This is a genomic window from Streptomyces uncialis (genome assembly GCF_001905345.1).
In the GTDB taxonomy this organism is placed as follows: Bacteria; Actinomycetota; Actinomycetes; order Streptomycetales; family Streptomycetaceae; genus Streptomyces; species Streptomyces uncialis.
The window spans coordinates 339603-380092 of record NZ_LFBV01000009.1 but is presented as its reverse complement, the minus strand read 5'-3'; the positions used below and the strand labels follow the sequence as shown (position 1 = coordinate 380092).

At 71.2% G+C, this 40490-nt stretch carries 32 protein-coding genes and 1 pseudogene (1 of these 33 only partly in view); 16 read left to right on the top strand and 17 right to left on the bottom strand.

Annotation, left to right across the window (positions count from 1 at the left end; genetic code table 11):
• Window positions 1–321 (top strand): hypothetical protein (locus AB852_RS40300; RefSeq protein WP_218623290.1); only part of this gene is annotated, 321 nt, incomplete at its 5' end.
• 142 nt (window positions 322–463) lie between these two features.
• Here AB852_RS40300 and AB852_RS30255 read toward each other — a convergent pair.
• From AB852_RS30255 to thyX, 3 genes are all read right to left on the bottom strand, one after another.
• Entirely contained in the window at window positions 464–2149 is a 1686-nt protein-coding gene (locus tag AB852_RS30255; RefSeq protein ID WP_073793404.1) for a ribonuclease J, read from the bottom strand.
• Window positions 2150–2312: 163 nt separating this feature from the next.
• Window positions 2313–3212 (bottom strand): 4-hydroxy-tetrahydrodipicolinate synthase, encoded by a 900-nt coding sequence (dapA, locus tag AB852_RS30250; protein ID WP_073793403.1) that lies wholly within the window; start codon window positions 3210–3212, stop codon window positions 2313–2315.
• Between the two features lie 250 nt (window positions 3213–3462).
• Entirely contained in the window at window positions 3463–4203 is a 741-nt protein-coding gene (thyX, locus tag AB852_RS30245) for an FAD-dependent thymidylate synthase (RefSeq protein ID WP_073793402.1), read from the bottom strand.
• A 231-nt stretch (window positions 4204–4434) separates the two neighbouring features.
• Here thyX and AB852_RS30240 point away from each other — a divergent pair, with 231 nt between their 5' ends.
• Together AB852_RS30240 and AB852_RS30235 are read left to right on the top strand one after the other, a co-directional pair.
• A complete protein-coding gene (locus AB852_RS30240) occupies window positions 4435–4677 on the top strand; it encodes a hypothetical protein (RefSeq protein ID WP_073793401.1) in 243 nt (80 codons plus the stop codon).
• A 189-nt stretch (window positions 4678–4866) separates the two neighbouring features.
• The gene (locus AB852_RS30235) at window positions 4867–5424 is read left to right on the top strand and encodes a hypothetical protein (RefSeq protein ID WP_073793400.1); all 558 of its coding nucleotides are present in this window, start codon (window positions 4867–4869) and stop codon (window positions 5422–5424) included.
• Between the two features lie 61 nt (window positions 5425–5485).
• On the opposite strand, the gene AB852_RS30230 is transcribed toward AB852_RS30235, so the two are convergent.
• From AB852_RS30230 to eccD, 6 genes are all read right to left on the bottom strand, one after another.
• Window positions 5486–5938 (bottom strand): hypothetical protein, encoded by a 453-nt coding sequence (locus tag AB852_RS30230; RefSeq protein ID WP_073793399.1) that lies wholly within the window; start codon window positions 5936–5938, stop codon window positions 5486–5488.
• 5 nt (window positions 5939–5943) lie between these two features.
• Window positions 5944–6696 (bottom strand): 4-hydroxy-tetrahydrodipicolinate reductase, encoded by a 753-nt coding sequence (gene dapB, locus AB852_RS30225; protein WP_073793398.1) that lies wholly within the window; start codon window positions 6694–6696, stop codon window positions 5944–5946.
• 38 nt (window positions 6697–6734) lie between these two features.
• Window positions 6735–8114, bottom strand: coding sequence for a M16 family metallopeptidase (locus AB852_RS30220; RefSeq protein ID WP_073793397.1), 1380 nt, complete (start codon window positions 8112–8114; stop codon window positions 6735–6737).
• Window positions 8111–10330, bottom strand: coding sequence for a polyribonucleotide nucleotidyltransferase (locus AB852_RS30215; protein WP_073793396.1), 2220 nt, complete (start codon window positions 10328–10330; stop codon window positions 8111–8113). The genes AB852_RS30220 and AB852_RS30215 overlap by 4 nt, the downstream gene beginning before the upstream one ends.
• Before the next feature lie 510 nt (window positions 10331–10840).
• The gene (gene rpsO / locus AB852_RS30210) at window positions 10841–11128 is read right to left on the bottom strand and encodes a 30S ribosomal protein S15 (protein ID WP_073793395.1); all 288 of its coding nucleotides are present in this window, start codon (window positions 11126–11128) and stop codon (window positions 10841–10843) included.
• A gap of 184 nt (window positions 11129–11312) precedes the next feature.
• Complete coding sequence (gene eccD, locus AB852_RS30205) at window positions 11313–12866, bottom strand: type VII secretion integral membrane protein EccD (protein WP_073793394.1); 1554 nt, start codon at window positions 12864–12866, stop codon at window positions 11313–11315.
• A 484-nt stretch (window positions 12867–13350) separates the two neighbouring features.
• On the opposite strand from eccD, the gene eccCa reads away from it, so the two are divergent.
• The 5 genes from eccCa (at window position 13351) to AB852_RS30185 (ending at window position 21588) form a co-directional block, all read left to right on the top strand.
• Window positions 13351–17349, top strand: coding sequence for a type VII secretion protein EccCa (gene eccCa / locus AB852_RS30200; protein ID WP_073793393.1), 3999 nt, complete (start codon window positions 13351–13353; stop codon window positions 17347–17349).
• 398 nt (window positions 17350–17747) lie between these two features.
• Window positions 17748–18239, top strand: a complete 492-nt coding sequence (locus AB852_RS30195) for a hypothetical protein (protein WP_073793392.1) — start codon at window positions 17748–17750, stop codon at window positions 18237–18239.
• Entirely contained in the window at window positions 18239–20521 is a 2283-nt protein-coding gene (locus AB852_RS30190) for a DUF6571 family protein (protein ID WP_073793391.1), read from the top strand. The genes AB852_RS30195 and AB852_RS30190 overlap by 1 nt, the downstream gene beginning before the upstream one ends.
• Before the next feature lie 39 nt (window positions 20522–20560).
• Entirely contained in the window at window positions 20561–21166 is a 606-nt protein-coding gene (locus AB852_RS39355; protein WP_143201302.1) for a hypothetical protein, read from the top strand.
• Between the two features lie 83 nt (window positions 21167–21249).
• On the top strand, window positions 21250–21588 hold the full coding sequence (locus AB852_RS30185) for a DUF397 domain-containing protein (RefSeq protein WP_073793390.1): 339 nt from the start codon (window positions 21250–21252) through the stop codon (window positions 21586–21588).
• 70 nt (window positions 21589–21658) lie between these two features.
• Here the strand turns inward: AB852_RS30185 and AB852_RS30180 are convergent, their stop codons facing one another.
• From AB852_RS30180 to eccB, 7 genes are all read right to left on the bottom strand, one after another.
• Window positions 21659–21961, bottom strand: coding sequence for a WXG100 family type VII secretion target (locus AB852_RS30180; protein ID WP_073793389.1), 303 nt, complete (start codon window positions 21959–21961; stop codon window positions 21659–21661).
• A gap of 90 nt (window positions 21962–22051) precedes the next feature.
• The gene (locus AB852_RS30175) at window positions 22052–22396 is read right to left on the bottom strand and encodes a WXG100 family type VII secretion target (protein WP_073793388.1); all 345 of its coding nucleotides are present in this window, start codon (window positions 22394–22396) and stop codon (window positions 22052–22054) included.
• Between the two features lie 81 nt (window positions 22397–22477).
• A complete protein-coding gene (locus AB852_RS30170) occupies window positions 22478–23743 on the bottom strand; it encodes a S8 family serine peptidase (RefSeq protein WP_245876974.1) in 1266 nt (421 codons plus the stop codon).
• 112 nt (window positions 23744–23855) lie between these two features.
• On the bottom strand, window positions 23856–25634 hold the full coding sequence (locus tag AB852_RS30165) for a hypothetical protein (protein WP_073793387.1): 1779 nt from the start codon (window positions 25632–25634) through the stop codon (window positions 23856–23858).
• A 2-nt stretch (window positions 25635–25636) separates the two neighbouring features.
• Window positions 25637–26080, bottom strand: a complete 444-nt coding sequence (locus tag AB852_RS30160; RefSeq protein ID WP_245876973.1) for a hypothetical protein — start codon at window positions 26078–26080, stop codon at window positions 25637–25639.
• Between the two features lie 251 nt (window positions 26081–26331).
• Window positions 26332–27609, bottom strand: a complete 1278-nt coding sequence (gene mycP, locus AB852_RS30155; protein ID WP_073793385.1) for a type VII secretion-associated serine protease mycosin — start codon at window positions 27607–27609, stop codon at window positions 26332–26334.
• Between the two features lie 14 nt (window positions 27610–27623).
• Window positions 27624–29144, bottom strand: coding sequence for a type VII secretion protein EccB (eccB, locus tag AB852_RS30150; RefSeq protein ID WP_073793384.1), 1521 nt, complete (start codon window positions 29142–29144; stop codon window positions 27624–27626).
• 272 nt (window positions 29145–29416) lie between these two features.
• On the opposite strand from eccB, the gene eccE reads away from it, so the two are divergent.
• The 3 genes and pseudogenes from eccE to AB852_RS41700 all read left to right on the top strand — a co-directional run.
• Window positions 29417–30766, top strand: a complete 1350-nt coding sequence (eccE, locus tag AB852_RS30145; protein WP_073793383.1) for a type VII secretion protein EccE — start codon at window positions 29417–29419, stop codon at window positions 30764–30766.
• Window positions 30767–30966: 200 nt separating this feature from the next.
• Window positions 30967–31719, top strand: coding sequence for a hypothetical protein (locus AB852_RS30140; protein ID WP_073793382.1), 753 nt, complete (start codon window positions 30967–30969; stop codon window positions 31717–31719).
• A gap of 290 nt (window positions 31720–32009) precedes the next feature.
• A pseudogene (locus AB852_RS41700) lies at window positions 32010–32183 on the top strand (hypothetical protein); the annotation flags it as partial.
• A 23-nt stretch (window positions 32184–32206) separates the two neighbouring features.
• Here the strand turns inward: AB852_RS41700 and AB852_RS41695 are convergent.
• Window positions 32207–32395, bottom strand: a complete 189-nt coding sequence (locus AB852_RS41695) for a hypothetical protein (protein WP_245876972.1) — start codon at window positions 32393–32395, stop codon at window positions 32207–32209.
• A 220-nt stretch (window positions 32396–32615) separates the two neighbouring features.
• Between AB852_RS41695 and AB852_RS30135 the strand changes: the two genes are divergently transcribed.
• From AB852_RS30135 to AB852_RS30115, 5 genes are all read left to right on the top strand, one after another.
• On the top strand, window positions 32616–35918 hold the full coding sequence (locus AB852_RS30135) for a nucleotide-binding protein (RefSeq protein WP_425444194.1): 3303 nt from the start codon (window positions 32616–32618) through the stop codon (window positions 35916–35918).
• A 299-nt stretch (window positions 35919–36217) separates the two neighbouring features.
• A complete protein-coding gene (locus AB852_RS30130; protein WP_079185018.1) occupies window positions 36218–38203 on the top strand; it encodes an ABC transporter substrate-binding protein in 1986 nt (661 codons plus the stop codon).
• The gene (locus AB852_RS30125) at window positions 38196–39248 is read left to right on the top strand and encodes an ABC transporter permease (RefSeq protein ID WP_073793380.1); all 1053 of its coding nucleotides are present in this window, start codon (window positions 38196–38198) and stop codon (window positions 39246–39248) included. Before AB852_RS30130 ends, AB852_RS30125 begins: the two co-directional genes overlap by 8 nt.
• Window positions 39245–40225, top strand: coding sequence for an ABC transporter permease (locus tag AB852_RS30120; RefSeq protein WP_079185017.1), 981 nt, complete (start codon window positions 39245–39247; stop codon window positions 40223–40225). Before AB852_RS30125 ends, AB852_RS30120 begins: the two co-directional genes overlap by 4 nt.
• Window positions 40222–40490, top strand: partial view of an ABC transporter ATP-binding protein gene (locus AB852_RS30115; RefSeq protein WP_079185016.1) — the 5' end (the start) only. The gene runs 859 nt beyond the window's last position; only the first 269 of its 1128 coding nucleotides appear in the window; the start codon lies at window positions 40222–40224; its stop codon lies beyond the right edge, outside the window. The genes AB852_RS30120 and AB852_RS30115 overlap by 4 nt, the downstream gene beginning before the upstream one ends.

The following is a 40490-nucleotide window of genomic DNA, read 5'->3' as shown; positions in this document are numbered from 1 at the left end:
AATAGTCCCGAACTCGTCCACAGCATCCTCGCTGTGTTGTATTTCAAAGGAACCTCGCCCCCACCGGAAACAAATCCGGCAAGGAACGGGGTAATCAACATATCTGGCGTTGACTTTTGGCACGCTGTTGAGTTCTCAAGGAACGGACGCTTCCTTCGTACTCACCCCAGCCATTCGGCTCAGGCTTTCCTCCGGGCGCTTCCCTTCGGTGTTCCCGACTCTATCAGACCGTTTCCGTATCCGATTTCCTCGGTGCTTTCCGGGAAAACCGCTTCCGCGCTTTTCCTTTCCGGCGGTTCCGACTTTATCAGAAGATTCTGAGTCAGAATTTCCGTCTGCTTCGGGAGGCTTCCTCGCGCACTGGGCGCTCGGGGTTCCCCCTCAGGCGGAGCCGTAAACATACTGGGGCGGGGCGCCCCGACGCAAATCGAGGTGCCCCGCCCCAGGTTGGCGCTGTGTCAGGTCAGACCTCGACCACGACCGGCAGGATCATCGGGCGGCGCCGGTAGTTGTCCGAGACCCACTTGCCGAGGGTCCGGCGGATCAGCTGCTGGAGCTGGTGCGGCTCGACCACGCCGTCCTGGGCGGAACGCTCCAGGACCTCGACGACCCTCGGAAGCACCTCGCTGAACGCGGCGTCCTCGATACCGGAACCCCGGGCCTGGACATGCGGGCCCGCGGTGATCTTCCCGGTACTGGAGTCGATCACGACGAAGACGGAGATGATGCCCTCGTCGCCGAGGATCTTGCGGTCCTTGAGCGCGGGCTCGCCCACGTCACCGACGGAGAGGCCGTCCACATAGACATAGCCGGCCTGGACCTTGCCGACGATCTTCGCCTTGCCCTCGACCAGGTCGACGACGACACCGTCCTCCGCGATCACGATGCGGTCGTGCGGGACGCCGGTGAGGGCGCCCAGCTCGGCGTTGGCCCGCAGATGGCGCCACTCACCGTGGACCGGCATCAGGTTGCGCGGCTTGCAGATGTTGTAGAAGTACAGCAGCTCGCCGGCCGAGGCGTGGCCGGAGACGTGCACCTTCGCGTTGCCCTTGTGGATGACGTTGGCGCCCCAGCGGGTCAGGCCGTTGATCACACGGTAGACCGCGTTCTCGTTGCCCGGGATGAGGGACGACGCGAGGATCACGGTGTCGCCCTGGACGATCCGGATCTGGTGGTCGCGGTTGGCCATCCGGGACAGCGCGGCCATCGGCTCGCCCTGGGACCCCGTACAGACCAGTACGACCTGGTGGTCCGGGAGGTCGTCGAGGGTCTTGACGTCCACGACCAGGCCTGGGGGGACCTTGAGGTAGCCGAGATCACGGGCGATGCCCATGTTGCGGACCATCGAGCGGCCGACGAAGGCGACCCGGCGGCCGTGCTCATGGGCGGCGTCGAGGATCTGCTGGATGCGGTGGACGTGGCTGGCGAAGCTCGCCACGATGATCCGCTTGCGGGCGCCCGCGAAGACCGTGCGCAGGACGTTGGAGATCTCCCGCTCGGGCGGGACGAATCCCGGCACCTCGGCATTGGTCGAGTCGGAGAGGAGGAGGTCGATGCCCTCCTCGCTCAGCCGGGCGAAGGCGTGCAGATCGGTGAGGCGGTGGTCCAGCGGGAGCTGGTCCATCTTGAAGTCACCGGTGTGCACGACCATGCCGGCCGGGGTGCGGATGGCGACCGCGAGCGCGTCCGGGATGGAGTGGTTGACGGCGATGAACTCGCAGTCGAAGGGGCCGATGCGCTCGCGGTTGCCCTCCGTCACCTCCAGGGTGTACGGACGGATGCGGTGCTCCTGGAGCTTGGCCTCGATCAGGGCGAGGGTCAGCTTGGAGCCGATCAGCGGGATGTCCGGCTTCTCCCGCAGGAGGAAGGGGACACCGCCGATGTGGTCCTCGTGGCCATGGGTCAGGACGATGCCCTCGATGTCGTCGAGGCGGTCCCGGATGGACGAGAAGTCCGGAAGGATCAGGTCGATCCCGGGCTGCTCCTCCTCCGGGAAGAGCACCCCGCAGTCGACGATCAGCAGACGGCCGCCGTATTCGAAGACCGTCATGTTGCGGCCGATCTCACCGAGACCGCCGAGCGGGGTGACTCTCAGGCCGCCCTTGGGCAGCTTGGGCGGGGCACCGAGTTCAGGATGCGGATGACTCAAAAGACTCTCCTCACCACGCACGCCACGTACCCGTTGGCACGTGGCGCGTGTGACGTTCGTGCACTTGCAGTTGTCGATGGTCGGCCGCGTACGGCGTGGGGGCCGGACGCGGGTGGTGCTTGTTCAGTTGTGAAGTCTGTGAGGGAGCTCTACCCCGGAAGGGCTAGAGCTGTACCCCGCCCGCGGCGAGATCCTTGGTGAGCTGGATCGTCTCCTCGGGGGTGAGCCCGATCATCGGCAGCCGCAGCGGACCGCCGGGCAGTGCCTGGAGGGCGAGCGCGGCCTTGGTGGTCATGACGCCCTGGGTGCGGAACATCCCGGTGAACACGGGCAGCAGCCGCTGATGGATCTCGGTGGCCTTCCGCACATCACCGGAGGTGAACGCGTCGATCATGGACCGCAGCTCCGGGGTGACGACATGGCCGACCACGGAGACGAACCCGACCGCCCCGACGGACAGCAGCGGGAGGTTCAGCATGTCGTCGCCCGAGTACCAGGCGAGACCGGAGCGGGAGATCGCCCAGCTCGCGCGGCCGAGGTCGCCCTTGGCGTCCTTGTTCGCGACGATCCGGGGGTGCTCGGCCAGCCGGACGAGTGTCTCGGTGTTGATGGGGACACCGCTGCGGCCCGGGATGTCGTACAGCATCACGGGGAGCCCGGTGGCGTCCGCGATGGCGGTGAAGTGCTGGCGCAGGCCGTCCTGCGGGGGCTTGTTGTAGTACGGGGTGACGGCGAGCAGGCCGTGGGCTCCGACCTTCTCGGCGGCGTGCGCCAGCTCGACGCTGTGCCGGGTGTCGTTGGTGCCGACCCCCGCGACGACATGGGCCCGGTCGCCCACGGCGTCCAGGACGGCTCGTACCAGCTCTGCTTTCTCCGTGTCCGTGGTGGTCGGGGACTCGCCGGTGGTCCCGTTGATGACCAGCCCGTCGTTGCCCGCGTCCACCAGGTGGGTGGCGAGCCGCTGGGCGCCGTCGAGGTCGAGTACGCCGTCCGCCGTGAACGGCGTGACCATGGCGGTGAGGACCCTCCCGAAGGGGGTCTGCGGAGTGGAGGTCGGAGCCATGGGTAACACGCTACTCGCTGCTCAGCGCGCGGTCCCCCCTTGGGGGGACGCCGGGTGGTGTGACAAAGCACCGGGGACATGACGGAGAAGGAGCCCGGCACTGCCTGCTCGGGGGTTCAAGCAGTGCCGGGTCCGTTTGTTCAGGCTAGATGAACTTCACGAAATGCCGCAATACGGACACCTCTGACGAGCCAACCGCACATCAGTACCGCTGAGCGGTACCCGGTGTCCGCCGAAAGGCCGTACGGGGTCAGGGGGCGACCCGGCCATTGGCGTTGAAGGCCTCGTACGTGAGCGGCATGAGTTCCGCCCAGCGCGCCTCCATCCGCTCCCCCACCATCTCGATCTCCCGCTGCGGGAACGAGGGCACCTTCGCGAGCTCGTGCTGGGTGCGCAGACCGAGGAAGTGCATCAGCGAGCGCGCGTTGCACGTGGCGTACATGCTGGAGTACAGGCCGACGGGGAGCACCGAGCGCGCCACCTCACGGGCGACACCGGCGTCCAGCATCTCCCGGTACGCCTCGTACGACCGGAGGTAGGAGTCCTCCATGGCCCGGCCGACGAGCTCCTGCTGCTGCTCGGTGCCCTCGTCGAAGACGTACTTGCCGGGGCGGCCCCGCTGGACCAGCTTGCGGGACCCGTCCGGTACGTAGAAGACGGGCTGGAGCTCCCGGTAGCGGCCCGACTCCTCGTTGTACGACCAGCCCACGCGGTGCCGCATGAACTCGCGGAACACGAAGATCGGGGCGCTGATGAAGAACGTCATCGAGTTGTGCTCGAACGGACTGCCGTGCCGGTCGCGCATCAGATAGTTGAGCAGGCCCTTGGAGCGCGCGGGGTCCTTGCCGAGCTCGTCCAGGGACTGCTCGCCGAGGGTCGACACACGGGCCGCGAACAGCACATCGGCGTCACTCGCGGTGTGCTTGACCAGCTCGACGGTGATGTCGCCGCGGAAGCTCGGCTTCTGCTCGCCGGCGGGGGTGTCGGTCACGGTTCGGGGGGTCCTTCCGTCGTCGCTCGTGCGGCGCCCACTCTACGACCCGGTGCGAACCGGTACGGAACTGTGGCGTAGCGCGAGCAACCCCGTCGGCATCCGGTGAACTTCTGTGAATTCCGTGAAACGGGGCACCCCACGGGGTGTTTACGCGTCTGTACGGGTGAGGAGCTTCACGATCGGGACCGCCGATCGAGCCCTTCGACCGAGCCCCTTGAGAGGAGCCACATGTTCCGCCGACGCGAGCCCGTACCCTTCGCCTTCGTCGCCGAGGCCGACCAGTTCCGCAGCAATGTCACTCCCCCGCCCCGGGAGCGCGCCACACCCGGCCAGCTGGCCGGACGGACCCTGATGGGTCTGACGGTGGTGGCCGGCCTGGTGGGGTCCCTGCTGTTCGGGATGCCCGCGCTGTCGCCGGAGCAGTCCCCGGCGCGCACCCAGCAGTCCGAGGCCACGTCCCACGGACGCTGACCCGGGATCTCCGGTCACCGAGGGTGACCGGGGGTATGCGTGACGGATCCGGGTCCGGCCGGGGAAACCTCTCCGACCTGCGAGGTTGTCCGGGCGTGACTCGTCCGGACCCCCAAGGGTGGTCGCCGACGTCACGTATCGATAGCCTCACCGGGCACAGTCCGTGCGTTGACCGAGTGAGGACCAGTCGTGCCCCTGCCCTTCCTGACGGCGGACCGCGCCTTCGACGAGGCATCGGACGGTGTCGCACTGCCGTTCGACGACCGCGACCGCTGGCGCCGCCCCTACCGGCCCGGACCCTGGCGGGTGGGCGCCGCCGCGCTGCTGCTGCTGCTCGCCTCGTACGTCCTGTTCGCGACCATGATCATGGCGCTGGCGAACTCCCTGAGCGCCGCCGGTATCTGTATGGCGGTGGCGCTGCTCGTCATCGGGGCCGCGCTGCGGCTGCTGCGGGTGGGTGTGTGGGTGAGCGCGCAGGGGCTGCGGCGGGTGGGGTTCCTGACCACCGTGAGCCTGGCGTGGAACCAGGTGGGTGAGCTGCGGACGGCCCAGCAGCCGGTGCGCTGGCTGGGGCTGCCGCGGACGGTCCAGGGACAGGCGCTCGTCCTGCTGCGGTCCGATCGGCGCGGTGACGCGCCCGTACCGCTGATGACGACCCACAACGCCGACTTCATGGCGCGGTCGGACGCCTTCAACCGGGCGGCGGACACCATCGAGGTCTGGGCGGACGAGTACCGGAGCCCCTGAGCCGCACCGCTGCACATGACTGCGCCCGGTCCCGGGTTCCGGGGCCGGGCGCAGTCATATGTCAGACGCCGGTCCGGCGCCCTTCGCGCAGGGCGATCGCGTGCTGCATGGCCTTGCGGGCACGCGGTGTGTCACGGGCGTCGTGGTAGGCGACGGCCAGCCGGAACCAGCAGCGCCAGTCCCCCGGGGTCAGCTCCGCCTCCTCCTTGCGCCGGCGGAAGACCTCGTCGGCGGAGTCACGGTCGATCCGGCCGCTGGGGGTGCGCCGCAGTTCGTCGAGGGGCAGTCCGCCCTCGCGTTCCAGTTCCTCGGCGAGGCGGTTGGCCTTGCGGACGAACTCGGTGTTCTTCCAGAGGAACCAGGCACCGATCAGCGGCAGGATCAGCACCGCCACCCCGAACGTGACGGTGACCAGGGTGCCTTCCCGGATCAGGAACACCCCCCGGCTGCCGACCAGGACGAAGTAGACGACGAGGACGGCCGCGGCGAGGGCGTAGGTCAGTTTCGCGCCCATCGGGATCAGCCGAGGTCCAGGAAGTGTTCCAGGCCGAAGGTGAGGCCTGGGGTGTCCACCACGCGGCGCACGCCCAGCAGGATGCCGGGCATGAAGCTGCTGTGGTGCAGCGAGTCATGGCGGACGGTGAGCGTCTCGCCCTCGCCGCCGAGCAGTACCTCCTGGTGGGCGAGGAGCCCGCGCAGCCGCACGGCGTGGACGGGGACACCGTCGACGTCGGCGCCGCGGGCACCCTCCAGCGCGGTGACCGTGGCGTCCGGCTGGGGGGCGCTGCCCGCTTCGGCGCGGGCGGCGGCGATCAGCTGGGCGGTGCGGGTCGCGGTGCCGCTGGGTGCGTCGGCCTTGTTCGGGTGGTGCAGCTCGATGACCTCGACGGACTCGAAGTAGGGCGCGGCGATCTGCGCGAACTTCATGGTGAGGACGGCGCCGATGGAGAAGTTCGGCGCGATGAGCACGCCGGTCTCCGGGGACGCGGCGAGGGTGGTGCGCAGCTGCGTGAGGCGGTCCTCGGTCCAGCCGGTCGTCCCGACGACGGTGTGGATGCCGTGCCGTACACAGAAGTCGAGGTTGCCCATGACCGACCCGGGGGTGGTCAGCTCGACGGCGACCTGGACGCCCTGGTCGGCCAGGGTCTCCAGCTTGTCGCCGCGGCCGAGGGCGGCCACCAGTTCCAGGTCGGCGGCGGCTTCGACGGCTCGTACGGCCTCGGAGCCGATACGGCCCTTGGCTCCGACGACCGCCACACGCAGCTTGCTCATGTGCTTGTTCCTTACGGGGTGGGGGACGACACGGGGAGTCAGCCGACCGCTTCGCCGAGCCGGGCCGTCTGCTTGTCCTTCAGCGGGCCGATGACCGACAGCGACGGACGCTGCCCCAGGATGTCGCGGGCGACCTCCCGGACCTCGTCCGGGGTGACCGCGGCGATCCGGCCGAGCATGTCGTCGACCGACATCTGCTCGCCCCAGCACAGCTCGCTCTTGCCGATGCGGTTCATCAGCGCGCCGGTGTCCTCCAGACCGAGGACGGTGGAGCCGGCGAGCTGACCGACGGCGCGGGTGATCTCGTCGTCGGACAGTCCGTGCTCGGCGACCTGGTCCAGCTCGTCGCGGCAGATCTTGAGCACATCGTTGACCTGGCCCGGCCGGCAGCCCGCGTAGACGCCGAAGAGGCCGCAGTCCGCGAAGCCCGAGGTGTACGAGTACACGCTGTAGGCGAGGCCGCGCTTCTCGCGGACCTCCTGGAAGAGCCGGGAGGACATCCCGCCGCCGAGGGCGGTGTTCAGCACGCTGAGCGCCCAGCGGCGTTCGTCGGTCCGGGCGAGGCCGGGCATGCCGAGGACGACATGGGCCTGCTCGGTACGGCGGTCGACGACATCGACCCGGCCCGCGGTGCGGATGGCGCGGCGGCCCTCGCGGGGGGCGAGGGGGGTCGCGTCGGCGCGGTCGAGGGCGCCCGCCCGCTCGAAGGCGGCGCGGACCTGGCGGACGACCTTGTGGTGGTCGACATTGCCCGCGGCGGCGACGACGAGGTGGGTCGGGTCGTAGTGCTTCTTGTAGAAGCGGCGGATCCGGTCCGCGGTGAGCGCGTTGACGGTGTCGACCGTGCCGAGGACCGGGCGGCCGAGCGGGGTGTCACCGAGCATGGTGTGCGCGAACAGGTCGTGCACGCAGTCGCCCGGGTCGTCCTCCGTCATCGCGATCTCTTCGAGGATGACGCCGCGCTCGGCGTCCACGTCCTCCTGGCGGATGAGGGAGCCCGTGAGCATGTCGCAGACCACGTCGATGGCGAGCGGCAGATCGGTGTCGAGCACCCGGGCGTAGTAGCAGGTGTACTCCTTCGCCGTGAAGGCGTTCATCTCGCCGCCGACCGCGTCGATCGCGGAGGAGATGTCGAGGGCGGTCCGCTTGGCGGTGCCCTTGAAGAGGAGGTGCTCCAGATAGTGGGTGGCGCCGTTCAGCGTGGGCGTCTCGTCGCGGGAACCGACGTGGGCCCAGATCCCGAAGGTCGCGGAGCGTACGGAGGGCAGGGTCTCGGTGACGACCCGCAGGCCGCCCGGCAGGGTGGTGCGGCGCACCGTGCCGATGCCGTCCTTGCCCTTGAGCAGGGTTTGGGTACGGGCGACGGCCCGCGTCTCCGAGGAGACACGGGCCGTCGCGCGCAGACTACGGGACGTCACTTGGCGGCGTCGTCCTTCGCGTCCTCGGAAGCGTCCTCGCCCTCGACCACGGGGATCAGGGAGAGCTTGCCGCGGGAGTCGATCTCGGCGATCTCGACCTGGACCTTCTGGCCCACACCGAGCACGTCCTCGACGTTCTCCACACGCTTGCCACCGGCGAGCTTGCGGATCTGCGAGATGTGCAGCAGACCGTCCTTGCCCGGGAGCAGCGAGACGAACGCGCCGAACGTGGTCGTCTTGACGACCGTGCCCAGGTAGCGCTCGCCGACCTCCGGCATGGTCGGGTTGGCGATGCTGTTGATCGTGGTGCGGGCGGCCTCGGCGGCCGGTCCGTCGGCGGCACCGATGTAGATGGTGCCGTCGTCCTCGATCGTGATCTCGGCGCCGGTGTCCTCCTGGATCTGGTTGATCATCTTGCCCTTGGGGCCGATGACCTCGCCGATCTTGTCCACGGGGATCTTCACGGTGATGATCCGCGGGGCGTTCGGGGACATCTCGTCCGGCGTGTCGATGGCTTCCATCATCACGTCGAGGATGTGCAGACGCGCGTCACGGGCCTGCTTCAGCGCGGCGGCCAGGACGGACGCGGGGATGCCGTCCAGCTTGGTGTCGAGCTGGAGGGCGGTGACGAACTTCTTGGTACCGGCGACCTTGAAGTCCATGTCGCCGAAGGCGTCCTCCGCACCGAGGATGTCGGTGAGGGTGACGTAGTGCGTCTCGCCGTCGATCTCCTGCGAGATCAGGCCCATGGCGATACCGGCGACGGGGGCCTTGAGGGGCACACCGGCGTTCAGCAGGGACATGGTGGAGGCGCAGACCGAGCCCATCGACGTGGAGCCGTTGGAGCTGAGGGCCTCGGAGACCTGGCGGATCGCGTAGGGGAACTCCTCGCGCGTCGGCAGGACCGGCACCAGGGCGCGCTCGGCGAGCGCGCCGTGGCCGATCTCGCGGCGCTTGGGGGAGCCCACGCGGCCCGTCTCACCGACGGAGTACGGCGGGAAGTTGTAGTTGTGCATGTAGCGCTTGCGCGTCACGGGGGAAAGCGTGTCGAGCATCTGCTCCATGCGGAGCATGTTCAGCGTGGTGACGCCCAGGATCTGGGTCTCGCCGCGCTCGAACAGGGCGGAGCCGTGGACCCGCGGGATGGCCTCGACCTCGGCGGCCAGGGTGCGGATGTCGGTGACACCGCGGCCGTCGATGCGCTTCTTCTCCTTGATCACGCGCTCGCGGACCAGGGACTTCGTCAGCGCGCGGTAAGCGGCGGAGATCTCCTTCTCGCGGCCTTCGAACTGCGGGAGCAGCTTCTCGGCGGCGAGACCCTTGACGCGGTCCAGCTCGGACTCGCGCTCCTGCTTGCCCGCGATGGTGAGGGCCTGGGCGAGCTCGTCCTTGACGGCGGCCGTGAGGGCCTCCAGGACGTCGTCCTGGTGGTCGAGGAAGACCGGGAACTCGCCGGTCGGCTTGGCGGCCTTGGCGGCGAGGTCGGCCTGCGCGCGGCACAGGACCTTGATGAAGGGCTTCGCGGCGTCCAGACCGGCCGCGACGACCTCCTCGGTGGGGGCGTCGGCGCCGCCCTCGATCAGCTTGATGGTCTTCTCGGTGGCCTCGGCCTCGACCATCATGATCGCGACGTCGCCGTCGTCGAGGGTGCGGCCCGCGACGACCATGTCGAAGACGGCGTCCTCAAGCTCGGTGTGCGTCGGGAACGCCACCCACTGGCCGCGGATCAGGGCGACGCGGACGCCGCCGATCGGGCCGGAGAAGGGCAGCCCGGCGAGCTGCGTGGACGCGGACGCGGCGTTGATCGCGACGACGTCGTACAGGTGGTCCGGGTTGAGCGCCATGATCGTGGCGACGACCTGGATCTCGTTGCGCAGGCCCTTCTTGAAGGACGGGCGCAGCGGGCGGTCGATCAGCCGGCAGGTGAGGATCGCGTCCTCGCTGGGGCGGCCCTCGCGGCGGAAGAAGGAACCGGGGATCTTCCCGGCCGCGTACATGCGCTCCTCGACGTCCACCGTGAGGGGGAAGAAGTCGAGCTGGTCCTTGGGCTTCTTGGAAGCGGTGGTGGCCGACAGCACCATGGTGTCGTCGTCCAGGTAGGCCACGGCGGAGCCGGCGGCCTGACGGGCCAGACGGCCCGTCTCGAAGCGGATGGTGCGGGTACCGAAGGCGCCGTTGTCGATGACGGCCTCGGCGTAGTGGGTCTCGTTCTCCACTAGCGATATCTCCTCGTCTGCGTCCCGCGCGCCCGTGTGGCGGGGGACGGGGGGCGGAGAAGCGCGCCGTGTGTGCTTGCCGGTCTTCGATCGAAGCCCTCGGGGTCTGCCCCGGGGGCCACTACCGAGGACCGGCGCGGCCGGGGACGCTTCTCCTCGTCGTGTCACCTGGCGCGGTACCGCCCTGTGCGGTGCCGCGCCGTGCTCACGGCACGGGGTGCCGTGGTGGTGCGGTGCGCCGGCGCGTGGTGCGCCGCCGCGGTCGTACGTGGTACGTCGTGGTGCTTTCGTACTGCGACCAGACTACAAAGCCGCAGTGACACTCCGCACGCAGAGCGGGTGCGACGGTGTGTGCCGTGCGTGCCGCGGGGCCTGCGGAGGGTGTGTGGTGCGGGCTGTCCGCACCGGCCGGGCGCTCCGCGGTGCCGCGGGGCGGTCGGCGCGGCGGGTTCCGCGCAATGCCGAAGGGAGCGGTCCCCTGGGGTGGGAACCGCTCCCTCTCACGGCGTGCTACTTGGCGCCCGCCGCGCCACGGCGGATGCCGAGGCGGTCGACGAGGGCGCGGAAGCGCTGGATGTCCTTCTTGGCCAGGTACTGAAGCAGACGGCGACGCTGGCCGACCAGGATCAGCAGACCACGACGGGAGTGGTGGTCGTGCTTGTGGATCTTGAGGTGGCCGGTCAGGTCCGAGATCCGGCGCGACAGCATGGCGACCTGGACCTCGGGGGAGCCGGTGTCACCCTCCTTGGTGGCGAACTCGGCCATGATCTGCTTCTTCGTAGCGGCGTCGAGCGACACTCGTACTCCTTGTTTCGTCTTCGTGAGGCCGCCGAGTGCCCCTGTCACAGCGCAGGGGATCTTCCATGACTCGGCAGGCAGGGTCCGCTGGGCGCTGCCTCCAGGTCTCGGAAGATCCGGGGGTGCGTACACACACGGCCGTCGACAAGGGTACCAGGGGGGCCGGGCGCGGCTGACGGGCCTGTCAGCTGGTCATCGCGCGGGCCTTGGCGTACACGTCGAAGACGGCGAGGGCCAGCGGGACCAGGGTGAGCAGGAAGAATCCCTCGGCGATCTCCAGGAAGCGGCCCCAGAAGGGGCTGACCCCGCCGCGCGAGGCGATCAGGCCCACGGCGGTGACGAGGGCGGCCAGCACGGCGAGCGCGGCGACGAGCCAGACGGTACGGATGTCCAGGGCGGCGCTGTCACCGCGCAGGGCGTCGCGCAGCAGGCCGGCCGGGGGGTTGAGGGCGAGGCCGAGGCCGAGCAGGACGAGCGAGCCGAGACCGGCGGCGAGGGTGGCGCCGACCTGGGCCGAGTAGCGGAAGAGCTGGGCGCGCAGCAGCAGGGACAGTCCGGTCGCGAGGGCGAGGAGCTGGCCCCAGACGTCGTCGGAGAAGCCGAGGACGGCGGCGGCGGCCACCGCGACCAGGGCGCAGCCGCCGACGAGTCCGACGAGGAGTTCATGGCCGCGGCGGGCCTGGGCGGCGATCCGGTCGGCGTCCACGGGCTCGGGGGGCGCGGGGTCGTCGCCGTAACTCCCGCTCGGGCCGTAGCCGCCGCGGGTGGTGCTGGGCGGGTCGAAGCCGATGGGGAGGCGGGCGAAGCGCAGCGAGAGGCCGGGCAGGAAGGCGAGGGTGCCGACGGCGAGGGGCGCGCAGATCGCGGCGGTCTCGACGGCGGTGAGGTCGGCGAGCAGGGCCACGAAGGTGGTGAGCAGGCCGATCGCGGCGGCGAGGACGAAGGCGACGAAGGGGCCGTCGCCGCGCGGGGAGGTGATGGTGAGGACCACGGCGGCGAGCAGGACGGCGGCGCAGGCCAGCAGGAACTGGAGTTTGCCGATGCCGTGGCCGTCGGCGAGGGGCAGCAGTCCGGAACCGGCGACGGCGAGGTTGGGGAGCGCGCCGAGGCCCAGCGAGATCGCGGAGGCGCGGTCGTCGTAGACGCGGGCGCGGACGGCGCCGAGGGTCAGCAGGAGGAGTCCGGCGACGGCGGCGAGGACGCCCGGGAGGCCGTTCATGTCGTGCCGGGGGTCGGCGGACCAGGTCACGAAGGCGATGAGGGTCGCGAGGAGTCCCCCGCCGGTGAGTCCGGCGGCGCGGGTCAGTTCGCCGCTCCACAGGGCGCGGTCCCGGGAGACGGCGTCGGCGACCGCTTGGGAGACGTCGTCGAAGACGGCGGGGGGCAGCGACTCGGCGAACGGGCGCAGGGTGAGCAGTTCGCCGTCGAGCACGCGCTGGGCGGCGAAGGTGCGGGCGCTGTCGAGGACGGTGCCGTCGCGGCGGACGAGGTGGTACCCGACGGGGACCGCGACACCGGAGCTCTGCTGGGAGAGCCGGAGGATCTCGGGGTGGAGGTCGGCGACGGGGACGTCGTCGGGGAGGGCCACGTCGATCCGGCTGTCGGGGGCGACGATGGTGACCCGGCAGAAGCCGAGGCCCGCGCCGGTGGTGCTCCCCGGTCCCCGTGCGCCGCTCGGGCCGCCGGGTCCGCCGGTCGTGGTGGGGCCGCTCGCCCCGCTGGGCGCGGAGGCCGTCATGCTCACCGTTCTGTTCCCCCTTCGGGTGGTGCCGCCGGACCGCGGGTCGCGGCGGCGGGCCGGGTTCGCCGGGTTTCGCCGGGTGGTGGGGCGCGGAGGTCCCGGGCGGGGTCCTCGGTCCTCGACGGTCCGGGTGGCCCGGGTGGTTCCGGTGGCCCGGCGGTACCGGTGGTCCGGGTGGTGCCGCCGGACCGCGGGGCGTGCGGCGGTGCCGTGCCGTCCCGTCGCCGTCCGGTGCCGTGGCGGCCGGCCGGGGAGTGCGGGACGTGTGGACATCCTGTGCCGGACCGGTTCCGGCCGCGGCCCCGGACCGTACCCAATGCCCCGGTTTGCTCGGCTCGTTCGTCGTGTGCGCCCGCACACGCAGCGCAGCCTATCGCCCACCGGGCCTATGGGATGTCAGTAGGATCACGCGCGCGGCCTATGTCCGCCTGACACGGGGCGGCGGACGGAAGATACGGGGCCGTCCACGGAATTGGTGCGTATGAGCCAGATCGTCGTCAAGCGCCCGCCTCGGGCTTTGCCGTCCGAAACACCCACGGGGGACATCGTCCTCCAACCACCGCCGGAACTCCCGCGCGGGCAGGACGAGGGCACCATGATGCAGCTCCTGCCGATGCTCGGCATGGGCGGTTCGGTGGTGTTCTTCTTCATGCCCACCGCGCATCCGTTCATGAAGGTCATGGGCATGGTGATGATCGCGTCCACGATCGCCATGACCATCGCCATGGTGGTGCGCTACCGGCGCGGCGCGCAGGGACAGTTGGCGGACCTGCGCCGGGACTATCTGCGGTATCTCGCGCAGACCCGGCGGTCCACGGTGGAGACCGCCCGCGCGCAGCGGGACGCCCAGTACTTCCTGCATCCCGCGCCGGAACAGCTCTGGGCGCTGGTCGCCGAGGGCAGCCGGGTGTGGGAACGCCGCTCGGGCGACGGTGACTTCGGACAGGTGCGGATCGGGCTCGGGCCGCAGCCGCTGTCCACCGCGCTGATCGCGCCGGAGGAGGGCGCGACGGACGGCCTGGAGCCGCTGACGCAGAGCGCGCTGCACCGGTTCGTCGCCGCGCACAGCACCCTCGACGCGCTGCCGATGGCGGTGTCGCTGCGCGCCTTCTACCACGTGACGGTCAGCGGGGACGCGCAGACGGCGCGCGGTACGGCGCGCGCGCTGGTCGCGTCGCTGGCGTCGCTGCACTCCCCCGACGATCTGCTGCTGGCGTTCGGCGTCGGGCAGCAGGACGCGGCGCACTGGGAGTGGACGAAGTGGCTGCCGCACAGCCAGGCGTCCGGGCTGGTCGACGGGGCGGGCACCCGGCGGATGATCGTGAGCGACGCGGCGGAGCTGGAGTCGATGCTGTCGGCGCGGCTCACCGGGCGTCCCCGGTTCCATCCGAACGGGGCGCCGGTGCCCGAGGAGCCGCATGTGGTCGTCGTCCTGGACGGGCTGTCGCTGTCGCCGGACTCGCTGCTCGCCGGCGCCGAGGGCCTTCAGGGCGTGACGGTCGTCGAGGTGGTGCCGGGTGATCCGGCCGGCGGCCGGGGCGATCTGTCGGTGGTCGTCCAGCCGCGTTCGCTGCGGCTGGAGGCGGCGGGCGGGCAGGTGTACGAAGGGGTGCCGGACGTCCTCGCGTACGAGGCGGCGGACGCGCTGGCGCGCCAGCTCGCGCCGCTGCGGATGGCGTCCGGCGGGGACGACGACGAGCCGCTGCTCGCGAACCTGGACTTCACCGAACTTCTCGGCCTCGGTGACGCCGCGTCGGTGGACACCCGGCGGACCTGGCGGCCCCGCTCGCTCGCGGAGCGGCTGCGGGTGCCGATCGGGGTCGGTGAGGACGGCCGTCCCGTGATGCTGGATCTGAAGGAGGCCGCGCAGGAGGGGATGGGGCCGCACGGACTGTGCGTCGGGGCGACGGGTTCCGGCAAGTCGGAGCTGTTGCGGACACTGGTCCTCGGGCTCGCGGTCACGCACTCGTCGCAGACGCTGAACTTCGTGCTCGCCGACTTCAAGGGCGGCGCGACCTTCGCGGGGATGGCGCAGATGCCGCACGTCGCGGCGGTGATCACCAACCTCGCGGACGATCTGACGCTGGTCGACCGGATGGGCGACTCGATCCGCGGTGAGCTGAACCGCCGTCAGGAGATGCTGCGGGACGCGGGCAACTACGCCAACATCCACGACTACGAGAAGGCGCGGGCCGCGGGCGCCCCGCTCCAGCCGATCCCGTCGCTCGTCCTGGTGATCGACGAGTTCAGCGAGCTGCTGTCCGCGAAGCCCGACTTCATCGAGATGTTCGTCCAGATCGGCCGGATCGGCCGGTCGCTCGGGGTGCATCTGCTGCTCGCGTCGCAGCGGCTGGAGGAAGGGCGGCTGCGGGGGCTGGAGACCTATCTGTCGTACCGGGTCGGGCTGCGGACGTTCTCCGCGGCGGAGTCCCGGGCCGCGCTCGGGGTGCCCGACGCCTATGAACTGCCGAACGTGCCCGGTTCCGGGTTCCTCAAGTTCGGTACCGACGAGATGGTCCGCTTCAAGGCGGCGTACGTCTCCGGCGCCTACCGGTCCGCCGCCTCGCGGGACATCACCGCCGGCGGGCCACTGCCGGTGGACCGGCGGCCGGCGCTGTTCACCGCGGCGCCCGTACCGCTGCACTACGTCAGCGTGCCCGCGCAGCGCACGGCCGGCCGCGGCGGCGAGGGCCAGGACGACGCGCTCGCGGACACCGTCCTCGATGTGATCGTGGGACGGCTGGAGGCCCAGGGCCCGGCGGCCCACCAGGTGTGGCTGCCGCCGCTGGACAGCCCGCCGTCGCTGGACTCGCTGCTGCCGGGTCTCACCCCGGTACGGGGCCGGGGGCTGACCCAGCCCGGCTACGAGGGCGCCGGCCGGCTGGTCGTCCCGCTCGGCCTGGTCGACAAGCCGTACGAGCAGCGGCGCGACCCGCTGTGGTGCGACTTCTCCGGCGCGGCCGGGCACCTTCAGCTGCTCGGCGGCCCGCAGTCCGGCAAGTCGACGCTGCTGCGCGCTCTGATCGCGTCCTTCGCGCTCACCCACACCCCGTACGAGGTGCAGTTCTACGGTCTCGACTTCGGTGGCGGCGGTCTCGCCGCGCTGTCCGGGCTGCCGCATGTCGGCGGCGTCGCGTCCCGCCTCGACCCGGAACGGGTACGGCGTACGGTCGCCGAGGTGTACGGGGTGCTGACCCGGCGTGAGGAGTACTTCCGGTCGGCGGGCATCGCGTCGATCGCGGACTTCCGGACCCGCCGGGCGCGCGGCGACATCTCGGTCGCGGACCAGCCATGGGGCGATGTGTTCCTCGTCATCGACGGCTGGGGCACGTTCCGCGCGGAGTACGAGGGGCTGGAGCAGGCCGTCCTGGACATCGCGTCACGGGGACTCGGCTACGGGGTGCACCTCGTGCTGTCGGCGTCCCGTTCCATGGAGGTCCGGTCGAACCTCAAGGACCATCTGATGAACCGGCTGGAGCTGCGGCTCGGTGACACCATGGACTCCGAGATCGACCGCAAGGTGGCCGTGAACGTGCCGACGGGAGTGCCGGGCCGGGGTATCTCACCGCAGCGGCTGCACTTCATGGCGGCGGTCCCCCGTATCGACGGGCTGTCGTCGGACACCGACCTCGCGGACGCCACGGAGGCGCTGACCGCCGAGGTCGCCCGGCACTGGGCGGCGCCCGGCGCGCCGGAGGTACGGCTGCTGCCCCGGGCGCTGCCCGCGGCCCAGCTCCCGCCGGGGCACATGTTCCCGGAGCGGGGGATCGCCTGGGCGCTGGACGAGGACAATCTGGAGCCGGTGTTCCTCGACTTCGAGCAGGACCCGTTCTTCCTGGTGTTCGGGGAGAGCGAGTCGGGCAAGACGAACCTGCTGCGGCTGCTCATCACCCGGCTGAGCGAACGGTACTCGGGCGACGCCTGCAAGATGTTCGTGATCGACAACCGGCGGGGACTGCTGGACGCGGCTCCCGCGTCGCACCTCGCCGAGTACGTGCCGATGTCCAACTCCATGGACCACCATGTCGAGGCGCTCGCCGATCTCATCCGGCGCCGCACCCCGACCGCCGAGGTCACGGCCCGGCAGCTGCGGGAACGCAGCTGGTGGCAGGGCCCGACGGTGTACGTGATCGTCGACGACTACGACCTCGTCTCCACCTCCAGCGGCAACCCGCTCGCCGCGCTCACCGAGCTGCTCCCCTTCGCCCGGGACGTGGGCGTCCGCTTCATCGTCGCCCGCTCGACGGCGGGCGCGGGCCGCGCCTCGTACGAGCCGTTCGTCCAGCGGATGAAGGAGCTGGGCGCGCAGGGTGTCGTCCTCGCGGGTGACCCCGGCGAGGGGGATCTGCTGGGCAACGTCCGCGCCCGTCCGATGCCGCCGGGCCGCGGCACGTTCGTCTCCCGCAAGCGCGGCAAGCCGCTCGTCCAGACGGGGGTGATGGAGCCGGAGCCGGAGCCGGAGCCGGAGGGCCGGGGGTAGCGGTTGGGGGGTGGGCGGCTGCCCCGAGAGGTGGGCGGCCGTCGGAGGGGTGGGCGGCCGTCGGGTTCGGCGCCCCCGCCCCGTCCCGCTGTACGGGGGGCTGCCCGTCCGCCGGATCGCGGGGACACCGCTACCCTCGGACCGTCACTTTCAGTGATTGGGTGTCACGTTCGAGTGCGGGCGTCGTCCGGGTGGCTGTCGCGAAGGGTCGCCGTGGACGGTTGACGCGGGTGGTTGACCGGTGGTTGACCGGGTGGCCGACGCGGGTGATTCGACGCAGGTGGTTGACCGAGTGGCTGACGTGGGTGATTCGACGCGGGTGGTCCGCGTGAGGCGTGGCGTATCGAGTCGGACCTGGTCGGCCCGTCGGGGCCGGCCCTGGGGGAAGGAGCCAGTCCATGGGCTGGGACGAGTGGGAAGAGTTGAAGGCGCGGGCCGCCGAACGGCAGTCGACGTCGATGCAGGTGAACCATGTGCCGGGTGATCCGGGGGGTACCGAGGCGAGCCTGGAGGTCCGTCAGAGCGATCTGGCGAAGATCGGCGACCACGCCTTCAAGCTGCATATGCGGCTGTGGGACGAGGCGCGGGTCCAGGTGGCCAGCACGGAGACGGCGGGCGCGGGCCTCAAGGGAGAGGGGTTCGCGCTGGGTGGCGCGCTGGAGCATGTGTCCACCCGGTGGGAGGAACAGGTGAGATCCCTGCGGGACGCCTGCGGCCATATCTCGAACCATCTGGAGTTCACCAAGAAGACCCACCGCGGCGACGACCACCACATCGGCAGCGCGCTGAACACCATCGAGACCCTGACCCAGGGCTTCGACGACCGGGTCGGCGGGCCGGGGGCGAGGAATCCGGTGTACGGAACCGAGAAGGAGAAGAAGGACAGCTGATGGATTTCGCAGCCTTACAGCACGCGGATCTCGGACCACTCGGCACCGCGGTCTCCGACTGGTCCACCCTGATAGGAAATCTGGAGACCCTGGCGAAGGCCGCGCGGGACGGACTCAAGGGGCAGGCGGACAAAGCGGTCTGGGCCGGTGTGAACGCCGCCGTATCGAAGACCTTCATCGCGAAGACCGCCGGCGAGTTCGACGACGCCCGCACCCAGGCCACCTCGATCCGCAACATCCTCCGTGACACCCGCGCGGATCTCCTGCTCCAGCGGCGCAACCTGGAGGAGGCCATCGGGCGGGGTGCGGCGAAGAATCTCACGGTCACCGCGACGGGCGACGGCGGATTCACCGTCACCATGCGCGTCCACCCCGACCGGGCGGGGAAGGGCGGCTCGGTGCCGGACCACGACGAGGCGGATCTCGTCGCGCTGCGCGACGAGGTGCAGAAGATCCTCGTGGCGGCCACGGAGATCGACGCCGGCGCGAGCAAGGTGCTGCGTGCGCTGGTCGACCAGAGCGAACTCGGTTTCTCGGAGGGCGCCTACAACGACCGCGACGCCGCGGTGAAGGCGGTACGGGAAGCCGAGGCACTGGCCGGGCTGGCCCGGCAGAAGCCGCAGGACCTGAGCGTCGCGGAGTTCGACCGGCTCGTCGCGGGACTGAAGCGGTACGCGGACGACCCGCTGTTCTCCGCGCGGTTCGCGGGTGAACTGGGCGCCAAGGGCACCCTGGAGTTCTGGTCCGGCATCAATGACCCCGGGCTGGCGGGTTACCAGCTGACCCAGGAACGCCGCGATCGTTTCGACGACCTTCAGAAGCACCTGGGTCTGACCCTGGCGCACGCGACACAGAGCGATTCGCATGCGATGAACGACTGGAAGCGCGAGATGACCGCGCTGGGCGGGAAATCGGTCGGCCCGCACGGCAGCCATCTCGGATTCCAGGTCATGAGCAGCCTGATGCGCTGGGGCGACTACAACGACCGGTTCCTGACGCGATACGGCCGCGCACTGGTCAAGGCGGAGAAGGAGTACAGCGAGAACGGCACCCGGAGCCCGATCGCCTGGCACCGCTCGGCCGCGGACCCGCAGCTCAACCACACCGGTACGGACACGGGCGCCGATCCCTTCACCGGCTTCCTCAAGGCACTCGCGAACAGCCCCGACGCGTCGACCACGTTCTTCGGGGACCCCTTCCTGGCGAGGGACGAGTCGGACCACGCCAAGGGCGGCATGACGAACTTCGAGTACCTCTTCGAAGAACGCGACTGGCCGCCGGACACCGACAGCAAGGGCGAGAGCAGCATCGCGGGCCGCAACATCCTGGCCCAGGCCCTGGAGTCCGCGGTGACGGGCCACCCGGCGGGCGAGATGCCCACGGCGGACACCCCGGCGCACAGCTACGAACAGGCCACGCTCATGGAACAGATCGTCCACTCGGTCTCGGAGAAGCCTGAGCGCTTGCTGGACCACAAGTACATGGCGGACAGCCTGGGGCAGATCTCGGCGGAGTACATGCCGGACATCAGCCGGGGCCTGAATCCACAAGCGGACGGCGAGGCCCGTCTCATGCCTGTCGCGGGGTCCATGGCCGAGCCCGGGGCGCAGGACCTCACCCGGTTCCTCTACACCCTGGGCCGAACCCCTGACGGATATGCCGCGGTCACTGTTGGCCAGCACAGCTATACGACGTCCCTGATGGAGTACCACTTCAGGAATCCCGACGCGTACATCTCCGACCCCCAGTTCAAGGAAGTGGAGAACCTGAAGGAGGGAGTCGGAAGTATCGCTCAGGTCGCCGGAGAGATCCAGGGCACGATCAGTGCGGGTCGCGCATACGAAGGGGAAGCCGAAGGGGGATCCAAGGACCGCGAGTACAACAATGCGCTGAATCAGGGCAAGGTCTGGGTCGGAAGCGCGGTCGGCATCGGGATCGGGCTGGGGAGCGCGGCGTTCATCGGACCCGGAGGAATCGTCGCTGGCGGATTCGCCGGAACCACTGCGAACGAGATCCTCGGGTCCTTGACCGAAGGGTCCATGAAAGACAGTGCGAACGAGGTGATCTACCGCAATGGTGAACAGCTCAGCGGCACCCAGGAGTCCACGTACAGACTCTTGGAGCAGGCAGTGGTGAAGGCCGGAGAACAATCCGGAAATCCGTCTCAGCACATCGAGTCAATCGTCGCAAGAAGTGCGCAGAACGGATTTACCGCTGCTCACTCCAACGTGGGGCTCTACGTGAACGGCCAAGGCGTACCGAAGGCTCTCGAAAAGGACTGATGCATCATGCCCGCAAAGCGAAAGAGATTACGCACCTATGTGGCCATCACCAGCAGCATGGTCATCGCCGGGGCCACGGCATACTTCTTCGACATTCCCCCATTCTCATCCCGAGCGGAAATCCACGCAGCCGACGTGTGTGCCGTCCTTGGTGAATCAGAGAACCTTGTTCCAGCCCTGAGAACTGCGCTCCCGGAATCATCGGAGTACTCGTTCAAAAATCGGGAGATACTGCTGGGCGAAATGTCCGATCGTCGATCCCAGAGATTCATTTGCCGAGTCGACGGGGAAGATGGAAACTTTTCTCGCCTGTTCACGTCAGACACTCGGATAGCTCTCGCGGAAAGCTCGCAGCTGTGGATCGAAAACTACGTGAATCCGTTCCGTCCGGAAGATTATCCCCTTAGGGAATTCAAGGCCGGAGACAAAGGCGTTGCCTCTATTCGGACCGCAGGGATCTTTGCCCCGTGCATACCTGATGGAAAGATCATCGGGGGGCAGTACAACATCAGCACGGTCGTCGCATTGGACCGGGACAACGACTCCGACGACGGCGACACCAGGCAGGCATTGATCGATATTGCCCGAAGCGCGGCCGAGTACGCCCACAAGAAGGCAAAATGTGAACTCCCGTCGAAGCTTTAGAGCGCTTCGGTCGGGCATGCGAAGTAAAGTAGGCCACGGCTTGTTGGCGAGCCGTCGGAGAAAATGCGGGAAGGGGTCGGGAGATGACCGAGGTTCAGGGTTCCGGGGGTGTGGAGTCCGCGGAGGATGTCCAGGCCCGTAAGGAGCGGGAGAAGGACGAGCTGTACGGGCTCGACATCTCCGGGGTCGAGTGGGTGAGCGCTCCGGGCACCGAGGAGCACGAGGAGCGCGTGGAGATCGCGTATCTCCCGGGCGGAGCCGTGGCGATGCGTTCCTCGCTCGACACGGAGACCGTGCTGCGGTACACGGAGGGCGAATGGCGGGCGTTCGTCCTCGGCGCCAGGGACGGCGAGTTCGACCTGACGCCCACCGCCCGCAACGGAGGACTGTCCGCGGAGGCCGGGGCGAGCCCGGCCCAGTAACGCGAGAGCGCCGGGGTGGGCACCTCCCGTGCGTGCCCACCCCGGCGCGTTCTCCCCTGGCGCCGCCGTCCTACAGGAAGTAGCTGGCGGCCTTCTTGTCGCCACCCATGTAGTCACCACCGGCCCGGCCGACGACCTGGCCGATGCCGACCAGGGCCTGGTGGATGTCCTGGGCTTCCTTGTCCCACTTCGCCTGTTCCTGGGTGTACATCGTGTGGGCCTCGCCCTCCCAGCCCGCGGCGACGGTCGCCACCGCGCGCTTGATGCTGGCCAGGTCCTCCTCCAGCTTCTTGGCCTGGTTCGCCAGCTCGGTGGCGGTCGCGTCGAGGCCGCCGTACCTGACGACGAGTTCGTCGTAGTTACCCGTGGACATCGGTATGTCTTCCTCTCGGAGAATGCTCGGATCGGTACACGCTGTGCCGTCGGCCGTACGGAATCGCTCCTACGGCTGCGGCGGGGCCCGCTAGTAGCCGTTGAAGCTCGACTGGGGCCCGCCGGTCCCCTGGTTGACGTTGATGCTCTGCACCGCCGCGCGGACCTCGTCCTCGCTGCCGTCCTTGATCTTGCGGCTCGCGCTCATCGCTTCGAGGAACTTCACAAGGATGTTGCCGATGCGCACCATCGAGGTGTTGATCTCGTGCTGCTTGCTGTTGAAGGCACCGGCGCCGATGCCCTTCCACTGGCCTTCGAGGCTGTCGATCGTGCCCTGAAGGCGATGCAGCTGGCCCTTGATGTTCTCGAACCGGGTGGCGATGTCCTGTTCGAGCTTGATCAGTTCTGAATCTGACAGCCGCTGGCCCTGAGACATGGCTGCGGTTCCCTTCTGTGATGGGGTTGGGGACGGGGTCGGCGGATCCGCACCGCTAGGGGCGGCTCCGCCGTGGGTGGATCAGGCGTTGCGCCGCTTGCGCACGAGGACGAACGCGCCTGCGCCGACGACCGCGACGGCGGCGGCCGAGCCGAGGATCAGACCGAGGTTGCCGCTGTCGCCGGAGGAACCGTCCGCGCTTGCCCCGGTCGCGGTCGCTTCGTCGTCCTTGGAGTCCTCGGAGCCCTTGGCCGGCTGTTCCGTCGAACCGCCGTTGTCGGCGGACGGCTTGTCGCCGGGGGCCGACGGCTTGTCTTCGGGCGCCGACGAGGTGCCCTCCGAGGGCTCCTTCGTTCCGGCGACGGGAGTCTTCTCGTTGGTGAGCGGGTTGACGTCGGCGGGGCCCGGGTCGATGTTCTTGTCCTCAAGGACCAGCCGGGGCCGGATCAAGCCGTAGCCGAGGTAGTCGCTCGGAGCGTCCTTCGGCCACTGACGTCCAGCCGTGTCGATCAGCGTCCGCAGCACCTGGTTGGCGGTCCAGTCGGGATGCGCCGACCAGATGAGAGCGGCCGAGGCGGAGGCGATGGCGGTGGCCTGGCTGGTGCCCCTGGAAGGGCAGTAGCGGGTGAAGGTCTCGTCACACCAGGCGGGCACGTTCACACCAGGTGAGGCGAGGTCGATGAAGTCGCCCTTCTGTGAGAACTTGCCAACGGTCCCGGTCTTGTCGGCGGCACCGACCCCGATCGCTTCGAGATACGCCGCCGGGTACGCCCTGAACTCCGTGTCAGGACCATCGTTACCTGCGGCCGCGAAGATCAGCTTTCCTTTGGAGGCCGCGTACTTGATGGAGTCCTCAAGTTCAGGGTCGGTGAACTCGCCACCCAGAGAGAGGCTGATGATCCGCGCATCCGAGTCGGCAGCTGCCTCAATTCCCTCAGGAACCGAAGCCGTCTTCTTTGTCTCGGCCTTGTCCGTCAGTTGTTCAAGCGCGACTCGCACAGGGATGATGCGACTGTCCGGAGCCAGCCCTCGGAGTCCGTCGCCTGCGCCGCTGCCGGCGATGAGCTCCGCCATGGTGGTGCCGTGGCCGTCGTAGTCCTTGACGGCCCCGTATGAGGCTGCACGCGGAACTTCTCCGGTGAGCACCTTGCCTCTGAGTGACGGGGTATTGGGATTCACCCCCGTGTCGACCACAGCGACCTTGATGCCCTTGCCCGTGCTGGACTGCCACATCTTTTCGGCCTGCATGGCGTTCATGTACCACTGCTGGCTCTGTACATCGTTGGCGACCGCGGCAGGGGCCAGCGCCACACCGGTCGCACTCGCTGCCGCGCACAGCACAGCCACCGAGGCGAATGCTCTCCGGGAGCGGCGCGAGAGAGACGCACCTGTCCTGCCGCGCCGCCTGATCCCTGGCCTCATGCTCGTCTCAGTCCTTGCCTGGCTCGATCGATCGCTGCTATCGGGTGCTGGCGGTGCTGCTGGAGGGCTCGTCGGGGTCAGCGCCGACATGTTCGGCCGAATCGTCCCGCTCCTCCTGAGCCGACCGGTCCGGCAGTCCCCGCCGACCGCCGGCTCGTCGGACCAGCCCGGTGCCACCCGTGGTGAATCCCCGGCCACCACTCGTTCGAGTGGAGCGCGTCGGGGTACCACCGACCACTCCGCCGGAACCCTGAACTGCGGGTCGGCTCGGCTGACGGCCACGGCCGTCCTGGTTGGTCACACCGATCACCCCGCTGCGGGCAGGGCCGCTCCCGCGCCCGGCTGTGGCCCTCGGCTGTGATGCCGACGCCGGGCCGGCCCCTCCGACGACGTTCCGCGATGCGCCAGAGCCCGCGGGGGTGGGCGTAGAGGTCATGGGCCGGCCACCGACGATGCCGCTGTTACCGGCCGGAGGCATCGGCCCTCCACCGGTACGCGGCATTGCCTGACCGCCGCGGGGCGAGCCCCCTGAGATGGCACGGCCGACCGGCGCCTGACCCGAAGCCGTCCCTCCAGGCACGCCTTGCCTTGTCGCACCCTGACCCGAGGCCGTCCCCCCAGGCATGCCCTGCCTTGACGCACCCTGACCTGTCAGAGGGGCCCGGCCTGAGGCGCTCGCAGGCACCCGGCCACTCGACTCGGTTCCGCCGGCGCGGGCTTGGCCCGGTCGGGACGTCGCCTGCGCCTGGCCGAGAGACCTGGCGGTGCCAGCGCCTGCCGATCGCGGGATGGCCACCACCACAGGCGGACCCCCGACGGCCGGAGGCAACGGCGGCGTACCAGCGACCGGTGCGGGTCCGCTTGGCGGAGCTCCGACCACCGGCGTCGGAGGCGCAGAAGCCGGAACCGTTCCGACACTCGCGATCTCGGTGCCTACAGTCGGTGCCTCGAACTCCGGCACCGCACGACCCGGCTGCACGACAGGGGTGGTTGTACCCTCCAGACCCACGCCTGGGCCAGCGGCAACAGCTGCTCGACTGCTGCCGTCCTGCACATACGCCTGAGTGCCGATTTGCGAAGTCTGCGCAGCGGGGCCGCTCTCAGCGCTGGTGGGTGGATCCGTAACCCTGCTTCTCCTGGGCTGCGGCACCCCCACCGCCGGCATAGGCGCGAACGTGGGGCCCTCCTGGGTGGACAGGACCTGTTCCGAGACCGCATAGAAGGACGCCAACCGGTTCATCTGGTTGATCGCCTCCTGGCGGTGCTTCTCCGCCTTGAGTGCGGCCGTGTAGTCCTCGTTGTCGCTGTTCCGCTTGTCCGGAGGGAAGTCCTCGGCCGCCTTGGGGTCGGCCCGGGCGTCGCGGGGCGGCATGGAGCTGCGGACGGACGCGAGGCCCGTGCCCGCCGCCGTGATCTGGGTACCGGCCACGTCCGCGAAGTCGGACAGTTGCAGGGCGTCGGATACCAGGGCCTGGCCCCAGCGCCGGAACGCCTCGCCCGCCTCACCCTCCCAGTCGGGCTGCCCGATATGGCCCTTGAGCGCCTCGGCCGCCTTCTTGATGGCGTCGCGGGCGTTCCACAGGGCGTTGCCCGCCTCTTCGAGTTCGGCCGGGTTCGTGTTCTGGACCAGGTCGATCATGTCGTTGAGGCGGTGGGACTCGAAGCTGGTGCGGCCGGGGCTGATGCTCGGCGCGTTGAAGAAGAAGGTGTTCTCCAGCAGATCGGAGACCTTGACCACCATGTCGGTGGCGCCGACCTGCTGGGCCACCCGTTCGAGGTCCGCCGTGTCCGGTGTGCTCTGGTTGTCGTCCGTCATGCCTACCACCCCGTCTCGGACTGCCTGTCGTCGGTGCGCTTGCGGCCGGGCGCGGCCAGCGACTCACGGAGAGTCGTCTGGATCGCCCAGAACTGCCGGCGGGTGTCCTCGTCGAGATTGTCGAAGCCGACGTCCGCTCCGTGGACGGCGATGCCCATCGACTCGATCTGCTGGCCCAGTGCCCTGGAAAGGGTCGTCAGGCGCTGGTGGACGCGGTTGTACTGGCCGAACAGGCCGTCCGCCTCGGCGAAGCAGCTGTTCGCGCTGGAGAGGGACGCCCGGGAGACCTGCTGGGAGCCGACCTTGCCGGAACTGCCCGGTGATTCCTCGAACTCGGACAGCACCGTGTCGATGCTCTTCTTGAAGGTCTTGAGCGCCGCGACCCCTCGGCGCAGATCCGCGCCGCTCATGTAAGAGGCGCCGCCCACACTGTCCGGAAGCCCCACTTCGTCCTCCCCCGTATCCCCGTGGCCTCGCCCGGTCGCACGTCCGAACGAGTGTGCGCGGGTGTGGCCCGCGCCCCGTCACTGTAGTCACCAAGCGCTACCAAGCCAACCGAGCTTTGTGAAGCCTGAGTTGTATAGCTGGGCGTTTGCCCGGTTTGCACCGCGTTGTTTGCCGTGTTCCTCCGTGACGGAGTCGTGAGGAGCTTACGGAGAGCTTGTCGCGGGGCGCATGAGTACGGGTACTCAATCGATCATCGGGTGTCCCGGCCGGCCGACGCGGCCCGTCGGCGGCCCGCGTCGCGCCAGGCGACCGCGACACCCGCGAGGGCGGTGGCGAGGACGGCGGCGGCGACCGTGACGTAGGTGGCGAGGCGGGCGTTGCGTTCGGACGCCGACTCGCCGAGGTCGACCTCGGGGGCGGTGGGCGCCTTCGCGCGGGTGACGCCCTCGGCGGCGGCCGGGGTCTCGACGGGGGTGTCGTCCTCGGTGAGGGCGCGTACGGGGTCGACGACGCCCCAGCCGACCAGGCGGTCGTGTCCGGCGACGGAGCGTTCCGCGGTCTGCTGGATCTGGGCCACGATCTGACGGGCGGTCCAGTCGGGGTGCTTGGCCTTGACGAGGGCGGCGACCCCGGCGACGTACGGGGCGGCGAAGCTGGTGCCGTTGTCGGAGCAGTGGCCGCCGCCGGGGACGGTGGAGACCATGTCGACGCCGGGTGCGGCGACCCCGACGAACTCGCCGGACTGGGAGAACGGGGCGCGTTCGTTGTTGCGGTCGGACGCGGCGACGGCGAGGACTCCCGGGTAGGAGGCGGGGTACGTCTCCTTGACGTTGCCGCCGAGGCCGTCGTTGCCCGCGGACGCGACGACGACCACGTCCTTGTCGAGCGCGGCCTCGACCTCCCGGCGCAGGGCGTCGGTGGGTTTGACGGCGTTCGCGGTGTCCTGGGAGATGTTGATGACGTCGGCGCCCTCGTCGACGGCGTGCCGGATCGCGCGGGCGAGGGTCGCGGCGGTGCCGTTGCCGTAGGCGTCGTTCTGGTGGACGGGGATGATCCGCGCGGCGGGCGCCAGTCCGACGAAGCCGGTGCCCTTGGCCGGGCGGGCCGCGATGATGCCCGCGACCCGGGTGCCGTGGCCGACGGTGTCGCTGGTGCCGTCGGCCTTGCCGCGCGGGACGGGCTCGCCGTCGTCGTCCTTGGGCTTGGGCGGGAGCGAGTTGAGGCCCTTGGAGGTGTCCACCGCGCGGGTGAGCTGCGGGTTCTTGATGTCGACGCCGGTGTCGATGACGGCGACCTGGACGCCCTTGCCGGTGGACTGGGCCCACAGTTCGTCGAGCAGGACGCGTTGCAGTGCCCAGGGGCGTCCGGGGTACGCCTTCGAGGGGAAGGTGCACTGTCCGGTGTCGGCGAGCGCGGGGGACGCGGCGGGCAGCACGGTCACCGTGGCGGTGGTGGCGGCGGCCGCGGTGAGGGCCGCCCAGCGGCGCAGGGTCCGGCGTCGGGCGGCGGGAGCGGGCGAGCGGGTCATGGCGGCGGCTCCCGTCACGCGCCCTGCGGCTGGCGGGCCGCGGCGGTCGACAGTCGGGGTCCGGTGGGCAGCAGGGCGGACCAGGCGGCCGGTACGGGGGTCGGCACGGCCCGCTCGTAGCCGAGACATGCCTGGGCGCGCTGGGCCTCCTGGAGCTGTTCCTTGCGCTGGGCGGCGGACATGCCGATGCCCGCGTCGTCGGAGGCGCTGTCGCTGTTGGACTGGAGGGCGTAGCGCAGCCCGGTGTCGGTGACGAGGAAGACGCCGCCGGTCTTGGTCTGGGCGCCCTTGACCTGGCGGAACAGCTGGCCGGAGCCCGGGGTGACATAGGCGCTGGAGGAGCCGGTGGGCAGCGGGGCGGGGAAGCCGGTGCCGGCCCACGTGCTCAGGGTGGTGGTGCCGTTGTCGCGGTCGACGGCGCGCAGGACGTTGCAGACGGTGTCGCGGCCGCCCGCGGCGATGTCGTTGACGGTGCGGGGTTCGGCGGTGGGCCAGTCGCGGTCGCCCGCGAACTCCCGGGTGGCGGGGGTGAAGGAGGCGGGTCCCACCTCGCGGGCCTTGCCGGCCTGGCCGAGGGGGTCGAGCTGGCGGCTGCTGAGCAGCAGCCGGGCGGTGAAGTCGGAGACGGGGGCGATCTCGTCGGGCAGCACGACGTAGTAGCGGGTGCGGTCGCCGTCGGGGGCCCGCAGGATCGTGCCTACCTTCTTCGTGTCCGTGTCGAGCGTGCCGGGCACGTCGGCGGTCGCGCCGATGGTTCCGTCGACGTCGGGGAAGTCGACGGGGTCCCCGTTACGCAGCGTGGCGAGCCATTGGCGGGAGACGCGCTGGGGGGCGCGGTCGGAGCGGACGAGGGTGCGCAGCAGGAGTTCGTCGTCCGCGGGGACGCGGTAGGCGGTGCCCTGGGCGTCGACGACGTAGCGGGTGCGGTCGGGGCCGGTGACGTACAGGAGTTCGCCGCCGCGCAGCCGGGAGGGGCCGTCGGTGAGCTTCTTCTCGCGGTCGGCGAGGACGAAGGTGGCCTTCTGGATGGCGCGTCCGCCCTGGCCGGGCTGTTCGCAGACGGCCCAGCGCTTGGCGGTGTCGGCCTCCTTGGCGGGCGGCAGCCGGTCGGGGGCGTAGGGGATGCCGAGGGTGGCTCCGTGCGGGATGCGGCCCTTGTCGATGACGGACTCGTCGACGCTGATGACCTTGCCCTGGTCGGGTTCGAGGAGGAGCTTGGCGGACGCCATGTTGAGGACGGGGTGCAGCTGGCGTTTCCCGTCGGTCTTCAGGACGACGTACCGGGTGGTGGAGTCGCTGGCGATGATGACGTTCTGGTACGGCTTGGACCAGCCGGGCGGGGCGGAGGGTTTGAACATGCCCCAGGCGCCGAAGACGGCGAGGACGATCACCCCGACGATCAGGCCGGGCACGATGCCGCGCAGCGGTCGCGGGGCGTCCTCCTCGGAGCCTCCCGGGGAGGGCTGGAGGTAGGCCGCGAGCATGCGGCGCTTCGCGAAGGTGTAGGCGTTGAGCTCGTCGCGCCGTGATGCCATCGGTGTGTGTTTCTCCCCGTGTCCCCGAGTGCCCCGAAGCGGGTGTGACGTGCCGGGCGATCGCCCGTGCGTCGTCGGCTTCGTGGTGCGTCCCCTGGTGCGCCACCGGTGCGGACGGCCGGGGACCGCGTTGTCAGACCGGGCACCTACTATGCCTGGTACGTGGTCGTGCGCGCGGGCCGGGTAGGGTGAGCGGCCCTTCAACCGCCTTGCCGATCAGCGGTTTTCGGGAGACTTCGGGGAAGTTCAGGGAATTCGGGGGATATGGAGTGATGGTTTCCGCCACGCGGTCGCGTTCGCGGTCCCGTTCGGGCCCCGCTGCCGGGCGTGGTCAGGGCCGGTCCCGGGGCCGTTCGGCGCGGGGGCCGGTGGGCCCGTCCGCCGGGGGCCCGTCGGTGTCGCCCCGCGCGGGGGCGCGTTCGGGGGGCGCGGGGGCGTCCCGTCTGCAACAGCTCGCGATGGTGGAGGTGGCCGTCGCGCTGGCGGTCGCGGCGTGGGTCGTCGATCCGGTGGCGCTGGCGGTGGTCGCCCCGGTGGCGCTGGCGCTGGTGCTGCTCGCGGTGGTGCGCCGTCGTGGGCGTTCGCTGCCGGAGTGGCTGAGGACGCTGGTGGCGTTCCGCGCGCGGGTGCGGCGTGCCAGGTCGGCGCCCGTGCCGGACCCGGGGACGGACCCGGCGCTCGCGCCCCTGGTGGAGTGCGATCCGGCGTTGCGGACCTATCGTCACACCCCCGGTGACAGCCGGGACCGGCGGCCGATCGGTCTGATCGGGGACGGCGCGTTCCTGACGGCGGTGCTCCAGGTGGAGTCGGACGCGACGGCGCTGCGCGCGGAGCGGGACCGGCGTCCGCTGCCGCTGTCGCTGGTGCGGGACGCGCTGGAGGTGGACGGCATCCGGCTGGAGTCGGCGCAGGTCGTGGTGCACACCCAGCCCGCGCCCGCGCTGGGGCTGCCGCAGGACTCGATAGCGGTCACCAACTACACGCGGCTGGGCGCGGGGGCGGGTGTCCCCGCGGTGCGGATCACCTGGGTGGCGCTGAAGCTGGACCCGGAGCGGTGTCCGGAGGCGGTCGCCGCGCGCGGTGGCGGGCTGACGGGGGCGCAGAAGTGCGTGGCCCGGGTGGCGCAGCATCTGTCGAGCAGGCTGACGGGTGCCGGGTTCCGGGTCACGGTCCTGACGGACGAGGAGCTGACGGCCGCGGTGGCGACCTCCGCGGGCGCCAATCCGATGGTCACCGTGCAGGCGGCCACCTCGGGGCGGCGGCAGCGGCGTACGGAGGAGTCCAGCCGGGACTGGCGCTGCGACAACCGCCGTCACACCACGTACTGGGTGCGGCGCTGGCCGCAGCTGGGTGGTGCGGGGGCGTCGCTGGCGCAGCTCGTGGCGTTGCTGACGGCGGTGCCCGCGCTGGCCACCACGTTCAGTCTGACGCTGAGCGGCGCGGGTCGGGAGGTCGGGGTGCGGGGTCATCTGCGGATCACGGGGCGCAGCGAGACCGAGTTGACGGCGGCGCGGCGTGCGCTGGAGCAGGCGGCGCGGGACGCCAGGGTCGGACTGTCCCGGCTGGACCGTGAGCAGCTCCCGGCCGCGTTGGCCACCTTGCCGTTGGGGGGAGCCCGCTGATGGCTTTCGCTTCCACACAGTCCGCCGGCGGGTCCGGCGGAGGGCAGTCCCCGGGGCCGTTCACGGGCGCGGGTTCCGCCGGTACGGGTTCCACTGGTCCAGGCTTCGCCGGTACGGGGCAGGGGCCGGGGTACGGGGCGCCCGGCGGCGGGCAGCCGGGCGGTTATGCCGGGGGCGGTCCGTCCGGGACGGGTGGTCCGGTGGCCGGTGCGGGCGAGGCGCCGGGTGCGTCCCCGGGCGGTGTGCGGGCCCGGGTGCGGGCCGGGTTCGGGCTGATCGGGCCCCGGCATCCGCGCCAGACGCTGCCCGTGGAGCAGTTCGACTCGCTCACGCTGCCCCTCGGGGACGACGGTGTGGTGATCGGTGTCGACGCCGAGGACCGGCCCGCGGTGCTGGGGGTGAACCGCCCCACCCCGTACGACGTGGTGCTGATCGGCGGGCTGTGGACCGCGCAGGTGCTGGCGCTGCGGACGGCGGCGACGGGCGCGCGGCTGGCGGTCGAGACGGGCCGGGCGCCGATGTGGACGTCGCTGGCGCAGGCGGCGGGCGGCGCGGTGCAGTGCGTGACGCTGTACGACGTGGGCCAGGTGCCGCCGCTCGGCGCGTCCGCCGGTGGTCCGGTCGTCGTGGTGCGGGACTGCGGTATGCGTCCCCCGCGCGGGCGGGTGATGTCGGCGCCGTGGCAGACGGTGGTGACGCTGCTGCCGTATCTCAGTCCGGTGGCGCCCCGGTTGATGCGTCAGGCGCGGCTGGTGGGTGTGCAGCGGGTGTCGCCGGACGAGGCCGCGGAGATAGGCCGGGTCCTCGGGCTGCCCCCGGAGGACGTGGCGTCGCTGCCGACCCTCGCGGACGGTGTCACCCTGTGGTGCGCGGACCGGGACCGCCACTATGTGATGACACGGCCCACGGACATCGAGGAAGGCCTGCTCGGGCTGCCCCGCCGGATGGACTGATCGCCCGGGTCCGGCCCCCGGAAAGCACGGGTGGCGGGGGGACACACACATGTTCCGGGACAATCAAGGGCATTGACACCGGGAGACGTCGAACGCGTTGACGAGGGCCCGTGTTCGGGCTTGACCGGCTTTGTCCGGTACGGGCGCGCGTGCGGGTGCCGCCGCCGGGCAGTTCTGACGGGACGGGGGACAACGGCGGGCCGACGGGCCTGCCGTACGGGCGCTCGCGGTGATTAGGCTGGGACCGGGCGCGCCTTCGTCACCCGTGAGCGGTCGCTGGTGGCCCCGGGGTGAAGCCCTGGCGGACCGGTCGTACCGGGCCGCCGGGAGCGGTGCCCCACCATCGCGGCAAGCAGGGTGCTCGAACCACACCAGGAGGAATTGTGAACAGCGATCGGGACGGGAAGCGCGGGGGCTGGGCTACACCCGACGATGACCAGTCCGACGCCGAGTCCGCTGTGGAGACGACGGGCGAGTTCACCATCGACTACGCCCCGCCCGCCTGGTACACGCAGAACGCCTCGGGGAGCGCGGGTGAGACCCCGTCGGCGTCCCCGGCGCCGGTCGCGCCCGCCGCGTATGCGCCGCCGCCCACCGGGGCGGCCGTGACGATGCCCCCGCCGCCGGGTGAGTTCGCACCGCCCGCGGCGGAGGCGACCGGTCGGCCGGACGCCACCGGTCCGTCGGGACCCACCGGTCCGTCGGGGGGTGCCTCGGTGCCCGGGTTGCCGTTGGGAGCGGGGTTCGAGCCTGTCGCGGCACCCGGTGGGACGCCCGCCGGGCCGGGTCCGGCCGTGAGCGCCCCTGTTCCGGGGTATCCGATGCCCACCGGTACGCCGACGACGGCCCCCGGGACGCCCCCGCCCCCTCCGGCCGAACCGCCCGCCGTGCCTGCCGTGCCCGCCGTGAACGCGGGTGCCGCCGAGGCCGGTTCGGGCGGTACGAGTGGTACAGGGAGTACGAGTGGTACGGGCGCGGGCGGCGCGGGCAGTGGGGATCTGGAGAGCGGGGCGACCATGCGGATCTCCTCCGCCGCCCTGAAGCGGGAGTTCTCGCAGCGGGCACAGGAGGCCGTGCGCCCCGGTGCGACGGGTGCCGCCAGGGACCCCGGTACCGGTGATGCCGCCGCGCCCGCCGCTGGTGACCCGAGTGGTCCGCAGGGCCACGCGGGCAGCGGGGACGCCGTGGTACCCGGTCCCCGTACGCCGTCCGCCGACCCCGCGTCCGGACCCGGCGCGGACCCGTCCCGTACGGAGTCCGCGGTCGCGTCGTCCGGCGACGGGTCCCGGGGCGAGGGCACCGGCTCCGGAGCCGCCCCGGAGTCCCCTACGCCGGACACCTCAGCCGCTGAGGCCGCTGAGGACGACGGCACCGCCGCGTCCACGACCGCCGCCACGGCCGACTCCGTCGAGGGGGTCTCCCCCGGCAGCGGTCCGCCCGCCCCGGTGCCCGGTCAGGCCGGCGGTGACGCCAAGAGTGGCGGCCACCTGGGGGCCGGCCCGGAGAACAGCGCCGACACGGCCGAGGGCACGCCGGGTGACGTTCCGGCGGACATCCAGGACGCGGTACCCCCCGTGCCGTCCGCACCGGCTGTTGCTCCCGTCGCCGACGGCACCGCGACGGACGGCCCCGGTACGGCTCCCGGTACCGCTCCCGACGGGGCGGACCACGGCACACCGCCGCACTGGACCCCGCCCCCCGCCCCGCAGGACGGACTCCCGCCGCTGCCCCCCGCCTTCCAGCCCGCCACCCCGGGCCCCGCCGGACAATGGCCCGTCACGGACCGCCCGGGACCCGGCGCCCCCGTGACACCGCAGCTCCCGCCGCCCGCGCAGCCCCCGGGCGTACCGCAGGCACCGCAGGGCGCGCCCGGCGCCTGGGCCGGTCCTGGTGCGCCCCTGGCCGGTCCCGGCACGGCACCCGCCGGATCTGACACACCGGCCGTCCCCGGGCAGGCCGCACACCCCGGCCACCCCGGCCACCCCGCACAGCCCGGCCAGCCCGCCCACCACACGGCACCCGTGCCGCCCCCGCCCGCGTCGGCGCCCGGCGCGTACCCCGTGCCCCAGGCGCCCGCGCACCCGACGGGTGGTCAGCCCGTCCCCGGTGGATACGGCTTCCCCCAGCCGGGCCAGGTGCCCACCGGACAGCCGCCGCTGCCGGACCCGTCCGTGGCGCAGGGCGGCGGGTACGGCTTCCCGCAGCAGCCCGTTCCCCCGGTGGCCCAGCCGCCCGCGTTCCCCGCCCAGGAAGGGTGGAACCCGGCCGCGCCGTCGTCGTACCCGCAGCCCTCCCAGGCGGCGCACCACCCCCAACAGCACGTCCAGCAGCCGCCCGCCGCACCGCCCGGCCCCCCGCAGGGACAGGTGCCGGGCGGGCCCCTGCCCGGACAGCAGCAGCCGTACCCGCCGGGACCCCACCAGTCCCAGCCGCAGGCACAGCCTCAGCAGGGAGGCGGCTACGGCTTCCCGCAGGCACCCGGCCACCCCGGCGCCCAGCCGCAGCAGGCACCGCAGCCGCAGCAAGCCCCGGGCATCCCGCCCGCCCACCAAGGCCACCAGAGCCACCAGGGCCACCAGGCTCCGCAGCCACCGCACGCCCCTTGGCCGGAGCAGGCGCAGCCGCAGCCCCAGCAGGCACCGCAGGCACCGCAGCCGCCCCAGGCATCGCAGCCGCCGCAGCAGGGTGGGCCGGGGCAGCCGTTCCCGGCCGACCCCCGGGCGGGCAGCGCCTGGCCGCAGCCGCTCCAGCACGACCAGCGCGAGCGCACCAACCCCGGTGCCCCGCTCGGGTACACGGCCGCGGTGGAGCTGTCGTCGGACCGGCTGATCGGCAAGAAGCAGAAGGCGCGCAGCGGCAGGCCCGCTGCGGGTGGTTCGCGGTTCAAGCTCGGCGGCAAGAAGGAGGAGGCGGAGCGGCAGCGCAAGCTCCAGCTCATCCGTACGCCCGTGCTGTCCTGCTACCGCATCGCGGTGATCAGCCTCAAGGGCGGTGTCGGCAAGACGACCACGACGACCGCGCTCGGGGCGACGCTGGCCACCGAACGCCAGGACAAGATCCTCGCGATCGACGCCAACCCCGACGCGGGCACCCTCGGGCGCCGGGTGCGCCGGGAGACCGGGGCGACCATCCGTGACCTGGTGCAGGCGATCCCGTACCTCAACTCGTACATGGACATCCGCCGGTTCACCTCGCAGGCGCCGTCCGGTCTGGAGATCATCGCCAACGACGTCGATCCGGCGGTGTCCACGGCGTTCAACGACGAGGACTACCGGCGCGCGATCGACGTGCTCGGCAAGCAGTACCCGATCGTGCTGACGGACTCCGGCACCGGGCTGCTGTACAGCGCGATGCGCGGGGTGCTGGACCTCGCGGACCAGCTCATCATCGTCTCGACGCCGTCGGTGGACGGGGCGAGCAGCGCGAGCACGACGCTGGACTGGCTGTCCGCGCACGGGTACGCGGATCTGGTGTCCCGTTCGCTGACGGTGATCTCCGGGGTCCGTGAGACCGGCAAGATGATCAAGGTGGAGGACATCGTCAGCCACTTCGAGACCCGGTGCCGCGGTGTGGTCGTCGTGCCCTTCGACGAGCATCTGGCGGCCGGGGCCGAGGTGGACCTCGACATGATGCGGCCCAAGGTGCGGGAGGCGTACTTCCAGCTGTCGGCGCTGGTCGCCGAGGACTTCTCACGGGCGCAGCAGGCCCAGGGCCTGTGGACGTCCGACGGGAATCCGCCTCCGCAGCTGGCCCCGCCGATGCCGGGTCCGTACAGCCACGGCCAGGCGCAGCAGGCTCCCGCGGCGCCGGGCCAGGTTCCCGGGCAGATGCCCGGTCAGGTACCCGGGCAGCCGCCCGGTCAGGTACCGGGGCAGATGTCCGGCCAGGTCCCCGGGCAGATGCCGCCGGGTCAGCTTCCCGGGCAGCAGCAGCCGATGGGCGGGGGCGGGTACCCCGGCGCCGGTCAGGCGTACGCCCCGCAGGAGGGCGGCTACGGATGGCCGCCGCACCCCGGTGGGGCGGCGGCGGGTCCTCCCCCGGGGATGCCCCTGCCTCCCGCCGGGGCGCCGTACCCCTACGCCGGTGCCGGTACCGATCAGCCCATGGCACCCGGCGCGGTGCCCCCGCAGATGCCTCAGCCGCCGCAGGGTCCCCCCGCTCCGGCGGGTACGGAGGAGGGGGACTCCCCCAGCCGCTGAGGTCCCGCCCTCGAACGTGTCGACGAACGAGCTCACCCACATGGGTGACCCGTGGCCGGCCGGAGACGCTTCTCGCAGGCGTCCCCGGCTTTTCGGCGTGTGCCGACGGGGCAGGCGGGACGCGTGTGGGCCAGGTGGACCAATTTCCGCCGCGAGGGGGCTGGAGGGCTTGTTCTCGCAGGCCACGTCGGGGGCGGGGGTCGTTGACGGGACGTACCTACGCTGATAAACACACAAGCAATCCTGTGTCTCATCAACAAGCCGTCCCTGCGTGAGTCATGACGCGAGGTCATCGATCGATGGACCCAGATCCGCACGGCCCACCCCCCACATTCCCCCCACCCCCCAGGCCCCCCTCACTCCCCCCCCCCCCACCCCGCGCCCTCCCGCCCGGTACCGTCCCACCGCGTACCGCGCCGCCCGGTGCCCTCCCGACCCGTACCGTCCCGCACCGCGGCGTTCCGTCGGCCGCGCTCGCCGCCGCCCTGGTCCTGCTCGCGCTGCTGCCCGTGCTCGGTGCCGCGCCGGCGTCCTGGGACGGGACCGGCGCGCGGGTGTCCGGCCGGGACGAGGACCGGCCTCGGCGGACCCTCAAGGTCGCCGTCTCGCAGAGCGTCGACTCGCTGAATCCTTTCCTCGCCACACGGCTGCTCAGCACCAGCGTGCACCGGCTGATGTACGAGAACCTCACCAACTACGACCCGGCGGACAGCCGTCCCGTACCGGGGCTCGCGACCGCGTGGAAGCCCTCGTCCGACAAGCTGACCTGGACGTACACCATCCGGGAGAACGCCCGCTGGTCGGACGGCAGACCGGTCACCGCGCGGGACGCGGCCTGGACGTTCACGACGATGATGACCGACGAGGACGCGGCCACCGCGAACGGCAGTTTCGTCACCAACTTCCGTGAGGTGACCGCGCCGAGTGCGACCCGGCTGGTGATCCGGCTGAAGAAGCCGCAGGCGACGATGGCGGCGCTGGACGTGCCGATCGTGCCCCGGCACATCTGGTCGAAGGCCGGGGACCTCGCGGAGTTCACCAACGACCGGACGTTCCCGGTGGTCGGCAGCGGTCCGTTCGTCCTGACGGGGTACAAGGCGGACAGCTATGTACGGCTCACGGCGAACCCGGTGTTCTGGCGGGGCGCGCCCGAGTTCCACGAGCTGGTCTTCACGTACTACAAGGACGGTGACGCGGCGGTGGCCGCGCTGCGCAAGGGCGAGGTGTCCTTCGTCCAGGGGCTGACGCCCGCGCAGGCGAGGGCGCTCGCCGACGAGCCGGGGGTCACCGTCAACGACGCGCCCGGCCGCCGTTTCCTGGCCCTGGCCACCAACCCGGGCGCCCGCGCCCAGGACGGGCGGGTCTTCGGGGACGGCCATCCGTCGCTGCGGGATCCACGGGTGCGGCGGGCGCTGTTCATGGCGGTGGACCGGGACATGCTCGTCGACAAGGTGTTCCAGGGGTACGCGGTGCGCGGCGAGGGCTACATCCCGCCGCGCTTCAGCCGGTACCACTGGCGACCGGCCGCCGGTCAGCGCGTCCCGTACGACCCGGGGGAGGCCGCGAGGCTGCTCGACGGGGCCGGGTACCGGAAGAACGCCGAGGGCCTGCGGACCGGCGCCGACGGGAAGCCGATCACATACCGGCTGCTGTGCCACGCCACGGACCCGAACGACAAGGCCATCGGGCGCTATCTTCAGGAGTGGTACGCCGGGCTCGGCCTCGGACTGCGCGTCGACTGCCTCGACAATGTCACCGACCCCTGGACCGCGGGCGAGTACGACCTGGCGTTCGACGGCTGGTCGGTGAACCCGGACCCGGACTTCGTGCTGTCCATCCACACCTGTGCCGCGCTGCCCGCGACCCCCGGCGCGCCGGGTGCCACGGACAACTTCATCTGCGATCCGCGCTACGACGGCCTGTACGGGCGCCAGCGCGCCGAGTACGACCCGGCCGCGCGCGCCGCGCTGGTCCGGCGGATGCAGTCACGGCTGTACGACACGGGCTATATGAACGTGCTGGCGTACCCGAACGCGGTCGAGGCGTACCGGTCCGACCGGATCGCGTCGATCACGACGATGCCGGAGGCGGCGGGCAACATCTACGGCCAGGACGGCTACTGGAGCTGGTGGTCGGCGACCCCGGCCGAGCCCTACGGGGCCGGGCCGGGCGGCGGGCCGCCGACGGGGGCCCTCGTCGGGATCGCGGCGGCCGGGACACTGCTCGCGGGCGGCGCCGGGGCACTGGCGCTGCGCCGCCGCCGGACGGTGGACGACCGTGAGTAGCGTCCGGGCGGAGCCCCGCGCGGACGGGACCGTGCCCGGTGCGGAACCCGCCCCCCGCCGGCGGACCGGGTCCGGCTACGGGCGATACGTCGCGGGTCGTCTGACGGGTGCGGCGGTGTCGCTGCTGGCGGTGCTGGTGACGGGGTTCTTCCTGTTCAGGCTGATCCCCGGTGACCCGGTGAAGTTCATGACCGGCGGCCGTCAGGTGTCGGTGGAGCAGCTGGCCGCCTACCGGCGCGAGTTCGGTCTCGACCTGCCGTGGTGGCGGCAGTTCACGGACTACTGCGGCAAGGCCCTGACCGGGGACCTCGGCACGTCGTACCAGTTCCGCACCCCGGTCATCGACAAGATCACCGAGGCGCTGCCGAACACCCTGCTGCTGACGGGGACGGCGTTCGTGCTGTACACGGCGCTCGGGCTGTTCCTCGGCACCCGGGCGGCCTGGCGGGGCGGCGGGTTCGGGGACCGTTTCCACACGGGTCTCGCGCTGACGCTGTACTCGGTGCCGTCGTTCTGGCTGGGGCTGCTGCTGATCGTGGTGTTCTCGGTGGGCGCGGGTCCGGTGCCGGGGTTGTTCCCGACGGGCGGGATGGAGTCGGGGGACACGACGGGCTTCGCCTACGTGCTCGACGTCGCCCATCATCTGGTGCTGCCGGTGGTCACCCTGGTCGCGGTGGAGTACGGGCAGACGCTGCTGGTGGCCCGCTCCGCGCTGCTGGACGAGAAGGGCGCCGACTATCTGACGACGGCCCGTGCGAAGGGCCTGCGCGATGTCCAGGTCAAGCGGCGGCACGCGGTGCCCAACGCGGCGCTGCCGACCGTGACGCTGGTCTTCGTGAACCTGGGGCGGGTCGTCGCGGGCACGATCCTGGTGGAGACGGTGTTCTCCTGGCCGGGTCTTGGCGGGCTGTTCTACCAGGCGCTGAGCGTGCCGGACCTGCCGCTGGTGCAGGGGCTGTTCCTGGTGTTCGCGGCGGCCGTGATCCTGATGAACATGGTGGCCGATCTGATCTGTCCGCTGCTCGATCCCCGGGTGGGCCGATGACCACGGAAAGCGTTGCCGTCCCCCCGCCGGGCGAGGCCGGGGCCGGTGCCCTGGGTGCCGGTGCCCCCGTCCCCGAGCCGCGCGGACCGGGCCCGCGTGCCCTGGCCAGGCGGCGAAGGCGGCACAGCGCGGCCCGCTTCTGGCGGGCGTACCGCACCCGGCGTTCGGGGATGTTCGGGCTGGCCCTGCTGGTACTGCTGGCGCTGCTCGCGCTGACCGCACCGCTGACCGTCGGGGCGGAGGTGCGGAGCGTGACCCGGGCGACCGGCGGGCCGATGGAGGGCCCGAGCGGCGCGTTCTGGCTGGGCACGGACCAGTTCGGCCGGGATCTGTGCGGGCTGCTGGTGTGGGGCGCGCGGGTGTCGCTCATGGTCGGGCTGCTCGCGGCGGTCCTGTCGGTGGCGATCGGCGCGGTGGTGGGGGTCACGGCCGGGCACTTCCGGGGCTGGTACGCGACGGTGGTCATGCGGGTCACCGACTGGTTCCTGGTGATGCCCACACTCGTCCTCGCGATCGCGCTGGCCACCGTGCTGTCCCGGTCGCTGACCACGGTGGTGCTGGCCATCGGGGTGACGACCTGGCCGACGACCGCCCGGCTGGTCCGGGCGCAGACCCTCGCCGTGGAGTCCCGCCCGTACATCGAGCGGGCCCGCGCGCTCGGCGGCGGCCACGGTCACGTCATGAGCCGTCATGTGCTGCCGAACGTGATGCCGCTGGTGCTCGCGCAGACCACGCTCGGGATCTCCGGCGCGATCCTCGCCGAGGCGACGCTCGCGTTCCTCGGGCTCGGTGATCCCACGGTCACCTCCTGGGGCGGGATGCTCCAGGACGCGCGGGAGGCGGGCGCGGTCAGCGCGGGGCACTGGTGGTACCTGGTGCCGCCGGGCATCGCGATCGCGACGGTCGCGCTGGCGTTCACCCTGTGCGGACGCGCGGTCGAGTCGGTGCTGAACCCGAGGCTGGGAGCGACAGGATGAGCGGGCCACTGCTCCAGGTACGGGATCTGACGGTGACGTACCCGGGCGGGGCGGCGGCCGTGCGCGGGGTCGATCTGACGGTGGCGGCGGGCCGCAAGCTGGGTATCGCGGGCGAGTCCGGCTGCGGCAAGTCGACACTGGCGCTGGCGCTGCTGCGGCTGCTGCCGCCCGGGACCCGGACGGGCGGCGAGATCCTGCTCGACGGCGAGGACGTGCTCACCATGCGGTGGGGACGGCTGCGGGCGGTGCGCTGGGCGGGGGCGTC

Bases quoted from the DNA above. Each gene is read 5' to 3' on its own strand.
- AB852_RS30165 (WP_073793387.1), bottom strand. From the start codon at position 25,634: ATGACGGACGACAACCAGAGCACACCGGACACGGCGGACCTCGAACGG.
- eccB (WP_073793384.1), bottom strand. From the start codon at position 29,144: ATGGCATCACGGCGCGACGAGCTCAACGCCTACACCTTCGCGAAGCGC.
- dapA (WP_073793403.1), bottom strand. From the start codon at position 3,212: ATGGCTCCGACCTCCACTCCGCAGACCCCCTTCGGGAGGGTCCTCACC.
- AB852_RS30185 (WP_073793390.1), top strand. From the start codon at position 21,250: ATGACCGAGGTTCAGGGTTCCGGGGGTGTGGAGTCCGCGGAGGATGTC.
- AB852_RS30230 (WP_073793399.1), bottom strand. From the start codon at position 5,938: ATGGGCGCGAAACTGACCTACGCCCTCGCCGCGGCCGTCCTCGTCGTC.
- AB852_RS30180 (WP_073793389.1), bottom strand. From the start codon at position 21,961: ATGTCCACGGGTAACTACGACGAACTCGTCGTCAGGTACGGCGGCCTC.
- AB852_RS30240 (WP_073793401.1), top strand. From the start codon at position 4,435: ATGTTCCGCCGACGCGAGCCCGTACCCTTCGCCTTCGTCGCCGAGGCC.
- AB852_RS30190 (WP_073793391.1), top strand. From the start codon at position 18,239: ATGGATTTCGCAGCCTTACAGCACGCGGATCTCGGACCACTCGGCACC.
- mycP (WP_073793385.1), bottom strand. From the start codon at position 27,609: ATGACCCGCTCGCCCGCTCCCGCCGCCCGACGCCGGACCCTGCGCCGC.
- AB852_RS30130 (WP_079185018.1), top strand. From the start codon at position 36,218: ATGGACCCAGATCCGCACGGCCCACCCCCCACATTCCCCCCACCCCCC.
- AB852_RS30195 (WP_073793392.1), top strand. From the start codon at position 17,748: ATGGGCTGGGACGAGTGGGAAGAGTTGAAGGCGCGGGCCGCCGAACGG.
- eccE (WP_073793383.1), top strand. From the start codon at position 29,417: ATGGTTTCCGCCACGCGGTCGCGTTCGCGGTCCCGTTCGGGCCCCGCT.
- eccD (WP_073793394.1), bottom strand. From the start codon at position 12,866: ATGACGGCCTCCGCGCCCAGCGGGGCGAGCGGCCCCACCACGACCGGC.
- dapB (WP_073793398.1), bottom strand. From the start codon at position 6,696: ATGAGCAAGCTGCGTGTGGCGGTCGTCGGAGCCAAGGGCCGTATCGGC.
- eccCa (WP_073793393.1), top strand. From the start codon at position 13,351: ATGAGCCAGATCGTCGTCAAGCGCCCGCCTCGGGCTTTGCCGTCCGAA.
- AB852_RS30175 (WP_073793388.1), bottom strand. From the start codon at position 22,396: ATGTCTCAGGGCCAGCGGCTGTCAGATTCAGAACTGATCAAGCTCGAA.
- AB852_RS30120 (WP_079185017.1), top strand. From the start codon at position 39,245: ATGACCACGGAAAGCGTTGCCGTCCCCCCGCCGGGCGAGGCCGGGGCC.